At 57.6% G+C, this 57671-nt stretch carries 45 protein-coding genes, 3 tRNA genes and 2 pseudogenes (2 of these 50 cut by a window edge); 32 read left to right on the forward strand and 18 right to left on the reverse strand.

The features are described from left to right. The 5 genes from malQ to GF1_RS09345 form a co-directional block, all read left to right on the forward strand. Window positions 1-521, forward strand: the final stretch of a protein-coding gene (gene malQ / locus GF1_RS09325) for a 4-alpha-glucanotransferase (protein ID WP_267926263.1). The gene continues 1033 nt to the left of window position 1, outside the view; 521 of the gene's 1554 nt are visible here — the last part of the coding sequence; its start codon lies beyond the left edge, outside the window; its stop codon occupies window positions 519-521. After that, a complete protein-coding gene (locus tag GF1_RS09330; RefSeq protein WP_267926264.1) occupies window positions 514-1128 on the forward strand; it encodes a flavodoxin family protein in 615 nt (204 codons plus the stop codon). The genes malQ and GF1_RS09330 overlap by 8 nt, the downstream gene beginning before the upstream one ends. 39 nt (window positions 1129-1167) lie before the next feature. Beyond that, a tRNA-Glu gene (locus GF1_RS09335) sits at window positions 1168-1243 on the forward strand. Between the two features lie 340 nt (window positions 1244-1583). Beyond that, complete coding sequence (locus tag GF1_RS09340) at window positions 1584-2975, forward strand: transposase (RefSeq protein ID WP_267926018.1); 1392 nt, start codon at window positions 1584-1586, stop codon at window positions 2973-2975. A 522-nt stretch (window positions 2976-3497) separates the two neighbouring features. After that, complete coding sequence (locus GF1_RS09345; RefSeq protein WP_267926265.1) at window positions 3498-3917, forward strand: bacteriohemerythrin; 420 nt, start codon at window positions 3498-3500, stop codon at window positions 3915-3917. A gap of 343 nt (window positions 3918-4260) precedes the next feature. Here GF1_RS09345 and GF1_RS09350 read toward each other — a convergent pair whose 3' ends face one another. From GF1_RS09350 to GF1_RS09385, 7 genes and pseudogenes are all read right to left on the reverse strand, one after another. Further along, complete coding sequence (locus GF1_RS09350; protein WP_267926266.1) at window positions 4261-5043, reverse strand: DUF4350 domain-containing protein; 783 nt, start codon at window positions 5041-5043, stop codon at window positions 4261-4263. Between the two features lie 119 nt (window positions 5044-5162). Continuing rightward, window positions 5163-6235: pseudogene (locus tag GF1_RS09360) on the reverse strand (response regulator). Beyond that, window positions 6223-7722, reverse strand: coding sequence for an ATP-binding protein (locus GF1_RS09365; RefSeq protein ID WP_267926269.1), 1500 nt, complete (start codon window positions 7720-7722; stop codon window positions 6223-6225). The pseudogene GF1_RS09360 and the gene GF1_RS09365 overlap by 13 nt, the downstream one beginning before the upstream one ends. A gap of 263 nt (window positions 7723-7985) precedes the next feature. Further along, on the reverse strand, window positions 7986-9380 hold the full coding sequence (locus GF1_RS09370; protein WP_267926270.1) for a cobyrinic acid a,c-diamide synthase CobB: 1395 nt from the start codon (window positions 9378-9380) through the stop codon (window positions 7986-7988). A 312-nt stretch (window positions 9381-9692) separates the two neighbouring features. After that, a complete protein-coding gene (locus GF1_RS09375; protein ID WP_267926271.1) occupies window positions 9693-10343 on the reverse strand; it encodes a potassium channel family protein in 651 nt (216 codons plus the stop codon). 145 nt (window positions 10344-10488) lie between these two features. After that, a complete protein-coding gene (locus tag GF1_RS09380; protein WP_267926272.1) occupies window positions 10489-11859 on the reverse strand; it encodes a TrkH family potassium uptake protein in 1371 nt (456 codons plus the stop codon). Window positions 11860-11928: 69 nt separating this feature from the next. Continuing rightward, a complete protein-coding gene (locus tag GF1_RS09385) occupies window positions 11929-13071 on the reverse strand; it encodes a tRNA-queuosine alpha-mannosyltransferase domain-containing protein (RefSeq protein ID WP_267926273.1) in 1143 nt (380 codons plus the stop codon). 102 nt (window positions 13072-13173) lie between these two features. Between GF1_RS09385 and GF1_RS09390 the strand changes: the two genes are divergently transcribed. From GF1_RS09390 to GF1_RS09455, 14 genes are all read left to right on the forward strand, one after another. After that, window positions 13174-14175 carry a TIGR00266 family protein gene (locus GF1_RS09390; protein ID WP_267926274.1) on the forward strand — a complete coding sequence of 334 codons (1002 nt, stop codon included), beginning with the start codon at window positions 13174-13176 and terminating at the stop codon, window positions 14173-14175. A gap of 45 nt (window positions 14176-14220) precedes the next feature. After that, window positions 14221-14967 (forward strand): putative metalloprotease CJM1_0395 family protein, encoded by a 747-nt coding sequence (locus tag GF1_RS09395; protein WP_267926275.1) that lies wholly within the window; start codon window positions 14221-14223, stop codon window positions 14965-14967. 267 nt (window positions 14968-15234) lie between these two features. After that, window positions 15235-16554 (forward strand): M18 family aminopeptidase, encoded by a 1320-nt coding sequence (locus GF1_RS09400; RefSeq protein WP_267926276.1) that lies wholly within the window; start codon window positions 15235-15237, stop codon window positions 16552-16554. After that, window positions 16551-17216: a lytic transglycosylase domain-containing protein gene (locus GF1_RS09405; protein ID WP_267926277.1), complete on the forward strand. Its 666-nt coding sequence runs from the start codon at window positions 16551-16553 to the stop codon at window positions 17214-17216. The genes GF1_RS09400 and GF1_RS09405 overlap by 4 nt, the downstream gene beginning before the upstream one ends. A gap of 129 nt (window positions 17217-17345) precedes the next feature. Next, a tRNA-Val gene (locus GF1_RS09410) sits at window positions 17346-17420 on the forward strand. A gap of 153 nt (window positions 17421-17573) precedes the next feature. Further along, the gene (thrS, locus tag GF1_RS09415) at window positions 17574-19502 is read left to right on the forward strand and encodes a threonine--tRNA ligase (RefSeq protein ID WP_267926278.1); all 1929 of its coding nucleotides are present in this window, start codon (window positions 17574-17576) and stop codon (window positions 19500-19502) included. Then, window positions 19480-20100 carry a translation initiation factor IF-3 gene (infC, locus tag GF1_RS09420; RefSeq protein ID WP_267926279.1) on the forward strand — a complete coding sequence of 207 codons (621 nt, stop codon included), beginning with the start codon at window positions 19480-19482 and terminating at the stop codon, window positions 20098-20100. The genes thrS and infC overlap by 23 nt, the downstream gene beginning before the upstream one ends. 140 nt (window positions 20101-20240) lie before the next feature. After that, entirely contained in the window at window positions 20241-20438 is a 198-nt protein-coding gene (gene rpmI, locus GF1_RS09425; protein ID WP_267926280.1) for a 50S ribosomal protein L35, read from the forward strand. A 117-nt stretch (window positions 20439-20555) separates the two neighbouring features. Next, window positions 20556-20906 carry a 50S ribosomal protein L20 gene (rplT, locus tag GF1_RS09430; RefSeq protein WP_267926281.1) on the forward strand — a complete coding sequence of 117 codons (351 nt, stop codon included), beginning with the start codon at window positions 20556-20558 and terminating at the stop codon, window positions 20904-20906. 100 nt (window positions 20907-21006) lie between these two features. Further along, complete coding sequence (pheS, locus tag GF1_RS09435; RefSeq protein WP_267926282.1) at window positions 21007-22017, forward strand: phenylalanine--tRNA ligase subunit alpha; 1011 nt, start codon at window positions 21007-21009, stop codon at window positions 22015-22017. A gap of 225 nt (window positions 22018-22242) precedes the next feature. Further along, on the forward strand, window positions 22243-24687 hold the full coding sequence (pheT, locus tag GF1_RS09440; RefSeq protein ID WP_267926284.1) for a phenylalanine--tRNA ligase subunit beta: 2445 nt from the start codon (window positions 22243-22245) through the stop codon (window positions 24685-24687). 3 nt (window positions 24688-24690) lie between these two features. Then, on the forward strand, window positions 24691-24987 hold the full coding sequence (locus GF1_RS09445; protein ID WP_267926285.1) for an integration host factor subunit alpha: 297 nt from the start codon (window positions 24691-24693) through the stop codon (window positions 24985-24987). Window position 24988: 1 nt separating this feature from the next. Then, window positions 24989-25369, forward strand: coding sequence for a MerR family transcriptional regulator (locus GF1_RS09450; protein ID WP_267926286.1), 381 nt, complete (start codon window positions 24989-24991; stop codon window positions 25367-25369). Between the two features lie 88 nt (window positions 25370-25457). Continuing rightward, window positions 25458-25534: transfer RNA gene (locus GF1_RS09455), tRNA-Pro, on the forward strand. A gap of 193 nt (window positions 25535-25727) precedes the next feature. Here GF1_RS09455 and GF1_RS09460 read toward each other — a convergent pair. The 5 genes and pseudogenes from GF1_RS09460 to GF1_RS09485 all read right to left on the reverse strand — a co-directional run bounded on the left by GF1_RS09460 (window position 25728) and on the right by GF1_RS09485 (window position 32251). Next, entirely contained in the window at window positions 25728-26543 is an 816-nt protein-coding gene (locus GF1_RS09460; RefSeq protein ID WP_267926287.1) for an STAS/SEC14 domain-containing protein, read from the reverse strand. Between the two features lie 560 nt (window positions 26544-27103). After that, window positions 27104-28212 (reverse strand): annotated as a pseudogene (locus tag GF1_RS16485) (ABC transporter permease). 12 nt (window positions 28213-28224) lie between these two features. After that, window positions 28225-29373: an ABC transporter permease gene (locus GF1_RS09475; protein ID WP_267926290.1), complete on the reverse strand. Its 1149-nt coding sequence runs from the start codon at window positions 29371-29373 to the stop codon at window positions 28225-28227. Continuing rightward, on the reverse strand, window positions 29370-31151 hold the full coding sequence (locus tag GF1_RS09480; RefSeq protein WP_267926291.1) for an ATP-binding cassette domain-containing protein: 1782 nt from the start codon (window positions 31149-31151) through the stop codon (window positions 29370-29372). Before GF1_RS09480 ends, GF1_RS09475 begins: the two co-directional genes overlap by 4 nt. Before the next feature lie 26 nt (window positions 31152-31177). Beyond that, window positions 31178-32251 (reverse strand): HlyD family secretion protein, encoded by a 1074-nt coding sequence (locus GF1_RS09485; protein WP_267926292.1) that lies wholly within the window; start codon window positions 32249-32251, stop codon window positions 31178-31180. 120 nt (window positions 32252-32371) lie between these two features. Between GF1_RS09485 and GF1_RS09490 the strand changes: the two genes are divergently transcribed. Then, window positions 32372-33268, forward strand: a complete 897-nt coding sequence (locus tag GF1_RS09490; RefSeq protein ID WP_267926293.1) for an IS1595 family transposase — start codon at window positions 32372-32374, stop codon at window positions 33266-33268. A 670-nt stretch (window positions 33269-33938) separates the two neighbouring features. Here GF1_RS09490 and GF1_RS09495 read toward each other — a convergent pair. Together GF1_RS09495 and mtnA are read right to left on the reverse strand one after the other, a co-directional pair. Next, entirely contained in the window at window positions 33939-34586 is a 648-nt protein-coding gene (locus GF1_RS09495; RefSeq protein ID WP_267926295.1) for a class II aldolase/adducin family protein, read from the reverse strand. A 31-nt stretch (window positions 34587-34617) separates the two neighbouring features. Next, window positions 34618-35715 (reverse strand): S-methyl-5-thioribose-1-phosphate isomerase, encoded by a 1098-nt coding sequence (gene mtnA / locus GF1_RS09500; RefSeq protein ID WP_267926296.1) that lies wholly within the window; start codon window positions 35713-35715, stop codon window positions 34618-34620. Window positions 35716-36391: 676 nt separating this feature from the next. Here mtnA and GF1_RS09505 point away from each other — a divergent pair. The 7 genes from GF1_RS09505 (at window position 36392) to GF1_RS09535 (ending at window position 44927) form a co-directional block, all read left to right on the forward strand. Further along, window positions 36392-38533 (forward strand): HDOD domain-containing protein, encoded by a 2142-nt coding sequence (locus tag GF1_RS09505; RefSeq protein WP_267926297.1) that lies wholly within the window; start codon window positions 36392-36394, stop codon window positions 38531-38533. Between the two features lie 223 nt (window positions 38534-38756). Further along, window positions 38757-40661 carry a response regulator gene (locus GF1_RS09510; protein WP_267926299.1) on the forward strand — a complete coding sequence of 635 codons (1905 nt, stop codon included), beginning with the start codon at window positions 38757-38759 and terminating at the stop codon, window positions 40659-40661. Between the two features lie 252 nt (window positions 40662-40913). After that, the gene (gene sppA, locus GF1_RS09515) at window positions 40914-42773 is read left to right on the forward strand and encodes a signal peptide peptidase SppA (protein WP_267926300.1); all 1860 of its coding nucleotides are present in this window, start codon (window positions 40914-40916) and stop codon (window positions 42771-42773) included. A 140-nt stretch (window positions 42774-42913) separates the two neighbouring features. After that, window positions 42914-43606, forward strand: coding sequence for a hypothetical protein (locus GF1_RS09520; protein WP_267926301.1), 693 nt, complete (start codon window positions 42914-42916; stop codon window positions 43604-43606). Further along, on the forward strand, window positions 43597-43881 hold the full coding sequence (locus GF1_RS09525; protein ID WP_267926302.1) for a hypothetical protein: 285 nt from the start codon (window positions 43597-43599) through the stop codon (window positions 43879-43881). Before GF1_RS09520 ends, GF1_RS09525 begins: the two co-directional genes overlap by 10 nt. Window positions 43882-44001: 120 nt before the next feature. Then, window positions 44002-44244, forward strand: coding sequence for an adenine nucleotide alpha hydrolase family protein (locus tag GF1_RS09530; protein WP_267926303.1), 243 nt, complete (start codon window positions 44002-44004; stop codon window positions 44242-44244). Next, window positions 44205-44927, forward strand: a complete 723-nt coding sequence (locus GF1_RS09535; RefSeq protein WP_267926305.1) for a universal stress protein — start codon at window positions 44205-44207, stop codon at window positions 44925-44927. Before GF1_RS09530 ends, GF1_RS09535 begins: the two co-directional genes overlap by 40 nt. 316 nt (window positions 44928-45243) lie before the next feature. Here GF1_RS09535 and GF1_RS09540 read toward each other — a convergent pair whose 3' ends face one another. Then, window positions 45244-48114 (reverse strand): M16 family metallopeptidase, encoded by a 2871-nt coding sequence (locus GF1_RS09540; protein WP_267926306.1) that lies wholly within the window; start codon window positions 48112-48114, stop codon window positions 45244-45246. Between the two features lie 366 nt (window positions 48115-48480). On the opposite strand from GF1_RS09540, the gene GF1_RS09545 reads away from it, so the two are divergent. The 3 genes from GF1_RS09545 (at window position 48481) to dinB (ending at window position 50997) form a co-directional block, all read left to right on the forward strand. After that, window positions 48481-49308, forward strand: a complete 828-nt coding sequence (locus GF1_RS09545) for an SDR family NAD(P)-dependent oxidoreductase (RefSeq protein WP_267926307.1) — start codon at window positions 48481-48483, stop codon at window positions 49306-49308. 293 nt (window positions 49309-49601) lie between these two features. Further along, complete coding sequence (locus GF1_RS09550) at window positions 49602-49871, forward strand: hypothetical protein (protein WP_267926308.1); 270 nt, start codon at window positions 49602-49604, stop codon at window positions 49869-49871. Then, complete coding sequence (dinB, locus tag GF1_RS09555; protein ID WP_267926309.1) at window positions 49861-50997, forward strand: DNA polymerase IV; 1137 nt, start codon at window positions 49861-49863, stop codon at window positions 50995-50997. Before GF1_RS09550 ends, dinB begins: the two co-directional genes overlap by 11 nt. A 29-nt stretch (window positions 50998-51026) precedes the next feature. Here dinB and GF1_RS09560 read toward each other — a convergent pair whose 3' ends face one another. Beyond that, on the reverse strand, window positions 51027-51284 hold the full coding sequence (locus GF1_RS09560) for a hypothetical protein (protein ID WP_267926311.1): 258 nt from the start codon (window positions 51282-51284) through the stop codon (window positions 51027-51029). A 184-nt stretch (window positions 51285-51468) separates the two neighbouring features. Beyond that, a complete protein-coding gene (gene rpmB / locus GF1_RS09565; protein WP_267926312.1) occupies window positions 51469-51663 on the reverse strand; it encodes a 50S ribosomal protein L28 in 195 nt (64 codons plus the stop codon). 851 nt (window positions 51664-52514) lie between these two features. On the opposite strand from rpmB, the gene GF1_RS09570 reads away from it, so the two are divergent. Both GF1_RS09570 and GF1_RS09575 read left to right on the forward strand, forming a co-directional pair. Continuing rightward, entirely contained in the window at window positions 52515-54839 is a 2325-nt protein-coding gene (locus tag GF1_RS09570; RefSeq protein WP_267926313.1) for an ATP-binding protein, read from the forward strand. Continuing rightward, window positions 54836-55480: a response regulator gene (locus tag GF1_RS09575; RefSeq protein ID WP_267926314.1), complete on the forward strand. Its 645-nt coding sequence runs from the start codon at window positions 54836-54838 to the stop codon at window positions 55478-55480. The genes GF1_RS09570 and GF1_RS09575 overlap by 4 nt, the downstream gene beginning before the upstream one ends. Window positions 55481-55872: 392 nt before the next feature. Here GF1_RS09575 and GF1_RS09580 read toward each other — a convergent pair whose 3' ends face one another. After that, window positions 55873-57671, reverse strand: the 3' portion of a protein-coding gene (locus GF1_RS09580) for a hypothetical protein (protein WP_267926315.1). The gene runs 571 nt beyond the window's last position; 1799 of the gene's 2370 nt are visible here — the last part of the coding sequence; the start codon falls outside the window, past its right edge; its stop codon occupies window positions 55873-55875.

A 57671-nucleotide genomic window follows, 5' to 3' on the forward strand; every position in this document is an offset into this window, starting at 1 on the left:
TGCCGGTTATCGCCGAAGACCTGGGCCTCATCACCCCGGCGGTGGAGAAGCTGCGCGACACCCTGGGCTTTCCGGGCATGAAGATCCTTCTCTTTGCCTTTGACGGCAACCCGCAAAACAGCTACCTGCCTTATAACCACCCGAGAAACAGCGTGGTCTACACCGGTACCCACGACAACGACACCGCGGTGGGCTGGTTCCTAAGCCCCGCGGTTCCACCGGAGGCCAAACGCCAGGCCAAGCAGTTTGCCAACAGGACCGACACCGATGCCTCCACCTTCCACCAGGACATGATCCACCTGGCCCTGGGGTCTCCGGCATCCCTGGCCCTGATTCCCATGCAGGACGTGCTCGGTTTTGGCAACGACTGCCGCATGAACACCCCGGGCACCTCCAGGGATAACTGGCGCTGGCGCTGCGCCCCCCGCTTCATGACCACGGAGCTGGCCCTCTGGATGCGTGAAAAAACAGCCCTGTTCGGCCGCCTGCCCGAGAACCAGGAGCATCAGGACAATGACTGAACCCAACACTCCAACCCTGCTCTTTCTCGGCAGCCCGCGCCGAAACGGCAACACCGAAACCCTCCTGCGCCACGTGGGCCAGGGCATCGAAGAGGCCGGAGGAACATGGGAGCTGATCCGGTTACCCGAGCTGGACATTCACCCCTGCATTGGCTGTGGCAACTGCGAGAAAAAAGGAACCTGCATCCTGGATGATGCCATGCCCTCCCTCTACCCCAGAATCATGGCCGCCGACCGGATCGTGATCGGCTCCCCCATCTATTTCTATGGCCTCACCGCCCAGACAAAACTCTTCATCGACCGGTGCCAGACCCTGTGGAGCAGGAAATATATCCTCAAGGAGCGCCGGAACAACCCGGAAGCCCTTGGCTACCTGGTCTCCACCGCCGCCTCCCGCGGCGACCGGCTGTTCGAAGGCGCCATCCTCACAGCCCGCTACGGCTTCGACGCCATGGATCTCAGCTATGGCGGCGAACTGCTCGCCCGCGGCCTGGAACACCGGAAAGCAGCCCGGGAAAACCCGGACCTGCTCGACCAGGCAAGATCGTTTGGCCGAAAAATCCAATCCAGGGACCAGGGAATGAAAAAAGGCAGCAAAGCGTCTTGACAAAGCCAGCCAGATATTATACAAACTCACCCACCACAAGGCCCCATCGTCTAGCGGTCTAGGACGTCGGCCTCTCACGCCGAAAACAGGGGTTCGATTCCCCTTGGGGTCACCAACAAGATCAGGGACTTAGCCAATTGGTTAAGTCCCTTTTTTTATGCCCGCTGTACCTCGAACACACTTCAACACAACAATCCAACGGTTCAGCACCATGGCAGCAATTCCCGGACAAGCCTGAAACGTAGGTATAGCGTGAAATCTTACGACATTTTTCGTAAACTTTTTATCCAATCCAGAGGATCGGACCCAACATGCAAATATCGACGGTGTCATCATAACCTACTGGAATAACGACGATAAAAAACAAGATCCCGGTTATTTTTTTCTTGACAAGGCCTTGAAAGGGCGGTTCGCGTTTTTCTATGTGATTTCAATTAGTTGCATAGGAGAACGCCATGGACCAAATCAAACTCTACAACGTGGAACGTATTGTCAGCCTCATCACGGATCAGACCAAAACGGTGCGAAAGCATTGCAATGCTGATAACTTTATCCGAGTATTGCGCCGATGTTTTCAGGCGATCCCTGATCACCGCCAAGTCAGCAAAACGAGCATCTCCCTCGATGATGCTCTCATGTCAGCATACGCCATGTTCTCCCTCAAGGATCCCTCGTTGCTGGCTTTTGAAAATCGACGTCTCAACGAGGCCGAAAATCTGCGTGCCGTATTCGGTATCGAAAACATCGCCTCCGACACCCAGATGCGGGAAATCCTCGATCCTCTTTCGCCGCGTGAATTCAGATCAGGTTTTACCGCGGTATTCCGCATCCTCCAGCGCGGCAAAGACCTCGAAGCCATGACCTGTCTGGATGGACACTACCTGATCAGCGGTGACGGTACCGGTTTCTACTATTCGACAAAAGTCGGCAATGATTTCTGCCTCAGAAAGAAACAGGAAAACGGTAAACATGCCTACTACCAGCAGATGTATGGAGCAGCCATTGTCCATCCTGACAAACGGGAAGTCATTCCCTTCTGTCCCGAAATGATCAGCAACCAGGACGGCACCAGCAAGCAGGACTGTGAGCGGGCTGCTGCCCAGCGTTTCTGGCGAGAGTTCCGTCGCGAACACCCTCATCTTCCAGTCATCGTCACTGAAGACGCTCTGAGCAGCAATGCACCGCATATACGGGAGCTCAAGGCCTTGAACCTGCGTTTCATTCTTGGTGTCAAACCAGGTGACCATCAGTTTCTGTTCGAGCAGTTCGATGCCTCTGTCGAGACGGGTAAAGTGACGGAATTCAACATGGATGATCCCAGGGATCCAAAGAAATATCATGTCTTCCGCTACGTCAATGGCCTGTCCCTGAACAAGTCCAACCAGGATCTGAAGGTCAACCTGCTCGAGTACTGGCAAGCTGACGACAAGGGCAATGAACTGCGGTTTGCCTGGGTGACCGACCTGGAGATCACCAGGGAGAACGCCTATGAGATCATGCGGGCGGGCCGGGCCCGGTGGCGTATCGAAAATGAGACGTTCAATACCTTGAAGAACCAAGGGTATCATCTGGGACACAACTATGGCCTGGGGGCACAACATCTTTCAATGGTATTCACCACTCTGATGGTGCTGGCGTTTCTGGTTGACCAGGCTCAGCAGCTGGGATGCTGGCTTTTCCGCAAGGCCTGGGAAGAGTCCAGAAGCAAACGTCAGCTCTGGGAGAATGTCCGTAGTCGATTCAGGGAACTTCCTGTAGACTCGATGGAAACACTCTACCGGAGCATTGCTTTTGGCATCAAGGGGTACGTCGTCGAGGTGATCGAACCTGACGATGTGATGACCTGACCCGCCGTCAATCGGTGGGCTATATCAAAGAGCACGACCTGCCGCAAACAGGAGCGGCAAGGTAAGGGTGCAACTATGCTTAATTGTCAGGATATATCCCTTTTTTGGTTAACAACTTGGCGCATGATGGCGTGATCAAAGCGAAATAGCTTTACCGTCCCCCTTGGGTGAACATAAATCTGCGCCTACCATGGCTCAGAATGCCCTTCACCGGGAATAGCTGGCACCATGGTATTTTCCAGCACCAGACACGCAGTTTCGATTATTGCGATATCAAAAAAAATATTCCAAACAATGATCAAACTGATCACAGAAAATCATCAAAAAAAACTTATCGTCACAAAAAACATAATAAGATATCCTTAATGCATGTAGCTAAAACTCAGAAAACAATATGTTATCAGATGATAATGCAACACAAAAAAACACTCTAACAGGACCATTTTGCCAAAAAAACATCGTTAACATAGAATTGTAATTGAATTTTTCCCTGACAACAAACTGCTAGCATGTAAATAAAATATGAACAACATCCTATATATAGTTTGGAGCGACAACAACAATATTGGAATCCCAATAATCGACGAACAACATAGAGGGATTATCTCTACCATCAATTCGTTACACTATTTTATCCAAACTGGACACGGTGACGAAATAATAAAACCTACCATGATAATATTAGAACAATATGTTGATATACATTTTAAAACAGAAGAAGCATTAATGAAAAAGGCAAACTATCCTGACATCAAAGATCACATTGTAATGCATAAAAAACTTGTAGAGAAAACAAAAAACCTTTCTATTTATGCCAGCAGCAATAATGATTCAAATATCATATTGAAATTCTTAAAAGAATGGTGGCTAGGCCATATTAACAAAGAAGACGTGAAATATGCCCCTTTTCTAAAAAAATTATTAGATTCAAAATCCTTCTAACACTTAGAAGTCCACAGGTTGCCAAGAGATAAGACCAGCCGGGAGTGACAAATATTCCACTCTCCAGCCCTTTGAATGGACATAGTTCTTTGAAAAGTCCTGACTTGTGTTTCATCTTCGGTGGCAGCGATTCTGCAGAGGAATGGGGCATAGATCACGTTTTTTAGGTGCTTCCGGAAATTCAGAGAACTGCATATCTGATTTCAGTCCCTCAACCATCCCTTTCAGGGGCGGGAGCGAGGGAATGGCATGGTTCTTCACCATTTCCTGACAGGACATAAAATACCACTTCTTTCAACCAACCTGGGACCGTTCCTGTCTCAATCTTTTTTATTTCCTTATCTCAAATCGCAACCCTTTGGGGACAGAACCAGAGGGCCAGGTTTCTGGCCAGGTCCAGGTTGCCGTCGCTGAGGAAGCCGTTCTGGAAGATGGCGTCGTCGGCGAAGACCACAAAGCTGCCCCGGCCCAGGCGGCCGGCGACAATGACCGGGAAGGATTGGACGGCGTCATGAAGGCTGACCTTCCCGTTTTTATCCATATCGATCCAGGCCTGGCTGCTGGTATGGGCCACTATTTCTGTATTTTTTTCCTTGTTGAGCAGAGCCCAGCCACCATAGATATTGAACCCCTTGAGACCACGGGTCAGGGGATGTCTGGCAAATTCCCTGACTGTGAAATCACGGGGATTTCTGGCCAGTATATGCTGCTGTTCGTAGACCGGGGCCACGGAGATACCGACCCCCAGCCGTTCGAGCAGGCCATGGAACGGCTTGCCGATATGGATCATCACGGCCAGTTTGCCGCCCCTTTCCAGAAACTCCGCGATGGCTTCGATCTCTGCCTTGCGGATCGGGGCAAAGGCCCCGGCGATGATCAGGACATCCACATCCCGCAGGGTCTTGCCGGTCAGCGGGGCCCGGGAGACCTTGACGGTCGCCCCCTGGTCGACAAACAGCACGGCCAGGCCGGAGAGGTCCAGCGGCCGGTTCTTTTCAATAAAAAATCGCTGGCCATGGCTCTGATCAAAGAGCACCAGCGGCCCGGCGAAACCATGGACAGGGGCAAGAAAAAGGCAAAAGAGAGCAACAACAGAAAAAAGAGTAAAAAACGATTTGTTACGCATGATAACTCAGCACCTGGGGAATGGGTCTGGAACCTGTACCGGTTCCCTGCAAAAGAAAATAGAAAAGTCCAGCTGCCGTCAGGGCAGCAGCCTGGACCAGGTAACAATGGTTGCCCGGTTCAATCGTGATATGTCTGGGCGACACGGTAGAATTCGGTCTCGATTTCCAGGAAGACATCGAGGATATAAGGATCGAAATGGTTGCCGCGGCTCTGTTTCATGATCTCCAGGGCTTCCTCGTGGGTCATGGAGTCCTTATAGACCCGTTTGGAGATCAGGGCGTCATAGACATCGGCGATGGCCATGATTCTCCCGGCCAGGGGAATGGCCTCACCCTTGAGTCCCCGGGATATCCGCCGCCATCCCACCGCTCATGGTGACTACCGGCGATCTCCTTGGCACACTTGAGAAACGAGGTCGGCTGCCCGGCCATCTGCTCCAGGTTGGCTATAACCTCCTCGCCAAAGATCGCGTGCTGTTTCATATCTTCAAACTCCTCCTTCGTCAGCTTGCCGGGCTTGAGAAGGATGGAGTCCCGGATGGCCACCTTACCGATATCATGCAGCGGCGCTGACTTGTATAACAGGTCGATATATTCCGGTGTCAGCTGGTCCAGAAAAAGGCCTTGCCGGACCAGGGCCTGGGCCAGCAGCTTGACGTATTCCTTGGTTCGATGAATATGGCTGCCCGTTTCCGGATCGCGATGCTCGGCAAGCTCACCCATGGCCTCGATGATGACGTCCTTCAGGAGGACCGTTTCCCTGGTTCGGGCCTCGACCTCCTGTTCCAGCTGGGTGCGGTACAGGTGGAGTTCTAGATGGTTCCGTACTCTCGAACGCAACTCGATTCCGTTAAACGGCTTGGTGATATAATCCACGCCGCCGAGCTCGAATCCCCGGACCACGTCATCGGGCTCGGCCCGGGCGGTAAGAAAGATGACAGGAATGGAGGCGGTTTCCGAACGGCGGAGCAGGGCCCGGGCGGTCTCGAACCCGCTCATACCCGGCATCATAACGTCCATGAGAATCAAGTCCGGACGGCTGGCTCTGATCCGTTCAAGGGCCTGTTCACCGCTGGTGGCATAGGCAAAGTCACAGTCCAGTTCCTTGAGGTGCGACAGGGCGATCTGAATGTTTTCCGGCACATCGTCCACAATAAAAATAAGCGGACGCCGTCTGGTTACTGTTTCCATTGCAAGGTGTACTGTTTCAGTTTCATAATCATCTGATCCACGGCAATGATATCGGGTTCCCGGGCATACTCTATCAACTGCTGGCCAAGGGCGTGCAGAGCACCGGTCCCGTTACGGTACCGGTCTCTTTGCTGCATCATCCGGCCCAGCTCTTCGGCGGTGCGCAGATTGCCGCTCGCCTGCAGCTGCTCGAAAATTTCTTCGAGATCCCGGTCCCAGCCGCGCAGTACCTCGGCCTGTTCGGACTGATCGGGAACTTCCTGGGGCCCGGTGCCGGATGGCTCCGGAGACGGAGATGTCACATCTATATAGGAGGCAACGAGCTTCTCCAAGCCGTCGATACTGAACGGCTTTGTCAGCTGGTCGGCAAACAGGTCCCGATATTCCGCCATGTCCAAGGCAACCCCGGACATGAGAACAATGGGAATATCAGCTGTTTCGGAATCGTCACGCAATTGCTGCGCGATGTCGCGGCCATCGATCCCGGCCAGGTCAAGATCGAGCAGAATCAGGCCAGGCCGCTGCTGCCTGGCCAGATGCAGCCCCTGGTCGGCAGAGTTGGCAACCAGCACCTCCACCGGCGAATCCAGGTAGACGTCTTCGATGACATCAGTGATCATGGCCATGTCGTCCACAACCAGTAACTTCTGGTTCAGCGCCGGTGGCCTACTCTTCGCCTCACCAGGAGCAGGCGTATATTCATTAAGATAATCGACCACCGGCTCGACTCCCGAGAGCCTGAGGGTAAAGATACTGCCCTGCCCGGGACTGCTGACCAGACTTATCTGGCCTCCCATGAGGGCGGCCAACCGACCGCTGAGCGTCAGGCCGAAACCGGATCCGACATACTTGGGGCCGGTTCCGGAACGATCGGGCTGCAACAGTTCCAGGATGCGCTGCTGCTCCTCTGGCGGGATACCGACGCCGCTGTCCGAGACCGAGAGGAGAATATCCCAGTCCTGGTCGGAATTTTTTGCCGGCACTCCCTCCACCAGAATCACCACCTGTCCTTCAGGGGTGAAGGCGATGGCGTTACTGACCAGGTTCAGCAGAATATGCTTGAGATGAACACCGTCGAGGAGAAAGACCGGCGGCAGATTATCAACGATGCGACAGGAGAGTTCAATATTCTTCTCCCGTATTCTTTCCTGGTAGAAGTCCTTTATCTCCTCGAGGAGAGCGCCCAGGTGAGTCGGGGTTCTGGTTATCTGCAGGCTGCCGGAATCGATCTTGGACAGCATGATGATATCATTGAGCATGGATACCAGGATGGCACCGCTCTTGAGGATGGCCGAGACATACCGCTGTTCCCGCTCCGGGAGGTCGGCAGCGGCCAGCATCTCGGCATACCCGAGTATGGCGTTCATTGGCGTACGAATCTCATGGTTCATATTCGCAATGAACTCGCTTTTCATGCGACTCGCTGCCTCTGCGACCTCTTTATCCTGGAGCAGCCTCCTGGTCCTGGTATCAATCAAATTTTCCATGCTCATTATCTGACAACATCCTGTCCCGGAAACAGCCCTTCGCAGGCCACTGTTTATCAGCAGCCCGCTGACCTGTAAAACCGATGCCGGGCACACCCTGTCTGCTCAAAAAAATCCGGGGCCACGACATCCGGCCCCGAAACAGAGATATCAACTGTCCATCGCCCCCTGCCCTGCCATGTACCAGATGGTGCGGAGTGCGTCATTCTTGTGACATTATAGCAGTAAACGTGGGCGAGAGCAAAAAAGTGTTGGCCAAAACATCAGCGATTGACCACGTTTTTATACTGTAATGCCTGACGGACAAGCCCTTCGGCCCAGAGCGGGGTACCGGGCGCCAGGACATGAGTGTATAATGCCATAACATTTTTCTTCACCAGCCCGTCGCGCCTGTCCATGAATCCGACCCCGCGTTCAATGCGCAGGGCCAGTTCCGCGCTGGTCCCGTTCCACTCCATGATGGTGGAATAGCGGAATTCATGGCCCTTGACCCGGGTTCCCACCGGATAGAAGGGATTTTCCCGGTCCACGGTGAAGATGGAGTAACCATGGGCCTGGGGCTTGCCCGACAGACCGAAGGTGACCGGAAAGACCCCAGCCAGGGGATATTCCCGGCCATCGAGGATGATGGAGCGGCCAAGAAATATAAGCCCGCCGCATTCCGCGTACATCGGCAGCCCCTTTTCAGCCATGGTCCGCACCGATTCCCGGAACGAGACGTTGTCGGCCAGCTGCCGGGCACTGGTTTCGGGAAACCCGCCCCCGATGTAGAGGCCGTCCAGGCCATCGGGCAGTTTCCCGGCCTCCAGAGCATTGATCATCACCAGCCTGGCCCCGGCCCGGCGCAGGGCCTCCAGGTTTTCCTCGTAATAGAACTGGAAGGCCGCGTCCCTGAGGATGCCGATGGTCACCCTTTCCCCTGAGACCACCTTTGACTCTCCCGTGACCGGAGACACCCCGGTTTCCCCCATCAGGGAGGTGATGGCCTCCAGATCAAAATGTTTTCGGGCTATCCTGGCCAGCTGATCCACGGCTTCATCGGCGGTGCCATATTCCTGGTGGGGGGTCACCCCGAGATGACGCATGGGAAAGATATCACGTTTCATCCGCGGGACAATGCCCAGAACCGGGACATCGGTGTATCGCTCCATGGATTCACGGATAATGCGTTCATGGCGGGCAGTGGCAATCTGGTTGAGGATCACCCCGGCGATCCGGACCCGTCTGTCCAGTTCCCGGCAGCCGAGAACCAGGGCGGCAACGGTCCGGGTTGTCTTGGAGCAGTTCACCACCAGCAGTACCGGCAGGTCCAGGTGCAGGGCAAGCTCGGCGGTAGAGAAGCCGCCCTCGGCATTGACCCCGTCATACAGCCCCCGGTTACCCTCGACAATGGCGTACTCGGCGCCGACGCCATGGGTCCGGTAGGAGTGGGTTATGGTTTCGGGATCCATGAGAAAGGGATCCAGGTTATAGCACGGCCGCCCGGCAGCCGTGGTCAGCCAGCCGGCATCGATATAATCAGGCCCTTTCTTGAAGGGTACCACGCTCCGTCCGGCTTCCCGCAGGGCTGCGACCAGGCCCACCGAAACCACGGATTTTCCTGAGCCACCGCTCATCCCGGCCACCACCAGCCCTTGTACCTTGTTGGTTTTCTGCATGATAATTGTTTGATAAATAAAATTTATATGAAAGTCTCGTCCCACCCTCCAGGGGGACAACAGCTTTCATGTTACGTTGTGCAGGCCGTGGGAGCCTGCATGGGTGTTAGAATAGATGTCCGCCCCTCAAAGGAGCCGGTAATAGCTTTAGCCCGCAGGACGTGTACGTGCACGAACACGATATTTTATGGCAAAGATGTTTCTCCCTTACCCTGCCCCGGGAACCAGCTTTTCCCTTTTTGATAAAACAGTCGGCAAAGTCTGGCTATTCACCTTTCAGGCCGTTAAAAAACGCAGTTTTTCAACGGCCTGCTATGAGCGTATCTCCCGGCTGTCCGTGGTCTTGCGGATGACGATCAGCCGGTCGCCCTTTTTCAGTTCATAGTCGGCCCGGGGAAGAAACTGAAAATGGGGCTCGTCCTCCCGCCGGGTGGCGATTACCTGGACCCCGTACCGGTTGGTCAGGTCCAGGTCCTTCAGGGTCTTGCCGGCCCAGCGGTCCACCACCAACTCCTGAAACGACATTTCAGTATCAAAACTGGCGTACTGGATAAATCCCGGGATGGCGACCTTGGAGGCCAGGTGCACGGCGGCCAGCTGTTCCGGGATGATCACCGTATCCACCCCGACCTTGTAGAGCAGTCTCTGGTGATCAGGGTTCACCGCCTTGACCCAGACCTCCTCAACCCCAAGCTCTTTCAGGTACATGGAGATCATGGTGGAGGCGGCAATGGAATCGCCCACGCTGACCAGCACATGGGTCATCTCCCGGATACCCAGCTGTTCCAGGGCATCCTTGTTGGTGGCATCGGTCCGGTACACCTGGGCGAGCACGTCCCGGGCCTTCTGCACCTTGGCCGACTGGTTGTCGATCCCCACAACCTTGTACCCCAGCTCGGCCAGGGTCTGGGCAAAATAGAAGCCGAACTTGCCAAGACCAATGACTGCGATTTCCTTTTTCATGACACCCTCACCACTCCCCCGCACCACCGACCCGACAAGATCGGGACGGCGCCGGCAGGAGTATCATTGTAGTACATGAAAGGCGCCACCGGGCCATGCCGGGGGACACCTTCCGATCTCCTGTAGAGGCTGGCCAGGATGGCCCTTAACCGATTAACAGATCTCCCTCCGGACGAAAATAACTTTCCCGGCGCTGGATATTCTGCAGGACCGCGATAAAGAGCAGGGGTCCCAGCCTGCCGATAAACATAAGCGCGATGATAATACATTTGCCGGGGAGCGACAGGGTCGGTGTCAAGCCGGTGGACAGCCCGGTGGTGGCAAAGGCGGAGACCACCTCGAAGACGATCTCCAGCAGCTGTCCCCGGGACTGGATATGGGGCACCTCGCCGCCCTCGGTGACACTTAGCAAAAGCACGGCCACGCAGATGATGGAAACCGAGAACAGGGTCAGGACCAGGGCCCGGTTCAGTGTTTCCCGGCTGGTGGCGATGCTGCCGACCACCACCTGTTCCCTGCCCCGGATCTGGGCCACGAAAAAGGCAACCATGACCCGAAAGGTGGTCACCTTGATGCCACCGCCGCACGAACCCGGGGCCGCGCCGATCAGCATGAGAAAGATAATAACCAGCAGAGAGACATTGGTCATGTGCTCGATGCCCACGGTGTTGAAACCGGCGGTCCGGCTGGTCACCGACTGAAAGAGGCTCACCAGGAGCGCCGTCGCCGTGGGCAGGCTGCGCTCATACAGGGCGTAGTCTGCCACATAGACCAGCAGCCAGCCAAAAACGATGAGAAAAAGCGTGGTCTGCAGCACCACCCGGGTATACCAGGTCAGGCGGACCGGCCTGCGGGTATGGGTAACCGCTTGCCTGGTCCGGGCCCCCAGCCAGGTGCCGGTTTCCACCAGCACGGAAAACCCAATGCCACCCAGCACGATCAGGGCGATAAAGACCAGGTTGACCGGCAGGCTGCTCTGCCAGCGCATCAGGCTGTCGGGGTAGAGGGAAAAACCGGCGTTACAGAAGGCGGAAACCGCGTGAAACACCGCCAAATAGCTGTCCATGCCGCCACCGGAAGCCAGGGGCAGCAACACGGCGCCCAAGGCCTCGATGCCCAGGGTGAGCAGAACGATACTGATCAGAAACCGGCCCAGGTGGAAGGAGGGATCATGGAGCAGATTCTGACCCACGGCGATGCGGTCGGTGAGCGAGACCCGCTGGCGCAGGAGATACATGGCCAGGGATGTCAGGGTCATGATCCCCAGCCCGCCCACCTGGATGAGGACGAGGATCACCGTCTGGCCGAACCGACTGTAGACGGTGCCGGTATCCACCACGGCAAGACCGGTGACACAGGTGGCCGAGGTGGCGGTAAAGAGCGCATCTATCCAGGAGATCGCTGATGTGCCCCGGCTGTAGTCCGAATGCAGCAGCACGGCGCCGATCAGGATGGTGAGGCCGAAGAACAGGATCGGAAAGAGAAGCGGGTGTATAGTTAAGCGAATTCTGCGCATGGCGGCAAATGTAGTCCAGGAGGACGGACCTGTCCAGCACTGGTTGGGCGGCGGGGAGGAGAACTGTTCTCACAGCGGTATTGACAGCATGTCCAGGAGCCAGGCATGGTAGCGCGGGCCCAGCCTGACCCAGGAAAAACGCTCGGTCAGCTCCAGCCGCTCTTCCCGCTCCATGGCCGGCCGGGTCCGGAGCAGCTCGCGCAGCCTGGCGACAAAGGAAGCATCCCTGTAGCGGTATCTGTCCGGAAAATTTTCCACGTAGGCCAGCCGGTCCGGCACCAGCGGCCAGCAGCCCGCCCGGACCGCTTCGAGCACCGCGATGCCGAAAAATTCATGCCGGGCCGTGGAGACAACAATATCACCCCGGCCAAGAAAGGCAGCATAGGCTTCCCTGTCCGGTGCGTAGCCGAAATGCAGAAGCTGGCGCTGAAACATCTCTTCCACCCGGGAAAAAATGGCTGGCCGGTTCCTGAAATGCTCACCCAGGACCAGGAGCCTGAAATCGACACCCCCGGCGGCCAGCCGTTCCAGGGCATGAAAGAAAAACTCCGGGTCCTTGTCGTGTTCCCAGCGATGGTTCCAGACAATGACCGGCAGATCTGCCCGATGTTTCTGTTTTGCTGCCCTGTCCATGGGACGGAAATCGATTCCCGGCGGCAGGACCCTGCTCTTGGCCAGGATCTGGTCGGCCAGGTCCACGACCTTCATATCGGTTGCCTTTTTAAGAAAAAACCGGACACCCTCGAGGAAGGTGTCCCGGTTATAGCAGGAGTTGAACGCCAAGGTATCGGCGGCCAGAGCCGAGGTGAAATTGATGGCAGTGAACTGGAACCGCTGCGGATCATCCACCTGGCCGGGATAGGCGAACTGGTTTTCATGGAAATACAGCGCGGCCGGCAAGCGGATACCTTCGCGTCCGAGCAGGGCCTGGAGCACGGAGAGATCCAGGAAGGTGGAGACCAGGAGGCCGTCGAACCGCGCCCCCTTTGCATACATATCCTTCACCTGCCGGGCCATCCACGGGGCAGCCAGCTGCATGCGCATCTTCCATTTCCGGGCCGGCAGTGAAACGAGGGTAAAATCCATGTCCACGTGCTGAAAAAGTCCCTGGAGGAAGGCCCGGTGGGAACCGCCGTAATAGGGTTCAAGGACACAGATCCGCGCCCTCTGCTTGCCATTAATGCGATTGAGTACTATTTTTTCTTCATTCATGGTGGATTTTTATATACCATAGAGTACAGGGAAAAGAGTCTGCTTTATTCAGGGCCACTGGATAGCAGAAAACAACCCTCACCCAGACAAGAGGTACATACGATGGCACGCTGGTACGTCGCGGTCAATGGCACATCCACCGGTCCGTTTTCCCTGGACCAGATACGCAAATCCCTGGCCAGTGGGGAGTACACCGACACTACCCTGGTCTGGCGGGACGGTTTTTCCGACTGGCTGCCCATGGGCGAGGTGGAGGAGCTGAGCGGTCCGGCCCGGGAAGCGGCACCAGCGCCTCCGCCGGTCTCCGGACAGCGGGCCCATGAGATCGACTTCAAGATCTTCGGCCACGAGATGCAGTTTGTCGAGATCGAGCTCGACCCAGGCGAGAGCGCAGTCTCCGAGGCCGGGGCCATGATGTACATGTCGGACCGGATCACCATGAAAACAGTCTTTGGCGACGGCTCGGACGAATCCCAGAGCGGCGGATTTTTCGACCGGATGCTGGGGGCGGGCAAGCGGCTGATCACCGGGGAAAGCCTATTTATCACCGTGTTCACCTTCGAAGGCCAGGGCAAGGGCCGGGTGGCCTTCGCCTCACCCTATCCGGGAAAAATCATCCCCCTGGACCTGAAAAAGTATAACCAGCGGCTCATCTGCCAGAAAGACGCCTTTCTCTGCGCGGCCAAGGGCGTGTCCATCGGGGTGGCCTTTCAGAAAAAGATCGGCGTGGCCCTGTTTGGCGGGGAGGGCTTCATCATGCAGAAGCTGGAGGGCGATGGCCTGGTCTTTCTCCATGCCGGCGGGACCATTGTCGAAAAACAGCTGGAACCGGGCGAGATTCTCCGGGTCGATACCGGCTGCCTGGTAGGGCTGACCGAGACGGTTCAGTATGACATTGAATTTGTCGGTGATGTCAAGTCGGCCCTTTTCGGTGGCGAGGGATTTTTCTTTGCCACCCTGCGCGGCCCAGGCCATGTCTGGCTCCAGTCCCTGCCCTTCTCCCGCCTGGCGGGTCGCATCTGGAGAGCCGCGCCCCAGGCCGGCGGCCAGAGCCGGGGTGAAGGATCGGTCCTGGGCGGCATCGCCACCATGTTTGAACGATAAGATGTCATGGCCATCTCCCCTGTGACATACAGCCCTTGGAGCGGCTTGCAGAACGCGGATGTCTCTGCCCGCGCAGGATCCCGTCTGCGCTCCGAACCGGTGCGCAGGGTCATTATTCCTGCGGCCCCGGCAGACACGGGCCAGGAGCAGCCCCCGCAGGGAACCGACGACCGGGTGACCATCTCTGCCGAAGGCCGGAAACAGGCCCGGGCCAATGGCCGAAACGGTGAGCGCGACAGGGCGGGAGAACCGGGAAACAGCCGGGACACCGAGAGTGCCGGAACCGACCGGCAGGCCCCGAAAAAATCGGCCGACAGCGACAGCCGGCTTACCGCCGAAGAACAGCAGGCCCTGATGCAGCTCAAACAGCGGGACCGGGAAGTCCGCTCCCACGAGCAGGCCCACCTGGCCAATGCCGGCGGCTATGCCCGCGGCGGAGCCTCCTTTTCCTATCAGACCGGGCCCGACGGCCGGCGCTACGCCGTTGGCGGTGAAGTGCCCATCGATATAAGCAGGGAATCGACCCCGGAACAGACCATCCAGAAGATGCGGACTGTCCGGAGGGCTGCCATGGCCCCGGCCAACCCCTCGTCGGCGGACAGAAACATTGCCGCCACGGCGAGCAAGAAAGAGGGTGAGGCCCTGCGCGAGCTGCGTACCGAGCAGCAGGAGGGTGGCGAATCGCTGGCCGGAGGAACCGTGGAACCGGCCACCGAGACCCCCGACAGCAGCGGGGCCGGCCCGATCAGCGATGAAACGGTGACCGGCGGGCGGATATCGGTCATTGCCTGAGGCCGGCCGGGAAGGTCACTTCATGGCAAGGATATTCATCCCGACCCTGCCCCGAGGCCAGGGTTATCTGCCGAACACCCATGCAGGCTCACACGGCCTGCACAACGAAACATGAAAGCTGTTGTCCCCCTGGAGGATGGGACGAGACTTTCATATAAACCAGCATGGCTGGACCATATTTCGGCACTGTCCAGCCACAACAGACCATGAAAATCACCCTGGCAACACCTCGCCCTGAGGCGATTTTCGGATAAATCACAAAAAAACATGGCACACGATCATCATACCGACGCCCTGCTCTCCTTTCTGGCCGACTCGCCGACCAGCTTCCATGCCACGGCCAACCTGACGGCCATGTTGCAGGAGGCCGGCTTTGTGGAACTTGTCGAAAGCGATCCCTGGACCGATCTCAAGCCGGGAAGTTATTTCATCCGGCGCAACCAGTCCAGCCTGCTGGCCCTGGTCCTGACCGGAGAAGACCCGGTCAGGACGGGTTTTCGCATGGTCGGCTGCCACACCGACAGCCCGGGACTGAAGCTCAAGCCCGGGGCCCTGCATACCGGCCACGGCTTCGTCCAGCTGGGAGTGGAAGTCTATGGCGGGCCGCTGCTGGCCACCTGGTTTGACAGGGACCTGTCCCTGGCCGGACGGGTGGTCTGGCAGGACAGCGATGGCTGCCTCCATACCAGCCTGGTCAACTTCGAGCGGCCGGTGGCCATGATCCCCAGCCTGGCCATCCACCTGGACCGGGAGGCCAACAAGAATAAAACCATCAACCGGCAAAACGACCTGGTCCCGGTCCTCATGCTGGAGAAAGAGAGCCCGACCCCGCTCCGCGAGATCCTGGCCGCGCAACTGGCCAGACAGTACCCTGGCAGCAAGCCCGCCACTGTACTTGATTTCGACCTTTTCCTGGTGGACTGCCAACCGCCGGCAAAAATCGGCCTGGAGGAGGAATTCATCGTCTCGGCCAGACTGGACAACCTCCTCTCCTGCCACAGCGCTGTCCGGGCCCTGGTGGACACGGTGCCGGAATGCAACACCATGGTCATTCTCCATGACCATGAAGAAGTGGGTTCCATGACCCTGGCCGGGGCCCAGGGCTCATTTCTCTCTTCGATCCTGGAACGGATTCTGCCTGGGCCGGGCCAGCGTCAGGCGGCCTTAAAACGATCTTTTTTTATCTCGTCGGACAATGCCCACGGCGTGCACCCCAACTTTGCCGACAAACACGATCCGCACCACCTGCCCCGCATCAACAGAGGCCCGGTGCTCAAGAGCAACGCTGCCCAGCGGTATGCCACCGACGCGGTGAGCGCGGCTTTCTTCCGGGCCCTGTGCGGGATGACCGACGTACCGGTGCAGGAATTCGTCATGCGCAGCGACATGGCCTGCGGCTCCACTATCGGCCCGCTGACATCGGCAGCCCTGGGCGTGGCCACGGTGGACGTGGGCGTGGCCCAGCTGGCCATGCACTCCATAAGAGAACTGGCGGGAGAGCGGGATGTCTGGTATCTTTACCAGGTAATGTGCTCCTTTTTAACCCTGTCCACCCGAAATAATCTATGGCGTTCCCTGGCAGCATGACAGCATTCCCCTCCCCGCGGGCCCGGCCCGGGCTCCTTATCCTGGCCAGCCTCCTGCTTTGCCTGGTGCTGCCCTGGCCAGCGGAGGGTTCGCTGGACCATTACATCCGTAAATACAAGAAAATCAAGGCCAGCCCGGCCCAGCTGAAAAAGCTCAGGCAATATGACCACCTGATCACCTATTATGCCAACATCGCCTACTTCAAGCCCCGCCACAAGGTCAACGCCGATTTCATGCGGGCCCTGATCCTGGCCGAGTCCAACGCCGATCCCCGAGCGGTCTCTAAAAAAGGGGCCAGGGGGCTCACCCAGATCATGTATGCCACCGGAAAACAGGCGGCCCGTGAGCTGCTGGCAAAAAAAATATCCTTCCGCCATGTATCGGCCACCACCCTGCGCAACCTCGAGCCGGATGATCTCCATGACCCGGCACTGAACATCCTGCTTGCCTGCTACATGATATCCAAATATAATGCAACCTACGGCGGAAAACTCGACCTGGTGGTCTCGGCGTGGAATGCCGGCGAAAACTCGATAAAAAACAATAAACCACCGAACTACAGGGAAACCCTGGACCTGATCGGCAAGGTCAATGGATATTTTGTCTATTTCCTTTACCAGGGTCGGGATTCCTACCGGTACGCCTACCGATATCGAAAATAAAGGGAATTGTTTCACCGGTGGGAAGTAGCTTTTCCTCTTGACACGGTGAGTGTTTACTGGTATTTGAGTTGCGTTTTTTCAAAACATGATTTACTCTTACAGATTCGAGAGTAAACAACAGGACCTAGCAGGCGCGTAGCTCAGTGGGAGAGCGCTACCTTGACGCGGTAGAAGTCGGCGGTTCAATCCCGCCCGCGCCTACCAGAATACCAAAGGCTAAGAGCCGGGCATTATATCGCAATATTGCCTGCTCATTAGCCTTTACTTTTTGACAGCGGCCATCAAGAGGAATCCCCACCTGCCGGGCAGGCGGAAGATCCCGGGCAAAAGAACCTCAGGATACGGCCTGAAGACGAGATGAGCGAAATCACTGTTTCCATAAAAGACGGCAAGTCCGGACAGTTTGCCAAAGGCACCCCGGTGGCCGAAGCGCTGAAGGAGCTTGTTTCCAACAAGCAGCGGAAGCAGACCCTCGCGGTTCTGGTGGATGGCCGGCCCGTGGACCTCAGCGCGCCGTTGGAAAACGATGCCGTTCTGGAGCCGATTTCCATGCGTTCTGACCTCGGCCTGGAGATCCTGCGCCATTCAGCGGCCCATATCATGGCCCAGGCGGTCAGGGAACTCTATGGCGAGGACGTCAAGGTGGCCATCGGCCCGGCCATCGAAGACGGCTTTTATTACGATTTTGACCGGCCGCAGTCCTTTACCCCGGACGACTTCGAAGCCATTGAGAAAAAAATGGCGGAAATCGTCGCCGCCCGACTGCCCTTCACCAGGAAAGAGATGCCCCGCGACGAGGCCATCGAATATTTCCGGCAACAGGGCGAAGTGTACAAGGTGGAGCTCCTTGAAGAGATGGAGGAGGATACGGTCAGCCTCTACCAGCAGGGTGATTTTGTCGATCTCTGCCGGGGTCCGCATCTGCCCGACACCTCCTGGCTCAAGGCCTTCAAGCTGCTCCGGGTTGCCGGTTCCTACTGGCGGGGCGACGAAAAGCGTCCCATGCTCCAGCGGCTGTACGGCACTGCCTTTTTTGACAAAAAGGAACTGAAGAAATATCTCAACCGGCTCGAAGAGGCCAGGAAACGGGATCACCGGCGTCTCGGCAAGGAACTGGGGTTGTTCACCATCTCCGACCAGATCGGTCCGGGGCTCATTCTCTGGCAGCCCAGGGGCGCCATGCTCCGGCGGCTCATCGAAGACTACTGGAAGGAAGAGCATTACCGGCACGGGTATGAGCTGCTCTATACGCCGCACATTGCCCGCCAGGACCTGTGGAAGACCTCCGGTCATCTGGACTTCTACGGCGAGAACATGTATTCGGGCATGGAGATTGACGAGGTCAAGTACCAGCTCAAGCCCATGAACTGCCCGTTCCATATCGGCATCTACAAGAGCCAGAAACACAGCTACCGGGAATTCCCCATCCGCTGGTGCGAGCTGGGGACCGTCTACCGGTATGAACGGACCGGGGCGCTGCACGGGCTCTTGCGGGTACGCGGCTTTACCCAGGACGATGCCCATATCTTCTGCCGGCCCGATCAGCTGGAAGACGAAATATTCAATATCATCGATCTCAATCTCCACATCCTGAAGACCTTCGGATTTGCCGACTACGACGTATACCTCTCCACCAGGCCGGACAAATACGTGGGCAGCGACGAACACTGGAATCTCTCCACCGAGGCCCTGAAGTCGGCCATGGAGAAAAAAGGACTGGAGTACACCATCGATCCCGGTGAAGGGGTCTTCTACGGTCCCAAAATCGACATCAAGATCAAGGATCAGCTGGGGCGTTCCTGGCAGTGTTCCACCATCCAGGTGGACTTCAACCTGCCCGAACGGTTCGAGATGACCTATACCGGCGAAGACAACAAGGAACATCAGCCCATCATGATTCACCGGGCCCTCATGGGCTCGCTGGAGCGGTTCATCGGGGTGTTGATCGAGCATTATGCCGGGGCCTTCCCCCTGTGGATGGCGCCCGAGCAGGCCCGGATCCTCAACATCACCGATGCCCAGGCCGGCTACTGCGATGAGATCCACGCCCGGCTGCGCGAAGCCGGAGTACGGGTGGAAAAAGATCTACGCAACGAAAAGCTCAACTACAAGATCCGCGAAGCCCAGCTCATGAAGGTCCCCTACATGCTGATTATCGGCGACCGGGAAATGGACGAGGGCACGGTGACAGTGCGCAAGAGAAATGGGGAAAATCTCCCGCCCATGACCGTGGAGGCCTTTGCCGATATGGTCCACCGGGAGTGTGAAGAAGGCAAGCAGGCATAGAGCACCGACCTGGGCGCCTGCGACAAGACGAAACGGAACAGGAGGAACGGACATTAAAAGACGAGGTAGAAGACTTCCGCAGAAACAGGAAATCAAGATAAAGGTTAACGAACAGATTACCTATCCGGAAGTTCGGCTCATAGATGCCGACGGGGAACAGCTGGGCATCGTCTCCACCAAGGAGGCCCTGGACAGGGCTTATGACCAGGACTTGGATCTGGTCGAGGTCTCAGCCTCAGCCAAACCTCCGGTCTGCCGGATAATGAACTACGACAAGTTCCGTTACGAGCAGAAGAAAAAACAGCAGGAAGCCAAGAAAAAACAGACGGTTATAGAGACCAAGGAGATCAAGTTCCGGCCCAAGACCGAAGAACACGATCTCAATTTCAAGATAAAGAAAATCAAAAAGTTCCTGGCCGCCAAAAACAAGGTCAAGATCACCATGCGCTTCCGGGGCCGTGAAATCATTTATGCCCAGTCCATCGGTCTGGACGCGCTGAAGAAAATCGCCGATGAACTGCGTGACGACTGCGTCATTATCCAGGAGCCGAAGATGGAAGGTCGGCAACTGGTTATGTTTGTCGGTCCGAAAGCTTAATGACAACGGCCGACCAGGTCGGAGCGGGTTTGACCTGCACTTTTTTTCGGACAGGCGACAGGGTTGCATGATCCCGGCCTTTTTGTAGACAGTTTTTGATTACCGGCCGGAAAAGGTCGACTTTTGCAAGGAGATATACCATGCCCAAAATGAAAACAAACCGGGGTGCGGCCAAACGCTTCAAGGCCACAGGTTCCGGCAGGATTAAGAGAAACAAGGCCTACAGCAGTCACATTCTGACCAAAAAGTCCACCAAGCGCAAACGCAACCTGCGCAAATCCGCCCTGATCTGTGATGCGGACATGAAGGCTGTGCGGCGCATGCTGCCCTACCTGTAGGCAGGCGAAGAAGACAAAAGCCCTGTCACCTGACGAGGGCCAGTACGAAAACACATTGTACTCCCGGCGCCCGCGGCGTGACAGGGATGACAGGAAAACATTATCTGGAGTAGAAAGATGCCTCGTGTAACACGTGGATTCAAAGCCCGTCGCAGAAGAAATAAAGTCCTGAAAATGGCAAAGGGATACAGGGGTGGCAAGCACCGGCTTTACCGGACCGCCACCGAAGCCGTGGACAGGGCACTCTGCTTTGCCTATCGCGATCGCCGGACCAAGAAACGGGAATTCCGCCGGCTGTGGATCACCCGCATCGGTGCCGCCGCCAAGATGAACGGCACCAGCTACAGCAAGCTGATCCATGGTCTGAAGGAATCCGGCATTGAACTGGACCGCAAGGTTCTGTCCAACCTGGCCATTGTTGATCCCAACGCCTTCACTCAGGTTGTAAAGGCCTCCGGCGTTAACTGAGAGACCGGGATGGAGTCATCCTGCTCAGACAATTGATGAAAGCCAGCGGCCGTACAGGCCATCCTGGAACCTTCAGAAAAACTATCCACTTCTCTATTCAATGGAAGAAGAACTAAAACGCCTCAAGGCGGAGGCTGAAGAGGCCCTGGCGGCCATCACTGATGCTTCCGGCCTTGAGCCGTTCCGAGTCCGGTTTCTTGGCAGAAAAGGATCGCTGTCCACGGTTATGCGCCGGCTGGGACAGGTTCCCAAGGAAGAGCGTCCCCGTCTCGGCCAGCTTGCCAACAGTATCAAGCAGGAGATCTCCGACCGGTTCGAGACCCTGAAAGCCTCCCTCTCCAGCGGTGATGCCGGACAAACGAAGGGCAGAGAAGACCTCAGCCTGCCAGGACGGTACCTGCCCTTTGGCAAGCTCCATCCCGTCACCCAGGTCATGGAAGAGATCTGCTCCATTTTCGAGGGCATGGGCTTTGCCGTGGCCGAAGGCCCCGATGTGGAGCTCGATCATTACAACTTCGAGGCCCTGAATATTCCCAAGCACCATCCGGCCCGTGACATGCACGACACCTTTTATGTCACGGAGTCCATTCTACTGCGAACCCATACCTCGCCCATGCAGGCCCGGATCATGGAGAAACAGGATCCGCCCCTGCGCTATATCGCCCCGGGCAAGGTCTACCGTTGTGATTCCGATATTACGCATACCCCGATGTTTCACCAGGTGGAAGGATTCCTGGTGGACCGGGATGTCTCCTTTGCCGATCTGAAAGGCGTCCTCACCAGTTTTACCCGCCGGATGTTCAAGGATGATCTGGCCCTGCGTTTTCGCCCGAGTTTTTTCCCGTTCACCGAGCCAAGCGCTGAGGTGGACATAGCCTGTGTCATCTGTGGCGGTTCGGGATGCCGGGTCTGCAAGAAGACCGGCTGGCTGGAAATCCTCGGGGCCGGGCTGATCGACCCCGAAGTGCTCAAAATGGTCGGCTATGATCCGGACGTCTATTCCGGATTTGCCTTTGGCCTTGGCGTGGAACGTATTGCCATGCTCAAGTATGGTATTGACGACATCCGTCTCTTTTACGAAAACGATCTTCGCTTTTTAACTCAGTTTTAACCCATAATCGATGATGGTGTGGCCACCGACCCGACCCCTGGTTCGGGAACGGACGCATCATAGTTGTGGCCGGACAGCCTGCGGGTTGTGCCGGTCCAGTGGTTTGTCCGGAGAACGCTCTCCGGTATCCGGTTGAAAACCTTGTCCCGTCCCGGACGGTGAACAGGGTTTTCATGATTCGTTGCGCAGGATCCGCTGTCCTGCAGGTGTGAGACAGGTATATTCATGAAATTCACCATCAGCTGGTTAAACGAGTACGTCCAGGTCAAGGACCTGAACCCGGCCCTGCTGGCAGACAAGCTGACCATGCTAGGCCTGGAAGTGGAAACCGTGCAGGAGCTGTACAGGGGCGTGGCCGATATCGTGACCGCCCGGGTTCGCCAGGTCCGCAAACACCCCAATGCCGACCGATTGACCCTGTGTGATGTTGAGGTAGGCGATGAAACCATCCAGGTGGTCTGCGGGGCCCCCAACGTCCGCGAAGGGCTGGTCACCGCCCTGGCCCGTCCGGGTACGGTTGTCGGCTCCATGAAGATAAAAAAGGCCAAGGTCCGGGGTGAGGTCTCCATGGGCATGCTCTGCTCGGAAAAGGAGCTGGGTTTAAGTGAGGATCACTCGGGGATCATGGAACTGGACGACTCCATCGCTTCGGGGTTGCCCCTGGCCGAGGTGCTCGAGCTTGACGACACCATGATCGAGATCGATCTTACCCCCAACCGGCCTGACTGCGCCAGTGTCATCGGTATTGCCCGCGAGGTTGCCGGCGTTACCCGGAGGGAGCTGACCATTCCGGTTACCGACCGCGATGTGCCTGCGCCTGACAACGACGGCCCGGAATTCTCGGTCCGCATCGACGAGCCGGAACTCTGTCCCCGATATGCGGCCACCAAGCTTGTCGGCGTCACCATAAAACCGTCCCCCTGGTGGCTCCAGAAACGGCTCATGGCCGTGGGAATGCGCCCCATCAACAACATCGTCGACATCACCAACTACGTGATGCTCGAATATGGCCAGCCACTGCATGCCTTTGATTTCCAGAAACTGGCCGGTGGCGCCATCGTGGTCCGACGCCCCTCAGCGGACGAGATGACCTTCACCACCCTGGATGGCGTGGAGCGTACCCTTTCACCAGATACCCTCATGATATGCGACCGGGACAAACCGGTGGCCGTGGCCGGGGTCATGGGTGGACTTGACTCTGAAGTGACCGACGTCACCACCGAGGTGCTGCTGGAGTCGGCCTGCTTTGACCCGGTCTCCATCCGCCGCACGGCCAGAAAACTCAACCTGCCCTCCGAGGCCTCTTACCGCTTCGAGCGGGGCGTGGACCCGAACGGCTGTGCCCGGGCCATGGAACGGGCTGTTCGACTCATGGTCGAGCTTGCCGGAGCCACGGTGAAAGGTGCGCCCAAGGATCTCTATCCGGGCAAAAAGGAACCCCTGATCCTCAAACTGCGGGTCCAGCGGGTATGCCAACTGCTCGGCATTGAGCTTGGCGACACCGAGATCGCCGATTATCTGCGCGGTATCGGTTTTGAGGTGGAGGGCTCCGGCGAGGTGCTCCAGGTGCGGGTACCCAGCTTCCGGATCGACATCGAACGGGAGGTCGACCTGGTGGAAGAGATCGCCCGGCTGGTGGGCTACAACGATATCCCCACCACTCTGCCCAAAATCACCATGGACTATCCCGAGCGTGATCCACTGCGGACTCTGCGCCAGGACATTGCCGAACTCCTGCGGGCCAACGGCTTCTGCGAGGCCATCAACTACTCCTTTGTTTCGGAAAAACACTGGGACATGATGGGACTTGGCGAGAATGACCCGCGCCGCCAGGCTACCCGGCTGCTCAATCCGCTCTCCGAAGATCAGGCCGTCATGCGGACCATGCTGCTGCCGGGACTGCTGGAAAATATCCGCCGTAACATCAATTATCAGCAGACTGACATCCGGTTGTTCGAAACCGGCAAGACCTTTATCCAGCGGGAACAGGGGAGTCAGCCTGAAGAGCGTTTTCAGCTCTGCGTGGTCATGAGCGGTAACCGGTATCCCGGTGCGAGACCTCTTTACTTTTCCGGCTTGCAGGCAGACTTTTTTGATGTTAAGGGAGTGGCCGAATCGCTGCTCCGGGAACTGCGGATTGCCGGCTCCAGCCAGGCAATCGAATTCAGAGAGCCTGAAAGCGGTGCTGTTCAGCCCTACGGTGATCCGGCCGGTTTTCTGACCATCATGGACGGAAACACGGAAATCGGCAGACTGGGCCGACTGCACCCGGCCACGGCCAAGCAGTTTTCCATCAAGCAGGAGGTCTATTTCCTGGAAATGGATGTGGAAACGCTCTGTGGCCTGCCACGGGCTGAAAAGTCCTTCAAGCCGCTGCCGAAATTCCCGGCCGTGAAACGGGACATCGCCCTGGTGGTGCCCGAAGAAGTGGAGGCCGGTAAACTGCTGGAAGAGATTCATGCCCACAAGGCAGAGTTGGTGGAGCATGCGGACATATTCGACGTGTACCGGGGGAAACCCATTGAACCCGGAATGAAGAGTGTCGCCCTGACCGTGACCTACCGGTCTGCGGAGAAGACACTGGACGATGAAACGGTTGACAGATTTCACGATAAAATTGTAAGCTCACTGATGTCCCGCTTTGGCGGTCGATATCGGGAAGGACAGTAAAAGATGAAGAAAAAAAACGTTACCCGCAAGGAACTTGCTGTAGCAGTAAATGAACAACTCGGCGTATCTCAGCGAAATGCCGCTGAGATTGTAGACACTGTCTTTGCCACCATGAAGAATACCCTGGTGGGGGGCGAATCCATCAAGCTGGTCCAGTTCGGCACCCTGACCGTACGGGACAAGTCGCCGAGAAGGGGCAGAAATCCACGGACCGGAGAGGCCATGACCATCACCAAGCGTAAGATGGTTTCCTTTCGGTCCAGCAAGCGGCTGCGGGAACGGCTGAATAACAACAAGTGATGTGAATACACAGACTGCCGGAAGTTCAGTCCAGATACCGGAAAAAAAATACTTCCGGATCGGTGAGGTCAGCAAGCTTGTTGGTGTTGACCCTCATGTACTGAGATACTGGGAGTCTGAATTCAAAACCATCCGGCCCCGACGGGCCAAGTCCAAGCAGCGGCTCTACCGCCGCAAGGACGTCGAGACCCTTCTCCTAATAAAGACGTTGCTGCACGAAGAGGGGTATACCATAGCAGGAGCCCGAAAGGTCCTGGCCGATGGCGGTAGACGCCCGGTGGTCCCGAAACCAGGGCCCGTGCTCACCGGTTCCAGCGAGCGGCTGGCCTTTATCAGAAAAGAACTGCAGGCCATCCAGGACATTCTTGGTCGCAGGGGATGAAAACACAAGAAGGCTGTTGACATACACAGCCGCAGGATGCTAAAAGAGACACCATAAATTTCGGACCGCATCCCGGTCCAGCAGATATCGGAACGTAGCGCAGCCTGGTAGCGCACCTGAATGGGGTTCAGGGGGTCGGAGGTTCAAATCCTCTCGTTCCGACCAGTAAATGAAAAACGGCCGCAACTCATTGCGGCCGTTTTTTTGTTCTTTTGTTCTTTGTTTTTCGCGCAACCTGTACTGCTCTCTTACATTATCTTGTTACCCGCCTTGAGTGCAGGACTCCGGGAACAATCCATGGTATGCCCGGAGCGATCACATCCACATCGCAGGTTCCTCACCTCGCCTGTGAAGATTGCTAACGCACGGTAAGGACATCACAACCACTGTGGTGGACCAGGGCATTGGCCACCGAGCCGAGGACCCGCTTCATTCCCCGCCGGCCACAGGTGCCGGCCACGATGAGATCGACGTCGTGCTGTTCCGCGTACCTGGGAATGGCCACCTTGGGTGCGGAATCGAGGATCACGATCTCTGCCTCCCTGGCTCCCAGTTCGTCCGCCCACTGCCGCAGCCTGTCCTCGGCCCGTTTGCGATGCTCCTCGTGCCGGGCCAACCATTCCTCGACAAAGACCGGCTCGTAGAATTCATCGTAGAGCATCGGGTCATCCACCACGTAGACAAAACTGAGTTTTGCGCCGTAGTTCCCGGCCAGTTCCACCGCCCTTTCCGCTGCCCGCCGGGCATGGGGGGAGAAATCGGTGGCCAGTAGAATATGACTGTAGGGCTTGAGCGGTTCTATCGCCTCCTGGCCTTCCTCCGCCTTGAGCCAGGCAAGGGCCTCATCCATGGCATCCCTGGGAAAAAACTTGATTTTGGCATTAAAGAAGACATTGGAGAGCCGGCTCATCCACTCGAGCCAGCCCGAATCGCCGACCACGGCTATTTTCTTGAAGTCCCTGGCATGTTCCAGGCCGAACTTGAGATCATCCCAGGCTGCCCTGGGTTCCCAGCCCTGAAAATCTTCGAACACGGCCAGCACCGATACCGGCCCTTCCCGCTCGATAATCTTTTCCAGTACCGGAAGAAAGGCCTTGTAATCCTCATCGGTCAGTTTACCTGTCGCCTTGAAGGCGACCACCCCGTCTATATTCACCGGTAGTTCCTGAAACATGGTGCACCTCCTTTCAGATCGTTTCACCCTGCCTGGCGCGGACGCTGCCGGAAATTTCCGAACACGCCCGGTCACAGTCTGTCCCGTTTACAAACTATGCATTATTTCCCACCTGTCAAACCGTCAACCCGTGGCGAGCAGGGTCAAACATCCAGCCACTCCCGAAGGGACCGGTACTGTCTCAAATCCCCGGGGCCTGACAGAGGGCCAAGGTTATCCGGCGAGCTGGTTTTCCATGGCCACCGATTTGTTCCTCCGGATCACCACCATTTCATTGCCTCCCCGCTGGAACTCATAGGGTACCTCCCGAACAGACGCCATACAGCCCCGTTGCAACAGGGCACGAACAAGGGGTGGGAGATGGGGGTGAGACTGTGCCCTGGAGGGTGACGAGCGGGAAGATTCGCACCTCGCGGGCCACCCGGAGCAACTCCAGGACAGATTGAAGGTGGAAATCAAGGGAGAGATGGTCACTGTAGAGCAGGAGAAAATGGGAACACAGCGCAAGATCAAAACTATCGGCGGCCAGGGAAAAGACCGGATCCGGGTCGGCACCGTTATCAGTACATACGCTTTCGAAACATCAGGGCGGCCGTGGTCAGGGTCGTGAGTCCGATGAGCGCCATGGGCCAGTACTGGGACCAGAGTAGATCAAAGGAGGCCCCCTGAAGAAACACCGAACGGACAATGATCAGGAAATAACGCATTGGATTGAGATAGGTCAGGTACTGGACCAGTTCCGGCATGTTCTCGATCGGGGTGGCAAAACCCGAGAGAATAACCGCCGGGACCAGAAAGAGAAAGGCGCCCATCAATCCCTGCTGCTGGGTGATCGACAGAGCTGAAATCATCAGGCCGATGCCCACGGCAGAGAGCAGGAAGATGAGCAGCCCCAGGTACAGGGCCGGCAGGCTGCCGCGCAGGGGAACATGGAACCAGTAGACCACCATGGTGATGACCACCGTGGCCTCGATGACCCCGATGATCAGCCCGGGCAGGGATTTGCCCACCAGGATCTCGAACGGCGTCATGGGGGTGACCAGCAGCTGGTCAAAGGTGCCGGCCTCCCGTTCCCTGGCCACAGACAGGGCCGTGACCTCCAGGGTGACCACCAGGTTCAAAAGGGCGACGATACCGACGATGATGAACCAACGCGAGTCCAGGGTGGCGTTGAACCAGGCCCGCTGGACGACCACGGCCGGCGGCTTGTACCCCCGTGCCTGGCCATCCACGAGGTGCTGAAGGTGGAAACAATATTCTGCACATAGCCCAGGGCGATCATGGCGGTGTTGGAGTTGCGGCCGTCGATGATAACCTGGAGCCGGGTCGGTTTGCCGGAATGGAGGCTGGCGGAAAAATCCGGCGGCACGTGGAGGACCATCAGTACCTTGCGGGTATCGATGAGCGGCGCCACCTCGCCATCGCTGTCCACGGTGGTGTAGAGCTCAAAAACCTCGGAACCGGAGAAATGGGACAGCAGCCTCCGGCCTTCGACGCCGCGGTCCTCGTTGTAGACCGCGTAGGAAACATGGTTGAGATCAAAGCTGGCCGCGTAGCCGAAGATGAGGAGCTGGGCAATGGGCGGGACAATAATGACCATCCGGCTCTGACGGTCCTTGAGCACGGAAAGAAATTCCTTGATCATGAGGGCAACTATCCGGCGCAGCATTGCGTATCTCCCCTACTCCAGACGTTTATGGGATTTTTTCCGGATCAGGATCAGAAAGACCGCCGCCATGATCATGAGCCAGAAACAGTTGTAATAAAAGATCGACCAGATATTGCCGGCCAAGAACACGGACTGGAGAATGGAGACAAAATAGGTGGCCGGAACAATACGGGTAACCCACTGGATAACCATGGGCATAGAATTGATATCAAAGACAAAACCGGACAGGATAAAGGCGGGAAGAAAGGTGACCACGATGGCGGTCTGGCCGGCGACGAACTGGCTGCGGGCATTGATGGAAATCAGCAGGCCCATGGCGATGGCCGTGAGCATGAAAATGGCCGAGGCCACGGTCAGGGCCAGGACTGAACCCAGAAGCGGAACCTTGAACACATAGACGGCCATAAGCACCGACAAAACCATGCCTCCCATGCCGAGGATGAAATAGGGGACAATCTTGCCGATAAGGATTTCCCGGATCGAGACCGGGGTCACCAGCAGGGCCTCCATGGTTCCCCGCTCCCATTCCCGGGCCACCACCATGGATGTCAGCATGGCGCCGATGAGCGTCATGATAACCGCGATCAGGCCGGGCACCAGATAATCCCGGCTGCGGACCGCCGGGTTGAACCAGACCCGGTACTCCACCTGGACCGGAATTTTCAGAGGCCGGCCCAGTTCTTCGGACATCCGGACCAGCCACTGGAGCCAGACCCCGTTGATGTACCCTTCGATCAGGCGGGCCTTATTGGCGTCCACCCCATTGATGATCCCCCCCACCTGAGCCCCGCCGCCCCGCAGGATCTGGCGGCTGAAATCCTGCCGCAGCCAGACGATACCATCAATCCGGCGCTCCATGAGGGCCTTTTCGGCCTCCTGGATGGAGCCCATGGGTCGGGGTGAGAAAAATTCCGACTGGTTGAAACCGCTGACCAACTCGGTGGTGCCGGGGCCCGGTTCATCGACCACGATACCTATGCCCACGTCCCGGGCGTCCAGCGAGACCCCGTAGCCAAAGATCAGCAGGAGCAGCACCGGCAGGACAAAGGCGATACCGATACTGGAGGGATCGCGGATGATCTGCAGGCTCTCCTTGCGGATCAGGCCGCGCAGACGCATGAAATCGATTTGACCCCGTGGTGTTTGCTGTTCCCCTTTCATGATCCGTTCCGGGCGGCAAACTGTTCAATCAGGTAGATAAAGGCGTCTTCCATGGTTGGCTCGGGAATTTCCGCCGTGGCGGTATCCTCCTTGAGCGATTCGGGTGTGCCGGTGGCCAGTACCTCTCCCTGGGCCATGATCACCAGCCGATCGCAGTATTCGGCCTCTTCCATGAAATGGGTGGTCACAAGCACGGTGACCCCGGCTTCGGCCAGACCATTGATGTGGTGCCAGAATTCACGCCGGGCCAGGGGATCGACCCCGGAGGTGGGTTCATCGAGAAAAAGGATCTCCGGCTCGTGCATAAGCGCCGCTGCCAGGGCAAGGCGCTGTTTGTAACCTAGCGGCAGATCGCCGCTTGCGGCATCGCGCACCGGCTCAAGCTCGAAACTCTCCAGGGCCCACTGGATCCGTTCTTTCCGGGTACGGCCACGCAAGCCGTAGGCGGCTGCAAAGAAGCGTAGATTCTGAAACACGGTCAGCTCACCATAGAGGGAAAACTTCTGGGCCATGTAGCCGATCTTTGCCCGGGCCCGGGCCCGGGCCACCCGCAGATTCTGGCCCGCCACCTCCAGGATGCCTCCCGAGGCAGGCAGCAGACCGCAAAGCATGCGGAAAGTGGTCGATTTACCGGCCCCGTTGGCCCCGAGCAGACCGAAGATCTCACCGCGTTTGACGGTAAACGACAGGTTTTTCACCGCGTAAAAGCTGCCGAAACGGCGCTGCAGATCCCGGACCACGATCACATCCTCTTCCGGGTCGGTGTCCCTGGGGGTGGCCCGGATATCCCTGACCTTGCCATAGCGGCCCTCTTCCTCGAGCCGGGTCCGCAACAGACCGATAAAGGCATCCTCGAACCGGGGTTCCACGGCCTGGACGTCCAGGAAGCCGGGACCGCTAAAGAGAGTGGCCACCCGCTCCCGGTCCATGGGGTCCCGGGTGACCAGCCGGACCCGGTCGCCCAGGATAATGGCATCCATGACCTCCGGCCGCCGACTGAGCCGTTCCTGGAGGGTACGGCGGTTTTCCCGGTTGCTGCGGAGCATGAAACAGTGCCCCTGCGTCCGCTCACTGAAGCTATGGGGCGGTCCCTGGCCCAGGAAGTGGCCCTCGTGAAGCAGGATCACGTCCTGGCACCGTTCCGCCTCGTCGAGATAGGCCGTGGAGAGCAGAACCGACATGCCCTCCTCTTCCACCTGGCGATAGACAATGGACCAGAGTTCGCGGCGGGATACGGGATCGACCCCAACGGTGGGTTCATCGAGGAGCAGCAGTCGGGGAGGTTTGATAAGGGTGCAGGCCAGACCAAGTTTCTGTTTCATGCCGCCGGAAAGCCGGCCGGCCAGCCGGGAGGTGAACGGTGCCAGGCCGGTGAGCTGCATGAGCTGGGCGTAGCGGACCGTGCGTTCGGCCGATGGTACCCCCTGGAGATCACCATACAGGTCCAGATTTTCCTGAACCGTGAGGTCTTCGTAGAGCCCGAACCGCTGGGGCATATAGCCAAGGCGGGTCTGGATGACGAGAGCATCGGTCACCGCGTCCATGCCCAGCACCGTGGCACGTCCCTGGTCGGGCCGGAGCAGGCCGGACACCAGCCGCATAAGGGTGGTCTTGCCCGCCCCGTCCGGACCGATGAGCCCGGTGACAATACCCTGGCGGACAGCAAAGGAAACCTGGTCCAGGGCCCGCACCTCCCGGTTGCCGATGAAGAAGCGCTTGCTCAGCTCCTCCACCTGCAGAACATCGCCACCAGCCGTGCCCAGTGTGCGGGATTCCATGTCAGCGGTCCACCAGATCCATCAACTCATTGACCTTTGGAACCAGTGGATCTGGCCGGGGACTCCTGGCAGACGGTGGCCCGATCCAGCTGCCCTGGGGGACGGGCCTGGGTCAGATCCACGCTTACTGTGGCCGGCATGCCCAGACGCAGTTCATTCCGAGGATCGCAGACAAAGACCCGAACCTGGTAGACCAGCCGGGTCCGGAGTTCCGGGGTTTCCACATTCTTGGGAGTAAATTCGGCAACCGGCGAGATGTAGCCGATCCAGCCGCGATAGGATTTGCCGGGATAGGAATCGGTGGAGACCGCGGCTATCATCCCGGGGCTGATACGACCAAGCTCGGTTTCAGGACAGTAGGCCCGTACCCAGAGAGGATCGGTCAGGGCCAGGGTGAGCACCGGAGTGGCGGGAGAGGCCATGTCTCCTGGTTCGAGGATACGGTCGCGGATCAGACCGGAGGTGGGGGCATGGAGGCGGGTATCGGCCAGTTCCCGGCGGGCGAGTTCCACGGCCGCCTCCCTGGCCCGCAGCTTGGCCCTGGCGGCGGCGATATCTTCCTGCCGGGGACCGAGGATGACCAGTTCCAGTTCTTTTTTTGCCGCTTCCAGGGACTGGACGGCGGTTTCCAGGGCCGTCCGGGCGTCATCGGCTTTCTGTTTGGCGATATCACTGACCGCCACCAGCCGGGACAGCCTCTCATAGGTGAGGCGGGCATTTTTTACCCGCGCCTCTTCCGCCGCCACCCTGGCCCTGGCCCGGGCGATTTCCTGGGGCCTTGAACCGGCCTCCAGTCGGGCGACCTCATGCTTCTGGGCCTCCAGTTCGCCTTCGAGCTGCTGCAGCCGGGCCCGGTAGCGGGCATCATCGATCTCGGCCAGCAGGTCGCCCTTCTTAACCTGGTCCCCTTCTTGGACATGTACGGCGGTGATACGCCCCACATCCTGAAAGGCCAGCTGGACCTGGCGGATATCAACATTGCCGTAGAGCGTAAGCACATCCTGGGGAGCGGCCTCGCGGGTGGCGTACAGATAGCGTCCGCCCGCGACACCGGCTGCCAGGACCAGCATTCCCACCAGAACCGTACGAAATTTCCCCACCCTGTTCACCTCAGTTGCCAGAATTACCGAACAAAAATTTATATGGCTCTTAACATTTTTCAGCTAATGCTTATATTTATAACAAGATCAAGCAGATACCGGCTTGAAGGAGGTCTTGTTATGAAGATGCCAGCAGTCTCCTTGTTGGAGTGGCAGAAAAAATTTGGCAGTGAAGAAGCGTGTGCGGCCGAGTTGGCAAAAGTGCGATGGCCGGATGGCTTTTTCTGCCCAAGATGCGGCAGCCGAAAAGCAAGCTATATTTCCACCAGACATCTCTACCAATGCTCCAAGTGTCGCCACCAAGTGTCCATCACCGCTGGTACAATTTTTCATGCCACAAAAATTTCACTCGTCAAATGGTTCTGGGCAATTTATCTCACCGCCTCCGATAAGGGTGGCATTTCTGCTCTGCGTCTTGCCAAGCACCTGGGTGTTTCCTGGCTGACCGCATACCGAATGTTGCGAAAAATCCGGATGGCCATGGCTCATCGCGATTCCATATACCGCCTTAAAGGGTTTATTGAACTCGATGATACTTATGTAGGTGGCAAACGATCCGGCAAGCGAGGGCGAGGTGCAGAAGGTAAAAAGCCTGTACTGGTGGCGGTTGAAATGCACCCGGATAAAGGTGCCGGCTTTACGGCTATGAAGGCTGTGGAGACAATTTCCCATGATACGGTGCAGTCTTTCCTTACCAGAAAGCTGCTTACCGGGCAAAAGGTTAAAACCGATGCTTTGCCGGCTCTGACTGTGGTTGGAACGAGCCAGCAGCATGAGAAAAAGATTACACCACCAGAGGAAGCCGCCAAATGGTTGCCTATGGTCCATGTGATCATCGGTAATATGAAAGCCTTTCTTACGGGCACCTTTCATGGGGTAAGCCTCAAGTATCTGCAAGAATATCTGGACGAATTCTGTTACCGATTCAATCGAAGATTCTGGGAGCCGGAATTGCCCATGCGTTTGCTCAACGCTTGCTTGGCCCATGTTCCGGTGACTAAAGCTGAATTTGGTTAAGAGCCATAAAAATTTATGTGATTACCATCAATCTTCAGCATTGAAACCAGTGCCGGGCCTCGCTTGTTTCACGGGACGCCATAAACCCGTTCCTGGGGGCTTGACTGTGGCCATCCAGGCCACAGACACCCGTGCAACAAGCAAGCCCCGACACCTTCATTCATCGGTGGCTGAATTTCAGTGGTAATCAGAAAAATTTATTATAACCTGAATCCGTGAAGCTGGAATTTCGCCGCATACGCCGGTTAAGCGAAGACTCCGGGTAGAGGCCCATTGATGAGAGTGACGCTCTATCAATCGTTGATAACGCCGCGGATGCGGTGAAAGTCGAGCTCCCGAAGGGTGGCTCCATTACAAAGGGTGAATTGGAAAACCCATTATCAACTTTTCGTTTTGATTGAAATTCAAGGCAGCTATCCAAAAACAATAGTTTTTCCGTCACGGATTCAGGTATCATCCAGAGATAACAGAATCTATACCCCATGCGGACATTGTCAAGCTGGAAACAGCCCATATGGAGCTGATCCCCACTGCTGGAATCCAGCCAGAGATCAATCAGGGATAACTTCGCAAGGTGTCAGGAAATATTGTCGGCAGAGCCCGTTGTCTGTGACCTGGCCCTGAAAACAGGTTTTCCCCTGTTGCACGATATGGAAAGCGGGACTCCCTGTCAGGAAGAGGTCTGGCGATAACCGCTGAAACGCTCCAGGACCTCACTCATCTGTTCCCGGCTGAGCAGGGGGGGCTCCCCTATCTGCAGGGCTTGGCCATACATCCGGGCGAGGGTTTCCACCTCGATGGCCAGGGCCAGAACAGCTTCCAGGTCAGCGGCGTAACAGACCATGCCGTGATGGGCCAGCAGGCAGGCCGAACGGCCGCCGGCCAGGGCGTTCAGGACATGGTCCGAGAGTTCCTGGGTACCGAAGGTGGCATAGGGTGCCAGTTCGATGGAGTCGCCACCGGCGACGGCAACCATGTAGTGGAACGGGGGAATGGACCGCTCGAGACAGGCCAGGGTCGTGCACCAGGGAGGATGGGCATGGAGGATGGCCCCGGCTTCCGCCCGGGCCAGGTAGATATCACGGTGCAACCGCCACTCGGACGACGGTCGGCCCTTTCGGCCCTCCACCGCGCCCGCGAGGCTCATCTCCACCATATCAGCAGGGCGGCACCGGTCATAGGGCAGGGCCGAGGGGGTGACAAGAAAGCCGTTTTCCGTGCGGACAGAGAGATTCCCGGCCGTCCCCTGATTGAGGCCAACGCTGTTCATGGCCAGGGCGGTATCGATGAGCTGTCGGCGCAAAATCAGTGGAGCCATAACGGGTCGATCCCAATCTTTGCCGGAAACATCAGGCCCCTGCTTCTTCAGGATAGAGTCCGGCAAGCCCCTCCCGGCTGGCGGGACAGATACCCCGCTCGGTGATCAGCCCGGTGACCAGGCCAGCCGGGGTGACGTCAAAGGCCGGATTGGCGGCCGGGGTCTGTTCCGGGGCAATGGATACCCTGGTCAGGTCGCCGCCTTCCTCGCGACCCCAGACCCGCAGGATCTCATCCTGGTCCCGCTCCTCGATGGGAATCTCCCGGCCATCGGTCAGGGTCCAGTCGATGGTGGATCCGGGCAGGGCGACATAGAAGGGAATATTGTTGTCGCGGGCGGCCAGGGCTTTCAGATAGGTACCGATCTTGTTGCACACATCCCCGCTGGCCGTGGTCCTGTCCGTCCCGACAATACAGATATCCACCATGCCGTGCTGCATGAGATGGCCGCCGGCATTATCGACGATGAGGTGGTGGTCAATACCATGGGCCGCCAGTTCCCAGGCCGTCAGGTGGGCCCCCTGGTTGCGGGGCCGGGTTTCATCCACCCAGACATGGACAGCTATTCCCTCCTGCACCGCCCGGTAGACCGGCGCCAGGGCCGTACCCCAGTCCACGGTGGCCAGCCAGCCGGCATTGCAGTGGGTAAGAATATTAACCGGCGTCTTTTTCTCTTTCTCTTCCCAGATACGGCGAATCAGCTCCACCCCGTGCCGACCGATGGCCTCGTTGGTGGCCACATCCTCCCCGCAGATCCGACCGGCCTCCCGGTAGGCGGCCTCCACCCGGGTCTCCGCAGGCAGCGGCGCAAGAACCAGGCGCATCCGCTCCACGGCCCAGCGCAGGTTGACCGCGGTTGGCCGGCAGCGGACAAGCTGCTCGCCGATCTGGAGCAGGGCCTGATCCGAACTGTCCCGGCGCAGGCCAAGACAGAAACCATAGGCCGCCGTGGCGCCGATGAGCGGCGCGCCGCGGACAAGCATGTCGCTGATGGCCCGGCAGGCATCGGCCAGGGTTTCCAGCCGCACCACCTCGAACCGGTGCGGCAACCGGGTCTGATCGATAATTTCCACCCCCCAGCCGTCATCGGCCAGCCAGATGGAATGATAGTGACGATCTCCTACCTTCATTACCTCACCTGCCCCCTGATATAAAGTTTTTCTGATTACCATCAATCTTCAGCATTGAAGTCGGTGTCGACCTCCCTTGTTTCACGGGACGCCATAAACCCGTCCCTGGGGGCTTGACTGTGGCCATCCAGGCCACAGACACCCGTGAAACAAGGGAGGCCGACACCTTCATCCATCGGTGGCTGAATTTCAGTGGTAATCACAAAAGTTTTTGAAACGGGAAAAGCTCCCGCGCAGTGTATTGGAAATAATAAAACTTTCCCTTCTTACCTGTTCTCCGGTAGACGGGTCAAGGAAAAAGAAAAGCTGGTTTTCCGGCCATATCACGCCGGTGAATCGGACCTGTGTCCGGTCCAGAGGGGGAGTTTCCGCTTTTACGGACGTCCCTTTTCCCGACTTGCCACAAGTTTCCGGATACCTGTGAACGGTTGACAGACACCTGCCTGCTCCCGGATCAAATTTTTCCAGCGAAACGGAAAAAATTTATTTTTTCTTCTGTTTCCTGGATTTTAAAAAACACCTGTGCTACATAGAAGAAGAGTCGATTACCGCGTTCCCGGTTCCCGTTTTCACGCTGGAACGAAAAGCCACACAGTGGCACAATATTTCCACCACGGGGAATTCCGCCCCGGGGAGTAATAGTTAAATCACGTTACCTCTACCAGGTCGCCAGTAAATGAGTCCTGCAGAAACGGCCCTGAACCGTCTGAAAACTTCCGGCAATCTGCCCAGCATGCCCCAGGTGCTGGTGCAGCTGATCGATGCCTGTCACAAGACAGAAGTCGATCTGCGGGAGGTCAGCGGTATTGTCGAGCAGGACACCACCCTGAGCGCCAAAATACTTCAGCTGGCCAATTCCGCCTTCATGGGCGCCAAGAGCAGCTTTGTCGATATTGGCCAGGCGGTCATCTATCTCGGCGCTGACACGGTCAAGAACCTGGCGATCTCCGTCTCGGTCCAGCAGGTCTTCCGTCGCATAGAGACCAATGGTCTGCTCTCCATGGACCGGTTCTGGTACCACTCCTGCCTGAACGCGGTCATTGCCCGCCAGCTGGCCACCATCACCGGCTATACCAACCCTGCGGAGGCCTACCTGGCCGGGTTGCTCCATGATATCGGCAAACTGGTACTGTGGATGGCTTTTCCGGGAAAATACGCCCCCCTGCTGCTCAAGGGCATCCGCTGTCATAACGGCCGGCTGGCCTTTCTCGAGCAGGAAAAACTCCATATCAACCACTGCCAGGCCGGTGCCTGGCTGGTGGACGAATGGCGTTTTCCCACCCTGTTTGGCGACGCCATCCGCTTTCATCACCATCCGGTGGACGAGCTGGTCGAGGCGCTTCCCCTGGTACGGCTGGTTTACCTGGCCGATCTCCTCAGCCATGCCGAAACCGGGGATCCGGAATGTGAAGCCGTGGCCGAGCGTTTTTTCGGCCTGGATGCGAAGAAACTCTGGACCAGCCTGGAGAGCGTGGAAGAGCAGGTGGAAGAGATGGCCGCAACACTTGGCATCCCCATTCCCTCCTCCCGGCAGTCGTCACTTGCACCGGAACCAGCCGCCGAGGCTCCCCACCGGGAGACCTCCCTGGAACTGATCAGCCGGGTCCGGGACATATCCCAGCTGACCGGGGCCATGGGCCGTCTCATCCAGGCCGAGGACCAGGAGCAGATCATCAATGTGCTCGAAGAAAGTCTCAAGATCCTGTTCAGCGAAAACAGGTCGCTTATGCTCTGTCACGACCGGCGTACAGGCGAGCTGTATGGCTGCGCATCCACGGACAATCCCTATTACCGTGAAGCCGGGCAGCTGCGCTTCCCGGTTGATCAGCATCCCAAGAGCCTGGCCAGCCGGGCCGTGGAACTCGGCCAGATCATGCACTCGTTCATGAACCGGCCAAGCCAGGAAAAAAACATCCTCGACGAGCAGATCCTCCACCTGCTGGGGACCGATGGACTGCTTGTCGTTCCCATGGTCCACCGGAAACAGGTGCTGGGCGCCCTGATCATCGGAATCTTCAAGGACTCCTACCGGGCCCTGCTGTCCCACGCCACCCCGCTGCAGCTCCTGGCATCCCAGGCGGCGGCCAGCCTGTACATCGAACATCTCCATCGTGAAGAGGCCCAGCGGCTGATCAATGAGCGGCTGGAGGCGGCCGGCCTGGTGGCACGGAAAATTGCCCATGAAATCAACAATCCCCTGGCAATTCTCCGCAACTATATGAAGATACTGGATCTCAAGCTGGGCAAGGACCACCAGGTCCGGGAAGAACTCACCATCATTGACAGCGAGTTTGAGCGGATCGGGCAGATAACCGAGCAGCTGCGTGATCTCTCCGCTCCGAAATCGGTTCGCAACCAGCATGCTCTGGACCTGAACCGAACCCTTGAGGACATCATCAACCTGTTTCGCATGGTGCTTGACAGGGACCGGAACATCAGGATGGAATTCGACCCGGCCGACAAATTGCCCCCGGTTGTTTCCGATGCCAACGCCCTGCGCCAGGTTATGATCAACCTGTGTACCAACGCGGCCGACGCCATGCCCGATGGCGGTACCATCACCATTGCCACCCGGTCTGTGACCAGGGACGGTCGCGACTGGGTACAGATCACGATTACGGATACCGGCACCGGGATCGACGCCGCCATGCAGGATAAGATCTTTCATCCTGGTATCAGCAGCAAGGGCGGCGGCCATGCCGGCCTGGGCCTGGCCATAGTCCAGAAAATTATCCGGGACATGGGCGGAGAGCTGACATTTGAAACCTCGACGCAGGGCACTACATTTAGTATCACCCTGCCGGCCCAGCATACATGATATCCAGCATTCTGGAATAATTCTTATTTTTTTAACCTTTCGAATTTATTGTGTTTGAATAGTTTTGAAGGATTGTGCTATATATGTGAGCAGGTTCTCGAAAGAGAATATTTTCTTCAGGCACCGCTATGTTCCATTTTCTGGACACAGGCTCTGCTGATAAGAGAAATCTTCTCAGGAGGCTGAAACCAGAGTTACCGTATGTTGGCCCTGGCATAACTGAATGGCGTATCACATTCTGATAATCGATGATGAACCGCAATTCTGCATCAGCCTCAAGATGCTTCTTGAGGCGGACGGTTATGCAGTTGACGTGGCTCATTCCGGACAGGAAGCGCTCTTTTTTCTCGAGAAAAAATCCTTCCATGCCACCCTGCTCGATATCGGACTGCCAGACATCAGCGGCAATGAAATAGCCGCCCATATCTCCCATAATCATCCCAACACAGCCATTGTCATCCTCACCGGTATCGCCACCGTGGAAAACGCGGTGGAGGCCATGCGGCAAGGTGTGTACGATTATCTGCGTAAACCCTGTGATCCCGAACAACTGCTTAGAATCATCAGCCGCGCCATAGAACATAAGAAACTCCAGTCCGATCTCCGGGCCAGCGAACGGCGCTTCCGGCAGCTCTCCGAAGCCACCTGGGAGGGCATCTTCATTTACGAGGAAGGGTGCCTGCTCCTGGCCAACCAGCAGCTGTGCGAGATGTTTGGCTACAGCGAGGAAGAGCTGATTGGCGAACAGATCTTCAACATCCTCCTGGACCGCAACAGTATCCGGGCCATGCCCCTCCAGAAGACCGAGGATGCCCTCGGTCCCTTTGAAGCCAAAGGTATAAAAAAGGACGGTACCCGGTTTCCGGTGGAGATCCGGGTCAAGCATATCGACTACCAGGGCAAGACGGTACAGGTGGCGGCCATCCGTGATATCTCTGCTCGCCGGGAGGCGGAACAGAAGCGACTGGTACTGATGGAGAAGCTGGCCGATGCCAAACGCATGGAATCCCTTGGTCTCATGGCCGGATCCGTGGCCCATGACCTCAACAACATCCTGGCCGGCATCCTCACCTATCCGGAACTCCTGCTCCTCGACCTGGACGAGGATTTCAAGTACCGGGAGGAGATCGAGCTGATCCGCGATGCCGGTAAACGGGCGGCGGCGGTGGTCAACGACCTGCTCACTGTGGCCCGGGGCGCGACGTGCAAAAAGGAGGTGCACAACCTCAACGTCATCGTCTCGGGTTATGTCAACTCACCGGAATGCAGGGAGCTGACCAAGAGATACCCGGGCGTCACCATTGAAACCGAACTGGAGCAGAACCTCTGCAACACCCGGTGCTCGCCCATGCACGTCTCCAAGTCCATCATGAACCTGGTCACCAACGCGGCCGAGGCCCTGGAGGACAGAAAAGGCACGGTCCGGATACGCACCTGCAACATGCATGTCACCAAGCCCATCCGCGGCTACGAGACCGTCGAGCCGGGCCGCTACGTGGTCATCACCGTGGAGGACAACGGACCCGGGATCAAGAACGCCGATATCGAGCACATCTTCCAGCCCTTCTACTCCAAGAAGGTCATGGGCCGCAGCGGCACCGGACTGGGCCTGGCCGTGGTCTGGAACACGGTCCACGACCATGGTGGCTATGTGGACCTCGTCTCCAGTAAAAAGGGCACCTGCTTCACCCTCTACTTCCCGGCCACCAAGGAGCAGTTTGCCGCCGCGATCAAGGAATTTCCGCTCCAGGTCTGCACCGGCTCCGGTGAACGCATCCTGGTGGTGGACGACCAGAAAAGTCAGCGGGAAATCGCCCGCCGGCTCCTCACCCGTCTGGGATACAAGCCCTACGTGGTGAGCAGCGGCGAAGAGGCAGTGGAATTCATCAAAAGGGAGTCCGTGGATCTGGTCATGCTGGACATGATCATGGGACCGGGGTTGAACGGCTGCGAGACCTACCAGCGCATTGTCCAGCATGCCCCCGGGTTACGGGCCATCATCACCAGTGGCTACTCCAGTCCCGAAGATATCGAAAAAGCCAGGCACCTCGGCATCTCCCAGTTTATCAAGAAACCCTACTCCATGCAGGACCTCGGCCAAGCCCTGAAGCTTGAAATCGCGCAGTAAATCCCGTATTCTTCCCACCTGACAGCCTTGAACAGTCCATACCATGGTTTACAGCCATAAGGCACGAAAAGTTTTCTCGCAACCATCTCACTGATATTTCGAAGATAACCTTTCACAAGCACAGCCAGAACAAGAAGAACTGGACGTAGTTCCTGGCTCGCCCTGTGCCATTTCCGGACTGAACCCGTACCCATGTAAACCCGCCGGTGGCCTGCATGCCGGTTGTTTCCTTTAAGGACGTAAGGAGATATCGTGAAAAAATTCTTTATCCTGATTGCGGTCTTTTTCCGGTGGATCTGGAAGGTTCTGACCACCGGCCTGACTGTGCTCGGCAGTCTGCTGACGCTGGGGCTCGTCTTTCTGCTTATCAGCGCCCTCTTCTACCATCCGGTCAGCGAGGTACCGGTGGACGCCGCCCTGATAGTGCGTCCCGAGGGCAAGATCGTGGAAAAGAAATCGCTGATCGACCCCCTGGGCCGGATCTTTGGCCTCATGGTCGACGGGCCCATGCAGGGAGAAACCCTGCTCCAGGACATACTCGATACCATCAATTCGGCTGCCATCGACGACCGGATCCAGGCCATGGTGCTCGATACCAGTGCTTTGGAGCAGGCCAGTTTCAACCAGCTGCGCACCATCGGCCTGGCCATAGAACGGTTCAGGGACACCGGCAAGATAGTGATCGCCCGTGGGCCCAGCTATTCCCAGGCCCAGTATTACCTGGCCTCCTGGGCCGATGAAGTCTATCTCAACCCCATGGGCAGTGTGGAACTGCGCGGTTTCGGGGTCTTCAGGCTCTATATGCGCGACCTGCTCGACCGGCTCCGGGTCAGCCTCCACATCTTCAAGGTCGGCTCCTACAAGTCAGCGGTGGAACCGTTTATCCGTAACGACATGTCACCCGAGGCCCGGGAGGCCAACCGGTTCTGGCTGGCCAATATCTGGAATCAGTTCACCTCTGATATCGCCAGTCACAGGAAATTTGGCCCGGTCCATCTCGACGACATCGTCAACCACCTGCCCGACTACCTGCAGAGCGCCGGCGGCGACAGTGCCAAAATGGCCGTGGACACAGGGCTGGTGGACGGCCTGAAGACAGAAGAGGAGCTGGAACAGTATCTCCGCGACCTGGTCGGGCCGGCAGAAGATGGCTCCGGGTTCCGCCGGATTTCTTTTCGCGAGTACCTCAGCACCCTGGCACCCTCCTACACCAGAGCCGAATCCGACCAGGACAGGATTGCGCTCATCATCGCCCAGGGCAGCATCGTCTACGGAAACGGGACCCCGGACCAGATCAGCGCCGATGATCTTATCGCCCAGATACGTTCAGCCCACCGCGACCGGAGTGTTCGCGCCCTGGTGCTGCGCATCGACAGCGGTGGCGGCAGTGCCTTTGCTTCGGAACTCATCCGCCAGGAACTGCAGCGCTTCCAGGATACCGGCAGGCCCCTGGTCGTTTCCATGGGTTCCATGGCTGCCTCCGGGGCCTACTGGCTGGCTGCCGGGGCCGATCATATCGTGGCCTCGCCGGTCACCCTGACCGGATCCATCGGCGTGTTCGGGGCCATGGCGACCCTGGAAAACAGCCTGGAGCGTATCGGAGTCCACAGCGACGGTACCGGTACCACCCGCCTGGCCGGGGGCGCAAACCTGGTCCGTCCCCTGGCCCCGGAGGTTGCCCGCTCCATCCAGCTCGGGGTGGAACATACCTATAGCCGCTTCCTCGATATTGTCGGTCAGGGACGGGGCATGGAACCGGACGAGGTGGAAAAAATTGCCGAGGGCCGTGTCTGGGACGGAAAGACCGCCCTGGAGCTGAACCTGGTGGACAGTCTCGGTACCCTGAGCGATGCCATGGACCAGGCGGCTCGGCTTGCGGAACTGACAGAGTACAGCGGTGTCTATGTCCAGCCGCCGGGGACCTCTCTCCAGCGGCTTCTCCAGCGGTTTGGCCGGCAGACCAGCCTTCTGGGAAGCGCAGCCGCCATTTTTCCGACTTCAACCGGCGAGACCCGCAGCGCCCGGAGCCACATGGAGCTTCTCCTGAATCGAAAAGATCCCCGGGCCATCTATGCCCTGTGCCTGGTTCCTGGACAAGAGCTGATGAATTGAGCCCACGCACTCCGGTGTTTTTTTCGTGCCATCCTCCCTGCGATGAAGAGACACCTCCTTCGATCGGCAGGATGGACCTGCTCCAGGAACCATTCCGGCCAGGTACCGGCTATTTGGACGTTTTGTTTTAAGGATATCAAATGGAAACCGACACCATATCTCTGCTATGGCATCAGCTTGGCTGGCCGCTGGTGCGCCTGATCATCTTCATATCCATCGGGTTGCTGGTAGCCAATTTCATCGAAGCCCTGAACTGGACCAGGAAAATGGCTGTCCTGGCCCGGCCCCTGACCCGGTTCGGCCGCCTGTCCAATATTACCGGCGCCTCCTTTTCCATGGCGTTCTTTTCAGGGGTTGCCGCCAACACCATGCTGGCCGAGGCCTACGAGAAACATGAAATCAGCAAAAAAGAGCTGGTGCTGGCCAACCTGTTCAACAGTCTGCCCACCTATTTCCTCCACCTGCCAACCACCTTTTTCATCACCGCTCCGTTGCTTAAAAGTGCTGCTTTTCTCTATATGGGCCTCACTCTGGCAGCCGCGATTCTCCGTACCCTGGTCATTACTGTTGTCAGTCATTTTCTTCTCCAGGGCGAAGGGATGGGCAGTGATTCGGCCTCCTCGGCAAAAGCCAGTGAGCAATCGGTCAAAAATGCCTGGGAACGGACCTGGAAACGGTTCAAGCGGAGGATACGCAAAATCATTCGCTATACGATTCCCATCTATATTGTCTTTTTCCTCCTCAACCGGGTCGGTCTGTTCACTGCCCTGGAGGAGTTCATGGCCGCCCATCTCTCCTTTCTTGCCTGGCTCTCCCCCAGGCCATGTCCATAGTCGCCCTGCATATCGCGGCTGAATTCACCGCCGGCCTGGCGGCCGCAGGCGCCCTGCTCCAGGACGGGGTCCTCGGGGCCAGGGAGGTCGTCCTGGCCCTGCTGGTCGGCAATGTTCTCTCGTCACCGGTCCGTGCGGTCCGCCACCAGTTTCCCTATTATGCAGGAATTTTCCAGCCCCGGCTGGCCATGCAGCTCATCCTCTATAGCCAGAGCTTCAGGACTCTGAGCATTATCGGGGTGGCGATCATCTACTACTTTCTCAGCGCTACCTGATACCCGGCCGGTGACGCTCTGCTTTTTTGACAGTCTCCGGTATGTTTCTTTAAAGCTGTGTGGTATACTTCCGTCTGACTGGAGGATACCTGTACCTGCGAAACAGAGAGGGAGGAAGCAGTGGAAAAAAAGATACTCGTGGCCATTGACGGCTCTGTCTACAGTTCCAACAGTCTCGACTACCTGATCAAGCAGTTCGCCAATGACAAGGATATCTGCGTGCATCTGCTCAGCATTATTTCCTCTGCCGGCAAGGACGACAACTGGATGTTCGAGGTGGATTCCCTGCGCCAGCACTCCCCTCCGAACATCGCAGAAAAGCGGTGGCAGAAAAATATCTCAAGGATGCAAAGTCCCGCCTGATACGAAACGGCATGGAGGAATCCCAGATCAGTTTCGAAGCCCTGATCACTACCTCCAGCATCGCCACCGCCATCCACCACTACGCCGTCCACGGTCTCTACGACAGCCTGCTGGTGGGCCGACGCGGTATGGGTATGATGGGTGAGATGCTCATGGGCAGCGTCTCGTCCTACCTGGTAAAAAAATGCCACGAGGTTCCACTGTGGATCATTGATGGCGAAGTGACCTCCCGCCGTTTCCTCCTTGCGGTCCACAGTGTTCCCGCATCCCTGCTGGCTGCCGATCACCTGGCCTTTTTCATCCGCTCAAATCCTGGCGCCGAGGTTCTGCTCTACCATTCCAGCGCCCTTTTCAGCACCAAGGGCAAACCCAGACTGGAAGACTTTCACAAGCAATGGGGAAAAGAGTGGTGTGACAAGTACCTGGACCTGGACGATCATCTCTTCCAGGCCCACACTCAAATACTCGTGGAGGGCGGTGTGCCGAAGGAACGGATTACCCGCCTGCCCACAGGCGCCGACCTGGAGGCCAGCCACGACCTGCTGCGCAAGGCCCGAAAGCATCGCTGCGGCACCATTGTTCTTGGACGCCGGGGCCGCGACGCCAGCAAGGGCCTCCTGGGCGGTGTCTCGGACCGAACCCTGCAGCAAGCCGAAAACATGGCCGTCTGGCTGGTGGGATAAAATTATTGCACCATTCCCGCAGCAGGAAAACGGTACCAATGCCAGGTAGTGCCTGTCCAGAAATGAGGATTTTCGTTCGAGATCAGGTAAGCGAAGACTCCGAGGAATGCGAAAAAAATAAGCGCAGGCATATGTGTAATATTCCGAGCATTATTTTTTGAGCATGACGCAGAGATCGGGCGAGGTAAGCGAGCCTGCGAGACTCCGAAATACCATTTCTGGACAGGCACCAGGTAACCATCTTCCGTCCTGGCACGTAGGCGCAGAACACCCAGGGTGATGGCATGTCACACCAATGAGGTAGCGCGGGAATCGGTCATGGCTTTGTTTCTGATTTCAGGACAATACCGGCCAGCCGATCCGGGCCGAGATATTTTTCTGCCAGTCCGGCAAGTTCCTCAGGTCTTATGCTGGCGAAATCCTTCTGGATACTCAATGGCCACTGCAGTTGTTCCGGATGGCGGTCCGAGAGCACCAGAACCGACTCCAGCCAGTAGCGGTTGGTACGCATCATGTCGCGGATGGAGGTCAAGGTGGGCTTGAGGGCCCGCTGCAGTTCTTCGGCCGAGACTCCCTGGCGGGCAATATCCGCTCCGACCTGCTCCATCCGTTTAAGCAGTATATCTGCCCGGGCCGGATCCACGATGATCATACTGCGAAGCACCCCGTACCCCGGATCAACGCGGCTGGAACGGTTGTATACCACCGGCGAATAGGTGGCACCCAGTTTTTCCCGGACCTCACGGCGCAACCTGTCACTGAGAATCGATGCCAGAATACTGAGCCGCCTGGTCCTGGAAATATCCCAGAAATCATCTGTTTCCCAGGCAGCGACCACCAGGGCCTTCTCGGTCTCGGTCTGCACGGTACGACGCAGAGTTTTTCCTGCCGGGAAGGCAATATGTTCGCCCTTTGCCCCGGGCTCGAGGGTTCGCCTGGACGCGCCGAAATACTTTGAAACAAGGGCGACCACCTCTTCGGGGTCCACATCACCGACCACAGAAATTTCCAGCCTGGCCCCGGCAAGGATCGGACGGAGCCACTCTTCCACCTCTTTCAGGGTCAAGGCCATGAACTTCTTCCGGTCCACCATGCCATAGCGCTGGTTACCTCCGGCAAGAAACACCTCGCCAACCAGCTGCATCATGCCTTCGACCGAGCTCTCCATCTGATCATACATCTGCCTGAACCGGTCCATGGACAGCCGATACGCTTCTGCCCGGAAACCTGGATCCTCCAGCTGCGCCTGGACCAGTTGCAGGAGCAGTTCCAGTTCCTGACTGAGCGCCTTGCCGCTGATCCGAAAACTTTCCTCGCCCACCTGGAAGCGGATTTCGGCACTACGCCCTGCCAGGGCCCTGGCAAGCTGCTCCCGCGTCATACGCCCAAGCCCGCTCTCCGACACCACGCTCTCTGCCAGACGATCCAGTCCGGGAGTCGGCACTGCCAGACGGCCGTCGCCAAAACTGACCACCATACGCACTTCTCCGGGCTCAAAATCGGTCTTCTTCACATGCAGACGGGTCCCATCACCAAAAACCCATGTTTCAGCGTCAATCTGCCCGTGCACCGTGTGGCCGATCACCCTGCCCTGCTCCTTCCGGGGCGAAAGATAGGGGAAAGCAGAAGCCTCTTCCTCTACCCATGGGGACACGGCTGCTGAAAGCGCTGCATTGTATGTGCGCAGAATCTGCTGTTCCGGAGCTTCCCTGCCCTGGCCCAGATCAGCATTGCCAAGGACCTCGATCAATCGGTTATCACGATTCCACAGATCCCTGAAGGCCTGATTGATCTCTTCCAGGGTCATTTTTTTGAGCAGGGCGCCATAGAGCTGCTTTTCCTGCTCCGGTGACTTGAATACCTGATTATCATTGAGATGATCCACGAGCTGTGAGGCCAGCTCACTGCTTCTCCGGCTGGCCCTGGTCTGCACCTGCTTGTGCAGATCAGCCATGATCTCCCGTTGCACCCGTTCCAGTTCAGCCGGGGTAAAACCGTATTCCAGGGCCTGCTTGAGGGTGGAGGTAAGCAAGGCCAGAGACTTTTCCCACTGGTCACCGTCGGTCACAGCGCGCAGCGTGGTGTATCCCACCCGTTGAAGCAGCGCCCCGTAATAGGCCTGGGCACTGGTCAGCGGACTGTCCGGCCGGGCTGTCAGCACCTCCAGCCGGTTGTTCAGGATGGCCGTTGCCACGTATCTGGAAAAGAATTTCTCTTCCCACTCCCGGGTATCCGGTTCCGGATTCCTGTCCCAGACGCTTTCCAGATAAATCTGGGTTGCCCCGAGTTCCGGCTCATGCAGGTAGAACACCTCAGTCCCCTTGCGGGCCACCTTGCCGAAGTCCGGGCACTGCGGCAGTACCTCAGCTGCCTGCAGGCCAGAGAGCTGCTCACGGAGCATGACATCAACCCGGTCGGGATTCATATCTCCAACCACAACCAGGATCATATTTTCCGGCCGATACCAGGCATCGTAGTAAGCCCTGAGCAACCTGCTGTCAGCAGCCAGCAAGGTCTCTTCCGTGCCGATGATATCGCGCTTGGCAATCCGGGTTCCGGCAAAGGTAAAATGCATCCGTGCCCGGGCGGCCCTGGACCGGGCAGAATCCCTGGCCCGTTTTTCCGCCAGAATAATTCCCCGCTCCCGGTCCACCTCCTCTTCAAGCAGGAGGGCGCCGCGGGCATAGTCGGCCATGATCAGGAGCCCTTCACTGATCCGCTTTTCACTGTTGTCGGGCAACACCAGTTTGTAGACCGTCTCGCCGTAACTGGTATGGGCATTGGTATCGGCACCGAACTCCATACCCACGGACTGGAGATATTCGACCAGGGTGCCAGGGGGAAAATGGGTGGTACCATTAAACAGCATATGCTCCAGGAAATGGGCCAGACCACGCTGCTCATCCGTTTCATTGACTGAACCGGCCTGAACGTCAAGATACATGGCCACCCGGCCCCGGGGCTCCCGGTTCTCCATAAGCACGTAGCGCAGCCCGTTTTGCAGGGTGCCGAAGCGAAGGGTCGGATCCGGCTGCAGATCACTGGCATCCTGGGGCCAGCCCTTGCTGATACAGGACAGCGGGGGTTCTCCGGCATACCCCAGCAGTCCGGCCCCACCGCCAAGGACAAGCAAAAGGGTGGCAAGCAGCGTACAATACGAATATATAACGGGTTTGATATGTCTCATAATGATCAACAAGAGGTTTATTTGAAAGTCTCGTCCCACCCTTTAGGGGGACAACAGCTTTCATGTTTCGTTATGCAGGCCGTGGGAGCCTGCATGGCTGGACCAGGTAAGCGACCGAAGGGAGACTCCGGGTTTCAGCACTGTCCAGCCACAACCGATAGCGAAGACTTCGAACCATGAAAATCACCCTGGCAACACCTTGCCCTGGGGCGATTTTCGGATAAACCAGCATGGCTGGACCATATTTCGATACGTCCCAGCCACAACAACCTAGGAAAATCACGATGGAATTATCAAAACTTGCAGTGATTTTCGGATAAAATATTTCCATCAAACAGCCTATAGAATATACTTCCCGGTGGCAAGATGAATCTCAAAGGAAAAAACGGCCTGGTCCTGGGTGCTTCCCGGGGTATAGGCCTGGCAATCGGTCGGACGCTGGCCGATTGTGGCGTCCGCCTGGCCCTCATATACCACGACTGGCCCGAATCCTCGGCCCGGATGATCAAGGAGTTCACGGCCCGGCAGGAGGGTCACCTGTTCCTGCAGGTCGACCTGCGCAGCCCTGAAGCCGTGGAGGAGATGGCACAGCGGCTGGCCGGAGAATTCGGTAGCCTGGAGGTGCTGATCAACAATATCGAGCGCGGCGGCATGCCGGCGGTCCACGGCGCCTACACCCGGCCGGTCAACCGGGACCAGTGGCAACTGGAAATGGATACCACCCTGCACGCCAAGCACCTGGTGTTCAACAGCTGCCTGCCCCTGCTCCAGCGGGCTGACAAGGCAGCGGTGGTCAACATCTCCTCCATTGCCGCCATAACCGGCCGCTCAGGACCGGCCGGCCTTGTCTTCAGCGACGGCTACAGTGCCGCCAACCGGGGAGTGGCCGCTCTCACCCGGACCTGGGCCAGGCTGGGAGCACCGTCCGTGCGGGTCAACGAGCTGATGCTCGGCCTCATCGACAGCCGGCACGGTCGGGGGACCAGGGGCTGGAACGAGGCCTTGAGCAAAGCGCAGAAGCAGGCCCTGCTGGACCATACCCTGGTGGGCCGAACCGGCACACCGGAGGAGGTGGCCCGGGCGGTTCTTTTTCTCGTGGAGGCTGATTTCATGACCGGCGCGACCCTGCGGCTGGACGGTGGCTTTGTCCTGGGCGGAGAACAGGTACCCCCCATTCCCGATGGCATTATCTGATTTTTTTATGTGATTACCACTGAAATTCAGCCACCGATGGATGAAGGTGTCGGGCCTCACTTGTTTCACGGGTGTCTGTGGCCTGGATGGCCACAGTCAAGCTCCCAGGGACGGGTTTATGGCGTCCCGTGAAACAAGTGAGGGCGACACCGGTTTCAATGCCAAAGATTGATGGTAATCAGATTTTTTTTATTACGGACTAAAACGGCTCCAGGACAACCCGCCGGCCGTGTCCGTCAACACCATCTGGCGATGGCGGATATGGATGAAAACCCATCGCCCTTTCCGGATCAATGCTCGACAAGAACGCTGCCCTTGCCACGGTCCTGGCCCGGTGCCGGAAACTTGATCCGGGCCAGGCCATTGAACTGCTGACCTGGAAAAAGGATAGGTCTGTACGCATCATCCGCCTGGAGGACGGGCGATTGCGGGTGGAGGAACGGGGCTTTGAGAGACAGGATTTCGTGGTACAGGCCGACAAGCTCAAAAAACTGCTGCGGACCCTCATCAAACGGGAATTCCCACGCAGCCACAAGATCCGCATGACCATCCATGGTGCGTAAGATCATCCACATCGACATGGACGCCTTCTACGCCTCGGTGGAACAGCGGGACAACCCGGCTCTGCGCGGCCGGCCAGTGGTGGTGGGTGGCGACCCCCACGGCCGCGGGGTGGTGGCGGCCTGCTCCTACGAGGCACGCCGCTTCGGCATCCATTCGGCCATGAGCTGCGCCAGGGCGGCTCGTCTCTGTCCCGAAGCGGTCTTCGTCAGGCCGCGCCGGGAGCGCTACCAGGAGATATCGGCCCGAATCATGGCAATATTCCATGAATACACCGACCTGGTGGAGCCGCTCTCCCTGGACGAGGCCTTCCTCGACATCACCTGCAACCGCAAAAACATTCCCTCGGCCACCTGGGTCGCCGAAGCCATCCGCCGCGATATCGCGGCCCGAACAGGACTCACGGCGTCGGCCGGTGTCTCATGCAACAAGTTCCTGGCCAAGGTGGCCTCGGACTGTAACAAGCCCGACGGGATCACCGTGGTGACCCCGGAACAGGCCCTGCCTTTCATCAGGAGCCTGGATATCGGTAAATTCTACGGGGTTGGCCGGGTCACGAAGAAAAAGATGCATGCCCTGGGTATCCGGACAGGAGACGATCTGCGGAGGTTGAGCCGGGACGAACTGGTGGCCCATTTTGGCAAATCAGGGCTGTTTTTCCATGATATCGTCCGGGGTATCGACCCCAGACCAGTGTGCCCGGTTCGGGAGCGGAAATCCCTGGGCACCGAGACGACCCTGAAAACCGATACCGGAGATCCGGACCTGATGCTGGAGTTACTGGCCGAACAGGCCAGGCAGGTGGCTGCTGCCCTGCAGGAAAAGAAATGCATGGGCCGGACCATCACCCTCAAGCTCCGCTACCATGACTTCACCACCATCACCCGCTCCAGAACCCTGGGTCAGCCCACGGACCTGGCCGAAGAGATCCTCCCGGTAATCCAGATCCTGCTCAAGGCCACCGATGCCGGGCGCCAGAAGGTGCGGTTGCTCGGCATCACGGTCTCCAACCTTGTCTCCAGCGAAAATGGCGCCCCGCGGGGCCGGCAGCTCGTTCTCCCCTTCTGCGGCCCGATAGAAAAGAAAAAGCCGGGGAGCAGCAGCTCCTCGGCTTCATGGACCCAGTAACAGGGACGAGGTCCCGGGGCGGGACGGACTCAGATATCCAGGGCCCAGTCCGGGATGCGGTGCAGGATGTAATTGGAAACAGCCTCTTTTTCCTCTGTTTTCTTCACCGGACCGACCGCTTCCATCACCTCGTCGAAATCAAACCAGCAGATCTCCCGATCATCGTGGTTGTAGACGGTGAGAATGCGATGGTTCGGTTCTTCGATGTCTTCTTCTTCCTGGATTGCGGCAACGATCTTGATTGCTTCCTCGTAGGGCAGAAAACGGATTTCTTCTTCCTGGCTCATGGTTTCCTCCTCCTCGGTTGTATACACGTAACCGCATACCTGCACAGACCACAATGAACACCCGGCTACGATTATCCAAGCAGGACCGGACTTTCAGATGATCTCATGTTAGCCAGCGGTGGCAAAAGAAAGGGGCGAGAAGAAAAAATCCACTCGCCCCTTGACTCATGTCCTGCCGGAACAATCAGGCTGGTTTGACTACAGCTCCGGAGCGGATGCAACGGGTGCAGGCGCGTACACGAACGGTGCTGCCATTCTTGGTAACCATCCGAACTTTCTGCAGATTCGGCAGCCAGCGACGACGGGTCTTGTTATGGGCATGGCTGACGTTGTTTCCGGTGGCCGGACCTTTTCCACAAATATCGCATACTCGTGACATGATATATTCTCCTCACAAAGGGTTGTTTCTGTGTGAAACAGGTATTTATACCCTGCAAGGAGAAAAAAGCAAGTTCTTTTCCTTGCAGACCGTTTTTTCCGTCCTGAATCCGTGACGGAAAATTATTGTTTCCTTGTTGTCTACCCTAGAATAACAACCAAAAAGGAAAGACAACCTGGAGTCTACGCTTACCTGTGTATACGACGAAATTCCAGCTTCACAGATTCAGGGCCTCTGCAGCAATAAAAAAATCCGCTTGACGGACCCGGCCACCGCAAGGTACCACAAAGTCGGAATGATACAGTATACTGGCGTTTTACACGATGCAATATACCGTGAATCCGGTATTCAATTATGGTTCTTCCTGGCATATAAGGGTAAGCAGGAGGTAATTATGAAAGACGTAAGCCAACATCACAACTGTATTAAATCAGGATTACCCATATCCAATCCTTCGGTGTGCCGCATGTGCCGACGGTCCTGCCGTTATGCCGGTAGCCGCGGGAAAAGATATCCTGCCAGCCAGACAGCGAAATCCACCCGTAGAACGGTGGCTCACTGAGCAGGGCGGGAAACCGGGGGTTGTACGTTGCCAGACAATCCTCCCGGCCATGCCAGGCCGGAACCTGAGTTATGCAGGACCAGGTCGGAAGTTGCCCCGACAAGTTTATCCTCCTTGAACCAATGCCTCTCATTCGATGAATTTTGGCTTGGAATAATTACCTCCCAACCTCCTCCTCTACCACAGGTCCCGAAAAGATCCGGGGCCTGTGGTGATTCTTGCACTCCCGAACGCGTCTGGTTATATCTGAATCGATCTCTCTCTTAACTCCTCCACCGAACCACGAGCCATGCTGAGCAGCCTGCGCGGTAAACTCATCTTCATCTTTGTCGCCCTCACCGTCTCGGTGGTTATCATCAGCAGTGGCTATGCCCGTTACAAGCAGCGCCAGTTCGCTCTGGACCGGGCCAAGGAACGGGCCCTGGTGGACCTGGAACTGATGGAGAGCGATATCCAGTCCGTACTCCAGTGGGTGATGCGCGACCTGCTTGTCCTGCGGGACATGCCCAATTTGCAGAATTTTCTAAACGCCACTTCCATGCAGCAGCGCCACATGGCCCTGCGCGAGCTGGGTGAAGAATTCCTGGCCCTGGCCAGGAATCATACGATCTTCCAGCAGATACGCTTTCTCGACAACCGCGGTTTCGAGGTCATTCGGGTCAATGTCAAGGGCAGGAAGACCTGGCTGACCCCACCGGATCAGCTTCAGGACAAGAGCGGCCGCTACTATTTCCGGGAGGCCATCCATCTGCCGCCGGGCAAGGTCTACATCTCCCCCATGGACCTCAACGTGGAAAAGGGTCAGATCGAACGCCCCATTGTCCCGGTCATCCGTTATGCCACCCCGGTGGTGGATCGTCATGGCCAGAAACGCGGCGTCCTGGTTCTCAACGTCTTCGGCTCGGTCTTCCTGGACCTGCTGACCGAGCAGCAGAACACTGCCCCGCGGGGCGAACAGTACTTTCTGCTCAACAAGGACGGTTACTTTCTCTTCCATCCGGACCGTTCCAAGATCTTTGGCTTCATGCTCGGCACCAACGAGACCCTGTTCCGTTACGAGCCCGAACTGGAACAGTGGATAGCGGGCAACATCAGCGGCCTCACCATACGCAAGAGCCGGGAGACCTATAAACAGACCCTCTACGCCTTCAAGCGTATCAACCTGGCCACCTCGATCAACTCGGTGGCCCATGCCAGCCATGACTCCCTCGGGGTCACCTACCCGGGCAGGAACGAGAGATACTGGGTCCTGCTGACCACAGTGGACGATGCCAACCTGTTAATGGGCTTCAACGAGTACGTCCAGTCGTTCATGCCCTTTACCATCCTGCTCATCGTCATCTGCGTCGCCATGGCCGTCCTGGTGGCCTGGAACTGCTCTCGACCCATCGAGTCCCTGGCCAGGGCCGCCGGACGGATCCAGCGGGGAGACCTGTCGGCCCGGGCCCAGGTGTATACCAGTGATGACATGGGGCGGTTTGGCAAGCTCTTCAACGAGATGGCTGCCAAGCTCGAGCAGACCATCCGCAAACTTCGTCTCTCGGAGACCAAGTACCGGCAGATTTTTGAAAATTCCCGCGACTGCATCTTTGTCACCGATACCATGTGCAATATCGTCGACATCAACGAGGCGGGCCGCTGCCTGCTCGGTATCGACCGACAAGGCTCCACGGGTCAGCTCACCCTGGGCTGCTGCCAGTCCCACCCGGACAAAGGCGACAGACAGCCGGCCATCCTCGATGCGATCCGTGACAAGGGCTATGTCAGGAACTACGAAACCTGGCTGGTCCGGGCCGACGGTACCACCAGGCTCTGCCTGATGACCGCCACCGCACGCTACGATGACTCGGGCAGCCTGATCGGCTACGAGGGAATCCTCAGGGACGTGACCGAGGAGAAAAAACGGCAGGAGGAAAAACTCCACTTCCACAAGAAGCTGCAGGAGGAAATCGTCCTGGCGGAAGAACGGGAACGGCGGTATATCGGCCAGATCCTCCACGAGGAAATGGCCCAGAACCTGGCTCTCGTCAACCTCAAGCTCCAGGAGACGGAAAAACAGATCCGCCACCGGCCCGGGGACGCGGGTGACAGTGGGATCAGCGAGCTGCTCGGGGAAATCCGCGAGGTCATCAACCTGATGATCCGCCAGATCCGGACCATGATCTTTGACCTCTACCCCACCGTCCTTGACACCCAGGGACTGGTACCGGCCATGCTCTGGTACACCGACAACTTCACCCGAAGGACCGGGATCAACGTCTCGGTGTATGGCCCTCCTGGAGAGCTGGGTCTTTCCGAGTCACAGAAGATCTACCTGTTCCGCTCTTTCAAGGAACTCCTCCACAATGCCTGGAAGCATGCCGAGACTAAAGAAATTGTTGCAACCCTGCAAAAAAAGGACAATCATGTCCGACTGACAGTGGATGATGAGGGTCGGGGCTTTGATCCGAGCAGCCTGAAATCGGCCGAACCCGAACTCCAGGGCATCGGCCTCATCTCCATTCGCGAATGGATCACGGCCATGGGCGGTACTTTTTCAGTGGAATCCGAACCAGGCAAGGGTACGCGGATCGTCATTGATATCCCTCTGAGCACAGACAATCACTTGACATGATTTCCACTTTTCTTGCAGACGACCACCAGCTTTTCCGCCAGGGACTGCGAACCCTGCTGGAATCCACCGAAGATATCAAGGTGGTGGGAGAGGCCAGTGACGGCCAGCAGTCCCTCGCCCTGATCGAAGAGCTCCAGCCCGACGTGGCCGTGCTCGATATCGCCATGCCCGGCCTGACCGGCATTGAGGTCGCCAAACGGCTGACCAGAGTTGCCCCGGATACCCGGACCCTGATCCTGACCATGCATGCTGACTGTTTCTTCGCAGTCGAAGCGCTCAAGGCCTCGGCGCTTGGCTTCATGCTCAAAGAAGAGAGCTTTGACATGCTGATCGGCGCCATCCGTACCGTGGCCGCCGGCGAGATGTTTGTCTCCCCCACCCTGGAGACCCCGGTCCTCAGGGAGTTTATCAACATGGCCCGCCATTCCTCCGATGGTTCCGGCAACATCCTCACCGAGCGGGAACGCGAAATTCTCCAGCTGGTAGCCGAGGGCATGACCAACCAGGAGATCGCCTCCAAGCTCTGCATCTCCACCTCCACGGTGGATACCCACCGCAAGAACATCATGGCCAAGCTCGACATCCACTCGGTGGCCGGGCTGGTCAAGTACGCCATCCGCCACAAAATCGTTACCCTCTAACACCCATGCAGGCTCGCACGGCCTGGACAACGAAACATGAAAGCTGCTGTCCCCCTGCAGGGTGGGACTTTTCCTGAGCCGGGAGTCCTTCGGGGGTTCATCATCTGACTGCGGACCTCACCGTCCCTCTCACCCGCATAAAATAATCTGATTACCACTGAAATTCAGCCTTCGATGGATAAAGGTGTCGGGCTTGCTTGTTGCACGGGTGTCTGTGGCCTGGATGGCCACAGTCAAGCCCCCAGGGACGGGTTTATGGCGTCCCGTGAAACAAGCGAGGCCGACACCGGTTTCAATGCTGAAGATTGATGGTAATCACATAAAAAAAACGCCCTGCCGGCAAAAAACCGACAGGGCGCTCTCAGGGATTCAACTACTCCCTTTCAGGGTGCCTACTTCTGCATGGCAGCAGGTTTCACCCCGTCTTTGGCCATCTGCTTGACCATATTGTTCATCATCTCAAGATGCTTCTTGGGATCCAGGGTTCCGTCGGTGCTGACCTTCTTCCAGAGCTCCTTCTCGCTCATGTTCTGATGGCAGCCCATACAGGTACCGGCCCGGAGGAAGTTATCCAGCTCCTCCTTATTGAAGGCCCGGGAAAGCGGCCAGTGGGTACCGACAGTGGCAAGCTGGGTACCATCCCGGTCAACAATCTGGGACCAGTCGAATTTCAACTTGGGAATGGCCGGAATCTGGACCTTGTAGTTCTTCGGAATCGGCTTGCCGGTTTTGGCATCGACGAGATCCTCAACAATGTTCTCGCTCTGCCGATAGCCGAAGGCACCGCCTCCAAGTCCCAGTCCCGCGACCTTGGGATTGGCATGGCAGGACTCGCAGGTCCGGGCCTTACGCTGGGCTGTATGAGGCTGGACCGGAGCCATATCAATGGCCAGCGGGACATGCTTCTGACCGAGCTGAGCGGCCTCGTCCGGGGCCATGGCAATCTCGTTGTTGACCAGGGTCTCACCCTTCTCGTTGATAACCGTGTAGGTTACCTGGCAACCCGGCATGAGCGGGGTTACCCGGCCTTCACCACCGATACCGAGGACAGGATCCTCCCAGCGCAGGTAGGAACGTTTTTCCATGGGCTTGCCGGCGCTCTTGATACCACCGGTTCCCAGGACAGACTCGGCGGTCTGACCGTTCTTCTTCTGTGCATTACCAGAAGCTACCCAGTCGATACCCTGGCGCGGCTTGCCATCCTTGGGCGAGTAGTTGACCTGGACATGGCAACCGTAACACTGCGGAACCCAGGAGGCGTGGCAGGCATAACATTCCATCTTGTCCATGTGCTTGGACACCGAGGACATGGCGACCTCGGCCGACGGATCCTTCCACTTATTCTCCAGCTGCAGGTTCTTGAGTACCGGAACCTCGAAGTCGTTACCGGTGGCCGAGTGGACGATGACCTTGTTGCCACGGCGGACAACGTTGCCGATGGGGTTACCGCGGGCGGTCAGAACAAAGCCGTCCTCGGGATCGTACTTGGTACCGAACTGCATACCTGGAATCAGACGCTGCTCGGCCACGCCACGGGGCTTGGGATCGAGCTTCTTGCCGAACTCGTCACCGTAGCCAACGGGCAGTTCCCAGGGATATTTGTCCGGACGGCCATGGCAGTCCGTACACTCGATTTCCACCTGGCCCATGGTGGTGCCATGAATGTTGCCATCACCATGCACGTCGATGGACGTATGACAGTCCTGACAGAGCAGGCCACCCTTGGGGTTGCCCTCCCGGCTCTGCACCTGATGGTGCAGGTCGTCGGAGATGAAGAGGTATTTCTTGGTATGCAGTTTCGGCTGGGTCTTGCCGTTCTTGTCATAGGGCGAGCCGTACGGGAACTCCATCAGACCCTGATAGGAGACACCGATCCGTTTGCCGCGATTATGGCAGGAGTTACAGGACTCCACCGGGATACCGCCGGTCTTGCGGGTACCGACGATCTCGTGCTTGAGCATATGACCGGGCTTGGTCTTGTCGATGGATTTGTCGTTCCCCTCGTAGAGGCCCTCGTTGCCATAGAGGATATGACAGGCCGAGCAGCCCATACCACGGTAATCACCGCGTTTTTCACGTCCGCGGACACCGATGTGGCACCGCTGGCAGTCGTGACGCTGATAGGTGAGAGCCGCCTTCTTGGGATCCTTGTTGATCTCCTCCAGGGTCGGCTGGGGCAGCATTTTGAGGC

This window comes from Desulfolithobacter dissulfuricans (assembly GCF_025998535.1).
Lineage (GTDB): Bacteria > Desulfobacterota > Desulfobulbia > Desulfobulbales > Desulfobulbaceae > Desulfolithobacter > Desulfolithobacter dissulfuricans.

Bases quoted from the DNA above. Each gene is read 5' to 3' on its own strand.
- GF1_RS09330 (WP_267926264.1), top strand. From the start codon at position 514: ATGACTGAACCCAACACTCCAACCCTGCTCTTTCTCGGCAGCCCGCGC.
- GF1_RS09340 (WP_267926018.1), top strand. From the start codon at position 1,584: ATGGACCAAATCAAACTCTACAACGTGGAACGTATTGTCAGCCTCATC.
- GF1_RS09345 (WP_267926265.1), top strand. From the start codon at position 3,498: ATGAACAACATCCTATATATAGTTTGGAGCGACAACAACAATATTGGA.
- GF1_RS09350 (WP_267926266.1), bottom strand. From the start codon at position 5,043: ATGCGTAACAAATCGTTTTTTACTCTTTTTTCTGTTGTTGCTCTCTTT.
- GF1_RS09365 (WP_267926269.1), bottom strand. From the start codon at position 7,722: ATGGAAAATTTGATTGATACCAGGACCAGGAGGCTGCTCCAGGATAAA.
- GF1_RS09370 (WP_267926270.1), bottom strand. From the start codon at position 9,380: ATGCAGAAAACCAACAAGGTACAAGGGCTGGTGGTGGCCGGGATGAGC.
- GF1_RS09375 (WP_267926271.1), bottom strand. From the start codon at position 10,343: ATGAAAAAGGAAATCGCAGTCATTGGTCTTGGCAAGTTCGGCTTCTAT.
- GF1_RS09380 (WP_267926272.1), bottom strand. From the start codon at position 11,859: ATGCGCAGAATTCGCTTAACTATACACCCGCTTCTCTTTCCGATCCTG.
- GF1_RS09385 (WP_267926273.1), bottom strand. From the start codon at position 13,071: ATGAATGAAGAAAAAATAGTACTCAATCGCATTAATGGCAAGCAGAGG.
- GF1_RS09390 (WP_267926274.1), top strand. From the start codon at position 13,174: ATGGCACGCTGGTACGTCGCGGTCAATGGCACATCCACCGGTCCGTTT.
- GF1_RS09400 (WP_267926276.1), top strand. From the start codon at position 15,235: ATGGCACACGATCATCATACCGACGCCCTGCTCTCCTTTCTGGCCGAC.
- GF1_RS09405 (WP_267926277.1), top strand. From the start codon at position 16,551: ATGACAGCATTCCCCTCCCCGCGGGCCCGGCCCGGGCTCCTTATCCTG.
- thrS (WP_267926278.1), top strand. From the start codon at position 17,574: ATGAGCGAAATCACTGTTTCCATAAAAGACGGCAAGTCCGGACAGTTT.
- rpmI (WP_267926280.1), top strand. From the start codon at position 20,241: ATGCCCAAAATGAAAACAAACCGGGGTGCGGCCAAACGCTTCAAGGCC.
- rplT (WP_267926281.1), top strand. From the start codon at position 20,556: ATGCCTCGTGTAACACGTGGATTCAAAGCCCGTCGCAGAAGAAATAAA.
- pheS (WP_267926282.1), top strand. From the start codon at position 21,007: ATGGAAGAAGAACTAAAACGCCTCAAGGCGGAGGCTGAAGAGGCCCTG.
- pheT (WP_267926284.1), top strand. From the start codon at position 22,243: ATGAAATTCACCATCAGCTGGTTAAACGAGTACGTCCAGGTCAAGGAC.
- GF1_RS09445 (WP_267926285.1), top strand. From the start codon at position 24,691: ATGAAGAAAAAAAACGTTACCCGCAAGGAACTTGCTGTAGCAGTAAAT.
- GF1_RS09460 (WP_267926287.1), bottom strand. From the start codon at position 26,543: ATGTTTCAGGAACTACCGGTGAATATAGACGGGGTGGTCGCCTTCAAG.
- GF1_RS09475 (WP_267926290.1), bottom strand. From the start codon at position 29,373: ATGAAAGGGGAACAGCAAACACCACGGGGTCAAATCGATTTCATGCGT.
- GF1_RS09480 (WP_267926291.1), bottom strand. From the start codon at position 31,151: ATGGAATCCCGCACACTGGGCACGGCTGGTGGCGATGTTCTGCAGGTG.
- GF1_RS09490 (WP_267926293.1), top strand. From the start codon at position 32,372: ATGAAGATGCCAGCAGTCTCCTTGTTGGAGTGGCAGAAAAAATTTGGC.
- GF1_RS09495 (WP_267926295.1), bottom strand. From the start codon at position 34,586: ATGGCTCCACTGATTTTGCGCCGACAGCTCATCGATACCGCCCTGGCC.
- mtnA (WP_267926296.1), bottom strand. From the start codon at position 35,715: ATGAAGGTAGGAGATCGTCACTATCATTCCATCTGGCTGGCCGATGAC.
- GF1_RS09505 (WP_267926297.1), top strand. From the start codon at position 36,392: ATGAGTCCTGCAGAAACGGCCCTGAACCGTCTGAAAACTTCCGGCAAT.
- GF1_RS09510 (WP_267926299.1), top strand. From the start codon at position 38,757: ATGGCGTATCACATTCTGATAATCGATGATGAACCGCAATTCTGCATC.
- GF1_RS09520 (WP_267926301.1), top strand. From the start codon at position 42,914: ATGGAAACCGACACCATATCTCTGCTATGGCATCAGCTTGGCTGGCCG.
- GF1_RS09525 (WP_267926302.1), top strand. From the start codon at position 43,597: ATGTCCATAGTCGCCCTGCATATCGCGGCTGAATTCACCGCCGGCCTG.
- GF1_RS09540 (WP_267926306.1), bottom strand. From the start codon at position 48,114: ATGAGACATATCAAACCCGTTATATATTCGTATTGTACGCTGCTTGCC.
- GF1_RS09545 (WP_267926307.1), top strand. From the start codon at position 48,481: ATGAATCTCAAAGGAAAAAACGGCCTGGTCCTGGGTGCTTCCCGGGGT.
- GF1_RS09550 (WP_267926308.1), top strand. From the start codon at position 49,602: ATGCTCGACAAGAACGCTGCCCTTGCCACGGTCCTGGCCCGGTGCCGG.
- dinB (WP_267926309.1), top strand. From the start codon at position 49,861: ATGGTGCGTAAGATCATCCACATCGACATGGACGCCTTCTACGCCTCG.
- GF1_RS09560 (WP_267926311.1), bottom strand. From the start codon at position 51,284: ATGAGCCAGGAAGAAGAAATCCGTTTTCTGCCCTACGAGGAAGCAATC.
- rpmB (WP_267926312.1), bottom strand. From the start codon at position 51,663: ATGTCACGAGTATGCGATATTTGTGGAAAAGGTCCGGCCACCGGAAAC.
- GF1_RS09570 (WP_267926313.1), top strand. From the start codon at position 52,515: ATGCTGAGCAGCCTGCGCGGTAAACTCATCTTCATCTTTGTCGCCCTC.
- GF1_RS09575 (WP_267926314.1), top strand. From the start codon at position 54,836: ATGATTTCCACTTTTCTTGCAGACGACCACCAGCTTTTCCGCCAGGGA.